General features: G+C 54.0%; 50 protein-coding genes and 1 tRNA gene. 24 read left to right on the top strand and 27 right to left on the bottom strand.

Annotation, left to right across the window (positions count from 1 at the left end):
• Positions 1-477: 477 nt before the first annotated feature.
• The gene (gene dusC, locus ACTU3N_RS13125; protein WP_443086579.1) at positions 478-1,422 is read right to left on the bottom strand and encodes a tRNA dihydrouridine(16) synthase DusC; all 945 of its coding nucleotides are present in this window, start codon (positions 1,420-1,422) and stop codon (positions 478-480) included.
• 235 nt (positions 1,423-1,657) lie between these two features.
• Between dusC and ACTU3N_RS13120 the strand changes: the two genes are divergently transcribed.
• The 4 genes from ACTU3N_RS13120 to sanA all read left to right on the top strand — a co-directional run bounded on the left by ACTU3N_RS13120 (position 1,658) and on the right by sanA (position 4,600).
• Entirely contained in the window at positions 1,658-2,056 is a 399-nt protein-coding gene (locus ACTU3N_RS13120) for a CidA/LrgA family protein (protein WP_443086578.1), read from the top strand.
• The gene (locus ACTU3N_RS13115) at positions 2,053-2,748 is read left to right on the top strand and encodes a CidB/LrgB family autolysis modulator (RefSeq protein ID WP_443086577.1); all 696 of its coding nucleotides are present in this window, start codon (positions 2,053-2,055) and stop codon (positions 2,746-2,748) included. Before ACTU3N_RS13120 ends, ACTU3N_RS13115 begins: the two co-directional genes overlap by 4 nt.
• 129 nt (positions 2,749-2,877) lie before the next feature.
• Positions 2,878-3,762, top strand: coding sequence for a cytidine deaminase (gene cdd, locus ACTU3N_RS13110; protein ID WP_443086576.1), 885 nt, complete (start codon positions 2,878-2,880; stop codon positions 3,760-3,762).
• Between the two features lie 118 nt (positions 3,763-3,880).
• On the top strand, positions 3,881-4,600 hold the full coding sequence (sanA, locus tag ACTU3N_RS13105; protein ID WP_443086575.1) for an outer membrane permeability protein SanA: 720 nt from the start codon (positions 3,881-3,883) through the stop codon (positions 4,598-4,600).
• An 8-nt stretch (positions 4,601-4,608) separates the two neighbouring features.
• On the opposite strand, the gene ACTU3N_RS13100 is transcribed toward sanA, so the two are convergent.
• The 8 genes from ACTU3N_RS13100 to ACTU3N_RS13065 all read right to left on the bottom strand — a co-directional run bounded on the left by ACTU3N_RS13100 (position 4,609) and on the right by ACTU3N_RS13065 (position 13,523).
• On the bottom strand, positions 4,609-5,034 hold the full coding sequence (locus ACTU3N_RS13100; protein WP_443086574.1) for a hypothetical protein: 426 nt from the start codon (positions 5,032-5,034) through the stop codon (positions 4,609-4,611).
• A 294-nt stretch (positions 5,035-5,328) separates the two neighbouring features.
• Positions 5,329-6,339, bottom strand: coding sequence for a galactose/methyl galactoside ABC transporter permease MglC (gene mglC, locus ACTU3N_RS13095; RefSeq protein ID WP_443086573.1), 1,011 nt, complete (start codon positions 6,337-6,339; stop codon positions 5,329-5,331).
• 14 nt (positions 6,340-6,353) lie between these two features.
• Positions 6,354-7,874, bottom strand: coding sequence for a galactose/methyl galactoside ABC transporter ATP-binding protein MglA (gene mglA / locus ACTU3N_RS13090; RefSeq protein ID WP_443086572.1), 1,521 nt, complete (start codon positions 7,872-7,874; stop codon positions 6,354-6,356).
• A gap of 77 nt (positions 7,875-7,951) precedes the next feature.
• Positions 7,952-8,950 (bottom strand): galactose/glucose ABC transporter substrate-binding protein MglB, encoded by a 999-nt coding sequence (gene mglB / locus ACTU3N_RS13085; protein ID WP_443086571.1) that lies wholly within the window; start codon positions 8,948-8,950, stop codon positions 7,952-7,954.
• Between the two features lie 295 nt (positions 8,951-9,245).
• The gene (gene galS / locus ACTU3N_RS13080; protein ID WP_443086570.1) at positions 9,246-10,268 is read right to left on the bottom strand and encodes an HTH-type transcriptional regulator GalS; all 1,023 of its coding nucleotides are present in this window, start codon (positions 10,266-10,268) and stop codon (positions 9,246-9,248) included.
• A gap of 156 nt (positions 10,269-10,424) precedes the next feature.
• Positions 10,425-11,585 carry a DUF418 domain-containing protein YeiB gene (yeiB, locus tag ACTU3N_RS13075; RefSeq protein WP_443086569.1) on the bottom strand — a complete coding sequence of 387 codons (1,161 nt, stop codon included), beginning with the start codon at positions 11,583-11,585 and terminating at the stop codon, positions 10,425-10,427.
• A gap of 19 nt (positions 11,586-11,604) precedes the next feature.
• Positions 11,605-12,273 (bottom strand): GTP cyclohydrolase I FolE, encoded by a 669-nt coding sequence (gene folE / locus ACTU3N_RS13070; protein ID WP_443086568.1) that lies wholly within the window; start codon positions 12,271-12,273, stop codon positions 11,605-11,607.
• A gap of 122 nt (positions 12,274-12,395) precedes the next feature.
• Positions 12,396-13,523 (bottom strand): YbfB/YjiJ family MFS transporter, encoded by a 1,128-nt coding sequence (locus tag ACTU3N_RS13065; RefSeq protein ID WP_443086567.1) that lies wholly within the window; start codon positions 13,521-13,523, stop codon positions 12,396-12,398.
• Between the two features lie 146 nt (positions 13,524-13,669).
• Between ACTU3N_RS13065 and fghA the strand changes: the two genes are divergently transcribed.
• Positions 13,670-14,506 (top strand): S-formylglutathione hydrolase, encoded by an 837-nt coding sequence (fghA, locus tag ACTU3N_RS13060; RefSeq protein ID WP_443086566.1) that lies wholly within the window; start codon positions 13,670-13,672, stop codon positions 14,504-14,506.
• A 40-nt stretch (positions 14,507-14,546) separates the two neighbouring features.
• On the opposite strand, the gene cirA is transcribed toward fghA, so the two are convergent.
• The 3 genes from cirA to yieE form a co-directional block, all read right to left on the bottom strand.
• On the bottom strand, positions 14,547-16,529 hold the full coding sequence (gene cirA / locus ACTU3N_RS13055) for a catecholate siderophore receptor CirA (RefSeq protein WP_443086565.1): 1,983 nt from the start codon (positions 16,527-16,529) through the stop codon (positions 14,547-14,549).
• 263 nt (positions 16,530-16,792) lie between these two features.
• Positions 16,793-18,262 (bottom strand): amino acid permease, encoded by a 1,470-nt coding sequence (locus ACTU3N_RS13050; RefSeq protein WP_443086564.1) that lies wholly within the window; start codon positions 18,260-18,262, stop codon positions 16,793-16,795.
• 156 nt (positions 18,263-18,418) lie between these two features.
• Positions 18,419-19,288 carry a DNA-binding transcriptional regulator YeiE gene (gene yieE / locus ACTU3N_RS13045; protein ID WP_443086563.1) on the bottom strand — a complete coding sequence of 290 codons (870 nt, stop codon included), beginning with the start codon at positions 19,286-19,288 and terminating at the stop codon, positions 18,419-18,421.
• Positions 19,289-19,389: 101 nt separating this feature from the next.
• On the opposite strand from yieE, the gene ACTU3N_RS13040 reads away from it, so the two are divergent.
• Together ACTU3N_RS13040 and nfo are read left to right on the top strand one after the other, a co-directional pair.
• Positions 19,390-20,436 carry a YeiH family protein gene (locus ACTU3N_RS13040; RefSeq protein ID WP_443086562.1) on the top strand — a complete coding sequence of 349 codons (1,047 nt, stop codon included), beginning with the start codon at positions 19,390-19,392 and terminating at the stop codon, positions 20,434-20,436.
• A gap of 71 nt (positions 20,437-20,507) precedes the next feature.
• Entirely contained in the window at positions 20,508-21,365 is an 858-nt protein-coding gene (nfo, locus tag ACTU3N_RS13035) for a deoxyribonuclease IV (RefSeq protein ID WP_443086561.1), read from the top strand.
• Positions 21,366-21,420: 55 nt separating this feature from the next.
• Here the strand turns inward: nfo and fruA are convergent, their stop codons facing one another.
• The 4 genes from fruA to ACTU3N_RS13015 form a co-directional block, all read right to left on the bottom strand.
• Positions 21,421-23,109 carry a PTS fructose transporter subunit IIBC gene (gene fruA, locus ACTU3N_RS13030; protein ID WP_443086560.1) on the bottom strand — a complete coding sequence of 563 codons (1,689 nt, stop codon included), beginning with the start codon at positions 23,107-23,109 and terminating at the stop codon, positions 21,421-21,423.
• A 16-nt stretch (positions 23,110-23,125) separates the two neighbouring features.
• On the bottom strand, positions 23,126-24,064 hold the full coding sequence (fruK, locus tag ACTU3N_RS13025; protein ID WP_443086559.1) for a 1-phosphofructokinase: 939 nt from the start codon (positions 24,062-24,064) through the stop codon (positions 23,126-23,128).
• Positions 24,064-25,194, bottom strand: coding sequence for a fused PTS fructose transporter subunit IIA/HPr protein (gene fruB, locus ACTU3N_RS13020; protein WP_443086558.1), 1,131 nt, complete (start codon positions 25,192-25,194; stop codon positions 24,064-24,066). The genes fruK and fruB overlap by 1 nt, the downstream gene beginning before the upstream one ends.
• 307 nt (positions 25,195-25,501) lie before the next feature.
• Positions 25,502-25,756, bottom strand: a complete 255-nt coding sequence (locus tag ACTU3N_RS13015; RefSeq protein WP_443086557.1) for a YkgJ family cysteine cluster protein — start codon at positions 25,754-25,756, stop codon at positions 25,502-25,504.
• 162 nt (positions 25,757-25,918) lie between these two features.
• Between ACTU3N_RS13015 and yeiP the strand changes: the two genes are divergently transcribed.
• Positions 25,919-26,491: an elongation factor P-like protein YeiP gene (yeiP, locus tag ACTU3N_RS13010; RefSeq protein ID WP_443086556.1), complete on the top strand. Its 573-nt coding sequence runs from the start codon at positions 25,919-25,921 to the stop codon at positions 26,489-26,491.
• 47 nt (positions 26,492-26,538) lie between these two features.
• Here the strand turns inward: yeiP and uxuA are convergent, their stop codons facing one another.
• Positions 26,539-27,729 carry a mannonate dehydratase gene (gene uxuA, locus ACTU3N_RS13005; RefSeq protein WP_443086555.1) on the bottom strand — a complete coding sequence of 397 codons (1,191 nt, stop codon included), beginning with the start codon at positions 27,727-27,729 and terminating at the stop codon, positions 26,539-26,541.
• A 204-nt stretch (positions 27,730-27,933) separates the two neighbouring features.
• Between uxuA and ACTU3N_RS13000 the strand changes: the two genes are divergently transcribed.
• The 9 genes from ACTU3N_RS13000 (at position 27,934) to yejF (ending at position 39,566) form a co-directional block, all read left to right on the top strand.
• Positions 27,934-29,400 carry a mannitol dehydrogenase family protein gene (locus ACTU3N_RS13000; protein ID WP_443086554.1) on the top strand — a complete coding sequence of 489 codons (1,467 nt, stop codon included), beginning with the start codon at positions 27,934-27,936 and terminating at the stop codon, positions 29,398-29,400.
• A gap of 114 nt (positions 29,401-29,514) precedes the next feature.
• Positions 29,515-30,492, top strand: a complete 978-nt coding sequence (locus tag ACTU3N_RS12995; protein WP_443086553.1) for a CobW family GTP-binding protein — start codon at positions 29,515-29,517, stop codon at positions 30,490-30,492.
• Between the two features lie 43 nt (positions 30,493-30,535).
• Positions 30,536-31,246, top strand: a complete 711-nt coding sequence (locus ACTU3N_RS12990; RefSeq protein WP_443086552.1) for a phosphatase PAP2 family protein — start codon at positions 30,536-30,538, stop codon at positions 31,244-31,246.
• 399 nt (positions 31,247-31,645) lie between these two features.
• Positions 31,646-32,212, top strand: a complete 567-nt coding sequence (gene mepS, locus ACTU3N_RS12985; RefSeq protein WP_443086551.1) for a bifunctional murein DD-endopeptidase/murein LD-carboxypeptidase — start codon at positions 31,646-31,648, stop codon at positions 32,210-32,212.
• Between the two features lie 169 nt (positions 32,213-32,381).
• A complete protein-coding gene (locus ACTU3N_RS12980) occupies positions 32,382-33,938 on the top strand; it encodes a cyclic di-GMP phosphodiesterase (protein ID WP_443086550.1) in 1,557 nt (518 codons plus the stop codon).
• Between the two features lie 93 nt (positions 33,939-34,031).
• The gene (locus ACTU3N_RS12975; RefSeq protein ID WP_443086549.1) at positions 34,032-35,840 is read left to right on the top strand and encodes an extracellular solute-binding protein; all 1,809 of its coding nucleotides are present in this window, start codon (positions 34,032-34,034) and stop codon (positions 35,838-35,840) included.
• A 9-nt stretch (positions 35,841-35,849) separates the two neighbouring features.
• Positions 35,850-36,950, top strand: a complete 1,101-nt coding sequence (locus ACTU3N_RS12970; RefSeq protein ID WP_443086548.1) for a microcin C ABC transporter permease YejB — start codon at positions 35,850-35,852, stop codon at positions 36,948-36,950.
• Complete coding sequence (locus tag ACTU3N_RS12965; RefSeq protein ID WP_443086547.1) at positions 36,950-37,975, top strand: ABC transporter permease; 1,026 nt, start codon at positions 36,950-36,952, stop codon at positions 37,973-37,975. The genes ACTU3N_RS12970 and ACTU3N_RS12965 overlap by 1 nt, the downstream gene beginning before the upstream one ends.
• Before the next feature lies 1 nt (position 37,976).
• Positions 37,977-39,566 carry a microcin C ABC transporter ATP-binding protein YejF gene (gene yejF, locus ACTU3N_RS12960; protein WP_443086546.1) on the top strand — a complete coding sequence of 530 codons (1,590 nt, stop codon included), beginning with the start codon at positions 37,977-37,979 and terminating at the stop codon, positions 39,564-39,566.
• 3 nt (positions 39,567-39,569) lie between these two features.
• Here yejF and ACTU3N_RS12955 read toward each other — a convergent pair whose 3' ends face one another.
• The 3 genes from ACTU3N_RS12955 to rsuA form a co-directional block, all read right to left on the bottom strand.
• Entirely contained in the window at positions 39,570-39,914 is a 345-nt protein-coding gene (locus ACTU3N_RS12955) for a YejG family protein (protein ID WP_443086545.1), read from the bottom strand.
• A gap of 333 nt (positions 39,915-40,247) precedes the next feature.
• On the bottom strand, positions 40,248-41,444 hold the full coding sequence (locus ACTU3N_RS12950) for a Bcr/CflA family multidrug efflux MFS transporter (RefSeq protein WP_443086544.1): 1,197 nt from the start codon (positions 41,442-41,444) through the stop codon (positions 40,248-40,250).
• Positions 41,445-41,458: 14 nt separating this feature from the next.
• Positions 41,459-42,166, bottom strand: a complete 708-nt coding sequence (rsuA, locus tag ACTU3N_RS12945; RefSeq protein ID WP_443086543.1) for a 16S rRNA pseudouridine(516) synthase RsuA — start codon at positions 42,164-42,166, stop codon at positions 41,459-41,461.
• 150 nt (positions 42,167-42,316) lie between these two features.
• Between rsuA and ACTU3N_RS12940 the strand changes: the two genes are divergently transcribed.
• On the top strand, positions 42,317-44,077 hold the full coding sequence (locus tag ACTU3N_RS12940) for a DEAD/DEAH box helicase (protein WP_443086542.1): 1,761 nt from the start codon (positions 42,317-42,319) through the stop codon (positions 44,075-44,077).
• A gap of 124 nt (positions 44,078-44,201) precedes the next feature.
• Positions 44,202-44,486 (top strand): 50S ribosomal protein L25, encoded by a 285-nt coding sequence (gene rplY / locus ACTU3N_RS12935; RefSeq protein ID WP_443086541.1) that lies wholly within the window; start codon positions 44,202-44,204, stop codon positions 44,484-44,486.
• Positions 44,487-44,534: 48 nt separating this feature from the next.
• Here the strand turns inward: rplY and yejK are convergent, their stop codons facing one another.
• Positions 44,535-45,542: a nucleoid-associated protein YejK gene (gene yejK, locus ACTU3N_RS12930; protein ID WP_443086540.1), complete on the bottom strand. Its 1,008-nt coding sequence runs from the start codon at positions 45,540-45,542 to the stop codon at positions 44,535-44,537.
• A 138-nt stretch (positions 45,543-45,680) separates the two neighbouring features.
• On the opposite strand from yejK, the gene ACTU3N_RS12925 reads away from it, so the two are divergent.
• The 4 genes from ACTU3N_RS12925 (at position 45,681) to ACTU3N_RS12910 (ending at position 48,221) form a co-directional block, all read left to right on the top strand.
• A complete protein-coding gene (locus ACTU3N_RS12925) occupies positions 45,681-45,908 on the top strand; it encodes a YejL family protein (protein WP_443086539.1) in 228 nt (75 codons plus the stop codon).
• A gap of 18 nt (positions 45,909-45,926) precedes the next feature.
• The gene (yejM, locus tag ACTU3N_RS12920) at positions 45,927-47,687 is read left to right on the top strand and encodes an LPS biosynthesis-modulating metalloenzyme YejM (protein ID WP_443086538.1); all 1,761 of its coding nucleotides are present in this window, start codon (positions 45,927-45,929) and stop codon (positions 47,685-47,687) included.
• A gap of 76 nt (positions 47,688-47,763) precedes the next feature.
• Positions 47,764-47,840 (top strand) — tRNA-Pro (locus ACTU3N_RS12915).
• Positions 47,841-47,981: 141 nt separating this feature from the next.
• Entirely contained in the window at positions 47,982-48,221 is a 240-nt protein-coding gene (locus tag ACTU3N_RS12910; RefSeq protein ID WP_443086537.1) for a DinI family protein, read from the top strand.
• 51 nt (positions 48,222-48,272) lie between these two features.
• Here the strand turns inward: ACTU3N_RS12910 and mqo are convergent, their stop codons facing one another.
• A complete protein-coding gene (gene mqo / locus ACTU3N_RS12905; protein ID WP_443086536.1) occupies positions 48,273-49,928 on the bottom strand; it encodes a malate dehydrogenase (quinone) in 1,656 nt (551 codons plus the stop codon).
• A 278-nt stretch (positions 49,929-50,206) separates the two neighbouring features.
• On the opposite strand from mqo, the gene ACTU3N_RS12900 reads away from it, so the two are divergent.
• Positions 50,207-51,436: a SulP family inorganic anion transporter gene (locus ACTU3N_RS12900; RefSeq protein ID WP_443086535.1), complete on the top strand. Its 1,230-nt coding sequence runs from the start codon at positions 50,207-50,209 to the stop codon at positions 51,434-51,436.
• Here the strand turns inward: ACTU3N_RS12900 and mgtE are convergent.
• The 5 genes from mgtE to apbE all read right to left on the bottom strand — a co-directional run bounded on the left by mgtE (position 51,399) and on the right by apbE (position 57,500).
• The gene (gene mgtE / locus ACTU3N_RS12895; RefSeq protein ID WP_443086534.1) at positions 51,399-52,835 is read right to left on the bottom strand and encodes a magnesium transporter; all 1,437 of its coding nucleotides are present in this window, start codon (positions 52,833-52,835) and stop codon (positions 51,399-51,401) included. The genes ACTU3N_RS12900 and mgtE overlap by 38 nt on opposite strands.
• A gap of 129 nt (positions 52,836-52,964) precedes the next feature.
• Entirely contained in the window at positions 52,965-54,608 is a 1,644-nt protein-coding gene (locus ACTU3N_RS12890; RefSeq protein WP_443086533.1) for a multidrug ABC transporter permease/ATP-binding protein, read from the bottom strand.
• A gap of 73 nt (positions 54,609-54,681) precedes the next feature.
• A complete protein-coding gene (alkB, locus tag ACTU3N_RS12885; protein ID WP_443086532.1) occupies positions 54,682-55,332 on the bottom strand; it encodes a DNA oxidative demethylase AlkB in 651 nt (216 codons plus the stop codon).
• Positions 55,332-56,393 (bottom strand): bifunctional DNA-binding transcriptional regulator/O6-methylguanine-DNA methyltransferase Ada, encoded by a 1,062-nt coding sequence (gene ada, locus ACTU3N_RS12880; RefSeq protein ID WP_443086531.1) that lies wholly within the window; start codon positions 56,391-56,393, stop codon positions 55,332-55,334. Before ada ends, alkB begins: the two co-directional genes overlap by 1 nt.
• A gap of 72 nt (positions 56,394-56,465) precedes the next feature.
• Positions 56,466-57,500 carry an FAD:protein FMN transferase ApbE gene (gene apbE, locus ACTU3N_RS12875; protein ID WP_443086530.1) on the bottom strand — a complete coding sequence of 345 codons (1,035 nt, stop codon included), beginning with the start codon at positions 57,498-57,500 and terminating at the stop codon, positions 56,466-56,468.
• Between the last annotated feature and the right edge of the window lie 171 nt (positions 57,501-57,671).

The raw sequence follows: 57,671 nt of genomic DNA, 5'->3' as shown, positions 1-57,671 counted from the left end.
TTTGTCTACCACCGCCGATATAGCGGACACCGCACCTGCTGAACTGACCCGCTTTCGTGCCTTTATTTTCATGGTTAAATTCCCTTTCATTTAAGTATCCTTATCCGTTAATGGGTAAATCGCTGCATTCATCTTGCGATGTTGTTTGCGGCAGAAATTTGTTAAGCCGTTTCAGCTATGACATGTTATTTCTATCCTTAGAAATAAAAGCGAAATTATTATCATTTCTCAGTTTCGTTGCTATACATCAGCCATGCTGATTAAATGCTGATATATTTGCGCGTTAAAGAAATATCGTTCATTCGAACAAAAACAACGCATATCTATAATTACGCACCCGCCGATTTAAAATGCAAGAAAAAATCACTTTAACAAATAGCACCCTGGCCAGTATTGATCCAGCTTCTTGTTTTAATGAACTTTGAAAGGTGCGTAAATCAGCGAAGAATATTTATTAATATGATTAAAACATTCACATTAACTATATATCTGTCTGGAAAAAATAGCCGAGGCAATTTCCGCTGACGTTTTATACGTCCTAATTTGGCTGAATAATTCGCTGGCCTCAACGTATTCTTTACGTAAATAACTCAGCCACTGCTTAATGCGCGCCACATGATACATTCCTGTGTCACCCTGTTTTTCCAGCAGGCAATATTTCGCCAAAAGCGTAACCACTTCAGGCCAGGGCATAGGCGGTTCATTATATTTCACCACCCGGCTAAGATTGGGCACATTCAGCGCGCCGCGACCTATCATTACCGCATCGCAACCGGTCATCGCCACGCATGCCTGCGCACTTTGCCAGTCCCAGATTTCACCGTTGGCAATCACCGGGATCGTTAAGCGCTTACGGATCTCGCCAATCGCCTGCCAGTTAATACGCTCCGCTTTATAGCCATCCTCTTTTGTACGCCCATGCACCGTGAGTTCGGTTGCGCCCGCCTGCTGCACTGCGTCGGCTATCTCGAATTGCCGTGCCGGGCTATCCCAGCCAAGGCGAACTTTAACCGTCACCGGGAGATGCGACGGCACCGCTTCACGCATGGCTTTAGCGCCACGGTAAATCAGTTCGGGATCTTTAAGTAAAGTGGCGCCGCCGCCGCTGCCATTCACCAGCTTCGAGGGACACCCGCAGTTGAGATCAACGCCCCATGACCCAAGCGCTACCGCGCGGGCCGCATTTTCTGCCAGCCACTGCGGGTGCTGTCCCAGCAACTGGAGGCGAACAAGCGTGCCGGACGGCGTGCAGCTTTGCCGCTGTAGCTCCGGGCAGATTTTATAAAATGATTTTACCGGCAACAGTTGATCGACCACGCGCAGAAACTCGGTGATACACAAATCATAATCGTTAACCTCGGTCAGCAGCTCGCGCACCAGCGAGTCGAGCACGCCTTCCATTGGTGCCAGTAATACACGCATAAATCGCCCCGGAAAAAATGAGGCGCCATATTAGCGCCTCTCGCCAGGGGAGGAAAGCGCCTTTCTTCGCCCTGGCGGCTACACTGAAGGGAGTGCGAAAGGCAGTGAAAAATCTTGTGAAAATGCATATCGTTCCGCAAAGGAATGTTGGGTATGATCATAAATCATGATGTGATCGGTAGCACGTTTTCGGCTTTAATTGTATGATGAATGCGTTTAGGCAAGGGCTTCAACCATGATTAACACACTGAATATTATCTGGCAGTATCTTCGCGCCTTCGTGCTCATCTATGCCTGTCTGTATGCGGGCATCTTTATTGCTTCACTGCTACCTATCACTATTCCTGGCAGCATTATTGGTATGCTGATTATGTTCGTCCTGCTGTCGCTGCAAATTTTACCCGCCAAATGGGTCAATCCCGGCTGTGTTCTGCTAATCCGCTACATGGCGCTGTTGTTTGTGCCGATTGGCGTAGGGGTAATGCAGTATTACGATCTGCTGCGCGCGCAATTCGGCCCGATTGTTGTTTCATGCGCCATCAGTACGATAGTGGTTTTTCTGGTGGTCAGCTGGAGCAGCCATATTGTGCATGGCGAGCGCAAAATAGCCGGACAAAAGGATAGCAAAAAATGATGTCATACATCTGGTGGTCTTTGCCGCTAACACTGGTGGTTTTTTTTGCTGCACGCAAGCTCGCCGCGCGTTTTAAAATGCCGGTGCTGAACCCGCTGCTAATCGCCATGGTGGTGATTATTCCGCTGCTGTTAATCACCGGGACACCGTACGATCACTATTTTCAGGGCAGCAAAATCCTTAACGATTTGCTGCAACCGGCTGTGGTGGCGCTGGCTTTTCCATTATATGAGCAGTTGCACCAAATTCGCGCACGCTGGAAATCCATTATTACTATCTGTTTTGCCGGTAGCGTGCTGGCGATGATCTCAGGTACCACTGTTGCGCTGCTGATGGGGGCCACGCCTGAAATTGCAGCATCGATTTTACCTAAATCCGTCACCACACCGATTGCGATGGCGGTGAGCGGCAGCCTCGGGGGCATTCCTGCTATTAGCGCGGTCTGCGTGATATTCGTCGGGATACTGGGTGCCGTATTTGGTCACACGGTGCTCAATATGATGCACATTCACACTAAATCAGCCCGCGGGCTGGCGATGGGAACCGCATCGCACGCGCTGGGAACCGCGCGCTGTGCTGAGCTGGATTACCAGGAAGGGGCATTCAGCTCGCTGGCGCTGGTGATCTGCGGCATCATCACGTCACTGATTGCGCCGTTTCTGTTCCCGCTGATCCTTGCACTATTTAGCTGAAACTTGCGATCCGTCGCGCATTTTTCATTTGAGTTTCATAAGTTGCATTTGCAGTGTGATCGAAATCACATATCAGGCTTATCCAGGCCCGTAAACTACGATTCCATTATACGAATATGAGGCAACGCCATGCATTCACGTTTTCACACCGCTTTTTCCGGGCTTGCAGAGAACCTGCAGGCTGCGCTGGCACCTGTGCTGGCAGACGATCGTTTCCCCGCGATGCTAAGCGCAGAGCAGGTAGCGGCCTTGCAAAAGGCAAGCGGACTGGATGATGACGCTCTGGCTTTTGCGTTGCTGCCCATTGCAGCAGCCTGTGCACGTACCAGCCTTTCACACTTTAATGTTGGCGCTATCGCCCGTGGCGTCAGCGGTGCCTGGTATTTCGGTGCCAATATGGAATTCTCTGGCTCCACCATGCAACAAACAGTGCACGCTGAACAGAGCGCCGTGAGCCACGCATGGTTGCGCGGAGAAACATCGCTTTCATCTATTACCGTGAACTACACCCCTTGCGGCCACTGCCGTCAGTTTATGAATGAACTGAATAGCGGCCTGCAACTGCGCATCAATTTGCCGGGGCGCGCACCGCATACGCTGGGCGATTATCTGCCGGATGCCTTTGGCCCTAAAGATTTGGACATTAAAACCCTACTGATGGATGCGCAGGATCATGGTTATCCATTACGTGGAGATAGCTTATCGCAGGCTGCTATTGACGCCGCGAATAAAAGTCATACGCCTTATACGCACTCCCCTTCCGGTGTGGCGATAGCCTGTGCCGATGGGCAGATTTTTAGCGGCAGCTATGCAGAAAACGCCGCGTTTAACCCTACACTGCCGCCATTGCAGGGCGCGCTGAATCTGCTTAACCTCAGCGGTTACGACTTTAGCGATATTGAACGCGTGATGCTGGCCGAGCGTGCTGACGCGCCGTTAACCCAGTGGGATGCAACGGCCGCAACGGTGCGTGCGCTCGGTTGTCAGAATATAGAGCGCATTGCGCTGGCCTGATAAACCTGCAGGTTCACGCCCGCAGTGAAGAAAAAGCCTGCAATCAAGCGTCCGTTTCTTGCGCTTGCCGTGCGGGTAAAGTAGCCTGAGTAAAATTTTCTTGTACCGGGTCTTTTGCATGATAAAGCGTATGCTATACAGCCTGTTAGTCCTGATCGGCTTACTGCTGTTGGCTACGCTTGGGCTCGATCGCTGGATGAGCTGGAAAACGGCGCCCTATATCTATGATGACTTACAGGATCTTCCCTGGCGTCAGGTAGGCGTCGTGCTCGGCACGGCAAAATATTACCGCACCGGCGTGATTAACCAGTACTATCGCTACCGTATTCAGGGCGCGCTGAATGCCTATAACAGCGGCAAAGTGAATTACCTGCTGCTGAGCGGCGACAATGCGCTGCAAAGCTACAATGAACCGGTGACGATGCGCAAAGACCTGATAGCCGGCGGCGTCGATCCGGCGGATATCGTGCTCGACTATGCCGGTTTTCGCACGCTGGATTCGATCGTGCGCACCCGCAAAGTCTTTGACACCAATGATTTTATTATTATCACCCAGCGCTTTCACTGCGAGCGTGCGCTGTTTATCGCGCAGCATATGGGCATCCAGGCCCAGTGTTATGCCGTCCCCTCCCCCAAAGATATGTGGAGCGTACGTCTGCGTGAAATTGGCGCTCGCCTGGGCGCAATAGCGGATCTTTATATCTTTAAACGCGAGCCGCGTTTTCTCGGCCCGCTGGTACCGATCCCGGCGTTGCAGGAAGTACCGGAGAATACCCAGGCGTACCCGGCAGTAACCGCCGAGCAGCTCATTGATATACAAAAGAAAGGGAAAAATTAAGCCCGCGCTTAATATGCAGAGATATGGCGGTGGATACTTTTTACCGGGCGAATCAGCGTAAAGTTGCGCTCCATAAAGGTGCGGTTATCAAAAACGGTACGCGTGCCCACATCAAGTGTCCATGAACCATTCAGGGCGTTAAAGGGTAAAACTAACTCGCCGTCCGGCGTATCCACCAGGTAATCTCCCGACTTCAGATACCCGGCGCTACATTGAACGCGTGGCGGTACGCTATTTTGCAAACGAAACTCAATTTTGCGAAAGCCCGTCGGAACGACGCAAAAGTAGAAGTATGGCAACTCCGTAACGTTAATATCGCCCGGTGCGGCGATCACTTCTCCATCACGCAATAATTCAACACCCCTGAGCGTGAAACTGCCGTGGTTTGTTTTGTCATGCGGTAGGTTATCAACCTTAAAATACACAAAATTCATAGCTGCCCCTGAGCTGTGGTGCGATATATCACAGATTCATCTTTTCAAGCGTAAGTAGCGACGGGACGGAAGGCTTTCAGAATTCCCTTAATTCCTTAATAAGGAATAACAAGGACAACGCTTTAATTTGAAAAGATTGCGCGCAGATTCGCGCGTTACTATAAAGATAAAATGTCAATAATCTAGTTCTTGCAAACTTTTTTCACTATTTAAAAACCTTTTCTTGCCCACATGCGCTAAAAAAATAGCAAAAAAAAGCCCGCTATGCGAGCGGGCTTTTCTGTCAGAAGACAATCATTTTTTACGCGCGTACTTCAGCGAGTCAAGCGCCACCGCAAAAATGATAATCCCGCCCTTAATAATGTACTGCCAGTACGGGTTAATACCGATATAGGTCAGACCATAGTTGATAACCGTAAAGATAATGACCCCGGTCACGACGCCCAGTACGGTGCCGACACCGCCGCTAAATGAGACACCGCCCACCACGCAGGCAGCAATAGCGTCCAGCTCATACATAAAGCCGAGGTTATTGGTGGCAGAGCCGATACGCCCGGCTTCAAGCAGGCCGCCGAAGGCGTAGAACACCCCGGAGAGGGCATAAATCATCAGCAGATTAAGCGCAACGTTTACACCGGAGACTTTTGCGGCTTCCGGGTTGCCCCCGATGGCGAAAATATTTTTTCCAAAACGAGTTTTGTTCCACAGTACCCAGACAAACGCCACGGCAATCAGCGCATAGAAAGTGATATACGACAGACGGAAGCTACCCATCGCGACAAAGCCTTGCGCAAAGGTCGAGAAGCCGCTGTCAAAGCCTGAAATCGGCGATGCACCGACAAAGTCGTAATAGAGCGAGTTGATCCCATAAACGATTATCATGGTGCCCAGCGTGGTGATAAACGGCGTCACATTCAGGTAAGCAATCACGATACCGTTGACAAGGCCAATGATGGCACCAATCGCACAGACAATAAGGATCACCACAGGGATCGGCATCGTTGCCATTTCCGGAAAGACTTTGTTGGCGTTTTCCATTGATTGCAGCAATGTGGCGGCCACCACCGCAGCAAGGCCAACCTGACGTCCGGCGGACAAGTCAGTGCCCTGGGTGACGATTAACCCTGCCACACCCAGTGCTATAATAATACGTACCGATGATTGGGTAAGAATATTACTTAAGTTCAGTAAACTTAAAAAAGTCGGGTCCTGGAAAATAATAATGGCCAATAACACTAAAAGAACAACGTAAATTCCGCCATCTTTCAGGTAAGTGAGAAAAGTTTTTTTATTTAACGCACTCATAGAAGCCCCTGATATTAAAGGTGCAAAGACGCAAGACGCAGAATTTCGTTTTGCGTTGTCGTTTTGGTATCCACAATTCCGGAAACGAGGCCATTGCTCATCACCAGAATACGGTCAGTGATGCCTAACAACTCAGGCATTTCAGAGGAAATAATAATAATTCCCTTATTCTTTTTCGCCAGTTCGGCAATCAGCTGATAAATTTCAAATTTTGCCCCAACATCAATACCACGGGTCGGCTCATCGAGCATTAGAATTTCCGGCTGGGTTAATAACCAACGGCCAATGACCACTTTTTGCTGATTACCACCGGAGAGTGAGCCAATTTGTGTATGGTGCCCGGGTGTTTTTACCCGCATAGAATCGATAACCCACTGGGTATCACTCTTCATCCGGCTATTATCGAGCAGCCCCACTTTATTTTTATAGTTGCGAATATTGGATATCAGGGAATTAAAGCCAATATCAAGGTAGGCGTAAATACCCGTGGAGCGACGCTCCTCGGTCACCAGCGCAAAACCATTATTAATGGCTTCGTTGGCGGAGTGGTTATTAATCGTTTTTCCGTGCAGTTTAATCGTACCGGCAGATTTTTCACGGATGCCAAATAACGTTTCGACGATATCGGTGCGTTTCGCTCCGACCAGCCCGGCGATGCCCAGAATTTCACCTTTACGTAAATCAAAGGAGACATCGCGAATAGACGGCTGGCGCAGTGAAGTCAGATTACGCACTTCAAGAATGGTCTCGCCCGGCACGTTTTGCTTGTCCGGGAAGCGCTGGTTGAGTGAACGACCAACCATCATCGCGATGATCTTGTCCATATCCAGCCCTTCCAGCGGCTGTGTTGCAATCCACTGACCGTCGCGTAAAACGGTTATCTCATCACATAGCTGGAATATCTCTTCCATTTTATGCGAGATATAAACAATACCGCAGCCCCGCTCTTTCAGCTTACGGATAATTTTAAACAGATGATTTACCTCTTTTTCGGTCAGCGAAGAGGTGGGTTCATCCATAATGACAATTTTAGCATCATAGGAGAACGCTTTGGCTATTTCAATCATCTGCATTTGCGACACAGATAATGTACCGACGCGCGCGCGCGGATCGATATCAATATCCAGCTCGTCAAATATCGCTTTGGTATCGCGGTACATTCTGTCCTGATCGACAAACATACCTTTGGTCGGATAACGCCCCAGCCACATATTATCCATTACGGATCTTTGCAGCACCAGGTTTAATTCCTGATGGACCATCGAAATACCATTTTCCAGAGCTTCTTTCGCCGAATGGTAATCGATCTCTTTTCCCTGAAAAAGAATACTGCCAGAATCTTTTTGATAGATCCCAAAAAGACATTTTAATAATGTCGATTTACCCGCACCGTTCTCCCCCATCAATGCATGAATAGAGTGAGGACGAACTTTTAAATTAACATTATCGAGTGCCTTGACGCCCGGGAAAGACTTATTGATATTGGTCATTTCCAACAAGAATTCACCCGACGACTGAGTAGTATCGCTGCTCATAATTATACCTTGTTGACCCGGTATATTGTTTTATAAGGGCGCAACAGTCGTTGCGCCCAATGAGAAAATAACGTCAATTATTTACCCGTGAACTGAGACAGATTGTCTTTATCTACGCCGACATAAGGAATACGAACCACTTTGTTTTCGATTTTCCAGTCGGTGCCGTCAGCTGCGCCTTTACCATCGGCAAGGTTTTTCGCCAAATCAAAGCTCGCTTTCGCCTGGTTATTAGCGTCATTCAGAACGGTACCTGCCATTGCGCCAGACTTAACCAGCGCCAGTGCTTCTGGCAGCGCATCGACGCCAAACACCGGAATGGAGGTTTTGTTATGGGCTTTCAGAGCTTCGACCGCGCCCATTGCCATCGCGTCATTGTTGGCGATAACCACTTCAATTTTGTTCGCATTCGGGCCGGAGAGCCAGGCGTCCATTTTATCTTTCGCCTGAGCGGTATCCCACATGGCGGTGTCTAAAGCCAGCTGCTGGGTTTTGATCCCTTTAGCATTCAGCTCCTTAATAACATAAGAAGTACGGGCTTCCGCATCCGGGTGGCCCGGCTCGCCTTTGAGCAGGACAAACTGAATCTGACCATCTTTGTTCAGATCCCAGCCTGAGTTGGCTGCCCAGTGTTTAGCGATAAGATCGCCCTGAATAACACCGGATTCTTTAGAATCTGTACCGACATAATAGGCCTTGTCGTAGCTATCCAGCGCCTTACGTGAAGGCTCTTTGTTGAAAAAGACGACCGGCACATTCTGGCCGCGTGCTTTTTCAATGACCGTACCGGCAGCGGCAGGGTCAACCAGGTTGATCGCCAGTGCCTTGACACCTTTTGCCAGCAACACGTCAATCTGATCGTTCTGCTTGGACTGGTCGTTCTGCGAGTCGTTCATCAGCAACTGTACGTCCGGTGCGGCTTTGGCATCTCTTTCAATGGCCTTGCGCACAACAGACATAAAGTTGTCGTCATATTTATAGATAGTTACACCAATACGGGTATCTGCTGCGTGCGCGGCGGCGCCAAAAAGCATGCTGGCCATAACAGCAGAAAGAGTTAAAACCTTCTTATTCATGGTATCTCCGGTTTTTTTATATGCAGGGCAGTACTGGAATAATAATCGGCGGGCTGTATGTTAAAAAGAGGTTACAACAGGCCGAAGTTTACTCGAAAAAAATCCTTTCTTCCGTGTTGGTAACGCTCCACAAATTCGCTTTATCCGATGCTTTAAGCGCATTACCCGTTTATATAACGAATAATTGCTGTTACATCATGTTTCAGCTACTAAAACGCTGACATCATAGTCAGCGCCTTGTTAAGATACTGTGAATTTACTCACAGATTGAAAGCGGTTACATCGCCCAATGTAATCAGTTAGTGATCGGAACCACAGTTTGCCGCATGCTTACTGAATGGCGGCGTACCAGCGTGGGCATAAAGCAGTGCTCAGCCAGCGGATCAAGCTTGCCGCTGGCCCCCTGTAAGGCCAGTTCAGTCGCCAGGCGCGCCATCGACACCACCGGGTAGCGCACGGTAGTAAGCTGGGGATCGGTGTAACGCGCAATCGGGATATCATCAAAACCTATCAGAGACAAATGCTGCGGCACGGCAATACCGTTATCTTTGAGGGCGGCAAGCGCTCCCGCAGCCATGCTGTCGTTATAGGCAAACACGGCGGTGAGATGCAGATTGCGCCCCAGCAATTCCACCATTGCCGCCTCTCCGCCCTGCATATCCGGCGAGCCTGTCCCCACCCAGCTCTCCGCAGCAGCAATGCCCTGTTCTTCCAGCGCGCGAAACCAGCCGCTGCGTCGCATATCGTTATCTTCAATACGATGGCTGGATGCCAGGTAACCAATGCGCTGGTGACCGTGATTTAACAGCATGCGCGTCGCCATCATCGCCCCGCTGATATTATCCAGGCACACACAGCGGTGCGCGTAACCGGGAACCAGGCGGTTAATCAGCACCATGCCGGGGATCTGCTCCATAAAACCGGCTAATTCTTCATCACTGAGCGCTTTTGAATGGACAATCAACGCGTTACAGCGCTGACGAATAAGGACTTCAATCGCGTGGCGCTCTTTTTCTGCTTCATGATAACTGTTACCGATAAGCACATATTTTTGGTGCTGTTGGGCAACTGTATCGACAGCTTTTACCAGCGCGCCGAAAAAGGCGTCGGACACATCCATGACCACAACACCAATGGTATCGCTGATTTGGGTGGCCAGCGCCTGGGCGTTCGCGTTAGGGCGATAGCCAAGCTGGGCAACGGATTTCATCACCGTTTCACGCGTTTCCTGGCTTACCAACGCGCTGTTGTTGAGCACGCGGGATACCGTGGCTACGGAAACCCCCGCCTGGCGGGCAACGTCACGAATGGTGATCATTTTTTACCAACCTTTTCTCTGTTGCGGCAGTACACAGTCACCCCCGGTCAAAGTTAAGGAGGCTATTCTGGCAGTCGGGAGGGATTTGCTACGTGAGAGGCATCACACCGATGGAAACGGTTACATCCAATTTGTTAATGATTGTGATCCAGATCGTTATCTGGATGTTCGGGCTAACGGGACGCCGGAGGCACGGGCGGTTAATTTGCGCCACAGCCACTCCAGCGGCCCCTGGCGAAAGTGTTTTAACCACAGCACGGAGAAAAGGAGATTGATAGCCCAGACCGGCGGAACAAACGCCAGCAATTGCAGGCGATCGAATTGCATAAATAAGTGGAAGTGATAAAACAGCGTGGTGCAAATCAGCGTTTGCAGCAGATAGTTACTCAGTGCCATGCGCCCCACGCAGGCAATAGCATTAACCAGCCTGCTTTGATAGATCTGCGGCCAGAATCCCCAGGCCAGCGCAGCGTAACCCAGCGTTTGCAGCGGCGCGCCCAGTTCACGCGGTGCCTGCAGAATAAAAGCACACCAGCGATACGACCAGCCCAGCTGCCACTGGGCAATGATCCCCGGTAAATTTATCACCATGCCGAGCACAATGAGCAGCGCACCGACACGGCGATAATGCCGGGGAGTGAACTGCCCTTTCAGCCAGCCGCTGCGCATCAGCGCCGCGCCAAGCAGCATCAGCCCGGCCAGTTGCCAGCCATATTGCGCGCCCAGCGCCAGCAGGCCATTTGACAACAAATCCGCGCGGTTACGCACCGCTTCCATAAGGCCTGCGCGGGTCTTCCACCAGGCCTCATATTGCAGGTTTGCCGCATCCGGCACCCAGGAATTATTCGGTGTGTTGACGGAGATGAAACCGAGCAGCAGCAGTACGGCAATGCCCATCAGATAAAGCACGACGCCGGTGTTGAATAACGTTTTCACCGATGTCGCATCGCGCACCATACGCCAGGCTATCAACCCCACCAGACCATAAGCCAGCAGAATATCGCCATCCCAGAAAAAGAGGCCGTGAATGAACCCCAGCAGCACCAGCAGCGTCAGGCGCGTCTGGATCCATCGCTTGCCGCGCGGAAGCAGCATATGCAGACCGGCACCAAACAAAATGGCAAACAGCGAGAGGAATTTGACCTGCGCGAAGAGGTCGAGCAGCGCCCAGGTCCAGGCATCACTACGGGTGATGTCACCGTACCAGGCGGGGTTGAGGTAACCGGCTTTCGGCAAGCCGAAGCCATAAATATTCAGGAGCAGAATACCCAGAATTGCGATGCCACGAACAAAATCCAGCGTGACATTTCTTTCCATGTATCCGGCTCCTCAATGATTAGTTGTGATGCCGCACGGCGCGCAGGAACTCCTGGCGTGTATTCTGACTGGATTTAAACAGACCGCCCAACGAGGTGGTGGTGGTCGCGCTGGTCGCATCACGAATACCGCGGGCTTTTACACAATAATGCACCGCATCAATAGATACCGCCACATTATTCGTACCGAGCAGAGTTTGCAGCGCCGTCAGGATCTGCTGCGTCAAACGCTCCTGCACCTGCGGGCGCTGGGCGAAAAACTGCACAATACGGTTGATTTTTGACAAACCGATCACCGAATCTTTCGGAATATAGGCGACCGTCGCTTTGCCATCGATTATCACAAAATGATGCTCGCAGGTGCTGGTCAGAGTGATATCACGCACGGTCACCATTTCATCAACCTTCATTTTATTTTCTATGACGGTGATTTTGGGGAAATTGGCGTAATCGAGACCGGAAAAAATCTCATCAACATACATTTTGGCAATGCGATGCGGCGTTTCCATCAAACTGTCATCAGTCAGATCAAGGTTTAACAACTGCATAATCTCGGTCATATGACCGGAAATAAGACGCTTGCGGGTTTCGTTGTCCATTTCATGCACGGGCGGGCGCAGCGGAGTTTCCAGGCCGCGGGCAACCAGAGCCTCGTGAACGAGAGCCGCTTCTTTACTGAGTGATGGCATTTTTTATTCTCCTGCAGGTGTGGCATCTTCGCACTTAACAAGCGAAGTGAACGGTCATTGTGCGTGAGGTCGCGTGCAGAATCCAGTATCAGGGCGATAATTATTCAAATCGCCGTAACCTTTCAGCCGCGTCGCTTCCACACCAGTACTCCGCCAATGAACAGCGCCAGCGCAGCAACGCCGAGCGCCGGTTCGATGCGTTGCGTAAGCCAGGTTGAGAGCGCCGAGGTCACAGGCCCCACCAGCTGCCCGACCGCATAGCCCGTGGTCAAAAGCCCGGCCATATAACGGGCGTGATTCGGCGCAAGCTCGCGCCCATACAGGAGTGATAACTGCACGGCGCAGAGAAAACCACCGCCACAGAGCAACGCACCAGTCACCAGCCCGCTCATGCCGGGCATCAGCCAGGCTGCCAGTACGCCCACGCCCTGCAACCACAGCACCACTGCCAGCCGCTGATGGCTATAGCCAATCCCGCGCAGCAGAATGCTTAAAGCAATGCCCACGACCGCCGCCGCGCCAAACACCGGCCAGACAAACTGCGCAAACAAACTATCAGGGAAGCGTTGTGCCGCCATCTGGGATAAAAACGTGGCGGGCAAAATATAGCCAAACCCGGCCAGGCTATAGCTCCACACCAGGCGTTTGAGGTCGCCGGTAAGCATAAGCGGCTGCACTTTTACCTCCGGGCGGTGCCACTCACCAGGGCGCGGCAAGTAGCGGGCAATCAATAACACCAGCAGCAGCGCCAGCACGCCATAGACCTGCCACGCCGCGCCTGCCGTTAACCCCTTCGCCTGGATAGCCACCGCCAGCAGGCCACTTAGCGCAATCCCGGCACCCGGCCCGGCAAACACCGCCGCACTCAAGCCCGGTCTGCCAGCCTGTGCGAGCCGCTCGTTCGTCCAGGCGGCAATCAGCACCATCGCCCAGCCGCTCATCGCACCAATCACCAGGCGCAACATACCGTGCCACCAGGCGTTATCGGCTACGGCAGATAAAAAAGTCAGCGCCACCGCCCCACCAATGCCAAGATAGAGGCGAATCTCAATATGCCGCTGCGCGCGCATTGCATCCCATGCACCAAGTAAATAGCCGAGATAATTCATGGCAGCGACCAGCCCGGCGCTGGTCAGGGTCAGCTGGTTTTCGCGGATCATCAAAGGAACCTGCGGCGTAAAGGCAAATCGCCCGATCCCCATCGCCACCACCAGCACAATAAATCCACAAAGCGCTACGTTGCGCGCCATAAGCGCCTCAATTGTTAATAAAAAGTTATACTTATGATGCAATACGTTGCTAAAAGCGCCAAGTGAAAGTTACGCACAGCGTGATGAATACACGGTATGATAAATCTGTCCTCTTTTTTCTGGCTTGATTATTAAAGGAGCCTTGCATGGAACTGCTCGAAGAGCACCGCTGTTTTGAAGGCTGGCAACAGCGCTGGCGCCACGACTCCACCGTACTGAACTGCGCAATGACGTTCAGTATTTTCTTACCGCCACAGCAGGATGCCGCGCTGCCGCCAGTGTTGTACTGGCTTTCAGGTCTGACCTGTAATGATGAGAACTTCACCACCAAGGCAGGCGCTCAACGCGTCGCGGCCGAACTTGGAATAGTCCTGGTGATGCCAGACACCAGTCCGCGCGGTGATGATGTGGCCGATGCCGATAGCTACGATTTAGGTAAAGGCGCGGGTTTCTATCTGAACGCCACCCGGCAGCCCTGGGCAAAGCATTACCGCATGTATGATTATTTGCGTGATGAGCTCCCCGCGCTGATTGCGCAGCAGTTTAAGGTGAGCGATCGCTGCGCCATTAGCGGTCATTCGATGGGCGGGCATGGCGCGCTGATGATGGCGCTGAAAAATCCTGGTCGTTACACCAGCGTTTCAGCCTTTGCGCCGATTGTTAACCCGCTGCAGGTGCCCTGGGGGCAAAAAGCGTTCGCGGCTTATCTGGGAGATGATGCACAAACCTGGCGGGAGTGGGACAGCTGCGCGCTGATGCTGGATAGCACCGCAACCGACGCAACGCCTGTACTTATCGATCAGGGTGATAACGATCAGTTCCTCGCAGATCAGTTACAACCGGCGAGACTTGCAGAAATCGCCCGCCAGAAGGCCTGGCCGCTGACGCTGCGCATTCAGCCTGGCTTTGATCATAGCTACTTCTTTATTGCTTCCTTTATTGAGGATCATCTGCGCTTCCATGCGCAGCATCTGCTGAAATAACGCCAGCCCCGGCGGTCTCCCACCGCCGGAATTTCTCTTATCAGAAGCGGTAATCCACGGCCATAAAGTAGCGACGCCCGTCTTCGTTATAGCTGTAATCGTCGCGGCTGAGGTCTTTGTCCGCAAGGTTCAGCACACCGGCGCGCAGCTTCACGTTTTTCGTGGCCTGCCAGCCGCCGCCAACGTTCCAGATAACATAGCCGCCAGGCGTTGTGCCCTGCGTGGTCGAGCGCTTCTCGCCGGTATAATTCGCCGACACATAGAACGACCAGTCCGCAGTCGCCTGCCAGTCGAGAGTACCGTTTGCCGTATGGAACGGCAGTTCCTGCAACGGCTTATTGCCGCCGTTACTGAGGTCGCGCCCGTCGTTATAGGTGTAGTTAAGCGTCAGTTTCCATGCCTCGTTGAAAGGCACTTTCAGCTCCGTTTCAACGCCACGGATCCGCGCTTTGTTGACGTTGTAATAGCGGAAAACCGGCACCAGCGCACCCGAGCTGCTACGCTCGAAACCGACAAAATTCTGGTAGTTCGGTGCCTGGCTGATGTTGGCCGTGCGGGATATGTCAATCATATCTTCGATGTTGTTCTGGAAGACGGTGATACTGCTCTGCACACCTTCCGCCCAGCCCTCTTCGCCGCTGTAATACAGGCCCAGCTCAAAGCTTTCGCTGGTTTCGGGTTTCAGCTCCGGACTACCAACGATACGGCACGAACCGCGACAGGAGTTGCTGGTCCAGTCCGGGCTAAGCTGCAAAAGCGATGGCGCTTTAAATGCCGTCGCCCAGCCCCCTTTCACCGTGACCGTATCGGTCGCGTTGTACACCAGATAAGCGCGCGGACTCCAGTGCTTGCCGTATGTCTCGTGATTATCCATACGCACGCCGGTAGTCAGCGCCAGCGGTTCAAAAATGCGCCACTCGTCTTCAACAAATAACGCATACTGGCTGGCTGACGTTTTATTGCCGCTGCCGCCAGTAAGATTCACCGGATCTTTTAATTTGTCGTGACGCCACTCACCACCCAGCGTAACGAGCTGGTTGATTTCACCAAGCGGCAGGACATATTTGCCATCAATCGCGGTGCTTTCAGAGCTGATCGCGCCCGCATTGCCGGGATTTTTGTTATCGATTTTCTCGCCATAGAATTTCAGCTCGCTATTGCCCACACCCCAGCGGCCGTTGTGCGTCAGTGAATAGTTCTGCCTGTCGAGACGGTTTTTATCCAGTGAGTCTGAGTCTCTGTCCTGGCGGTCATAACCGTAACCGGCGGTAAAATCGTGGTTCTCAGAAGGCGTCCAGGCGAATTCGACGTTTCCGTCACGGCTGGTAAAGCCTTCGATACGCGGCGACTCGCCGGAGGCGGCAGTTTGCGAGGATTGCTGTTGGTCTTTATCGCGCTGCGCCACGCTACCAAAAGCTTTCAACCCCAGCACGCCGTCAATCAGCGGGCCGCTGGTGTAAAACTGCCCGTTGCGCGTATCGCCGCGATCCCGGTGCTCCTGAATCGTGGTGTCCGCCGTGACGCTTCCCGTCCAGCGCTGGCCTATCTTTTTGGTGATGATATTCACCACGCCGCCGAGCGCGTCAGAACCATACAGCGAAGACATAGGGCCGCGTACCACTTCGATACGCTCGATAGCGTCCACCGGCACCCAGTTAAGGTCGAAATCGTTGTGACGAAACACCGCATTGCGGGAATTGACGCGCTTGCCGTCAATCAGAATCAGGGTGTAGCTGCTGTTAAGCCCGCGCAGGCTGACACCTTTGCGGTTATCCCCTTCATCGGTGAGCTGCACACCGGGGACCTCTTTGAGCACATCTTTGAGGTTTTGCACCGGCTTACGTTGCAGGTCTTCTTGCGTGATGACGCTGATACTGGCAGGTGCATCTTTCAGGTTTTGCTCGCTGGCAGACGCGGTAACCACCAGCGTTTCACCACTCTCTACGGCAGCCATCGCCGGTAGCGCCAGAGACATTGCAGACGCGCAAAGGCCTCCCCGGACGACAGGATTCAAGGTAAACATTCCGTAACTCCATGAGGTAACAACAATAAACTGAAAATTACTGCTCACACACTGCTAAACGCACCCTCATTACATTGACGAGGGCGAAGTCGGTCTGTGGACGAGATGGCACGGGTGGCCCCGGCAGACGCCCTTGTTATTCAGGGCGTTACAGTAATGTAAACGATAATGCTTATCAAACGCATTATCTTAAAGTTTTGTAAAGGCGGGAACTTTGCTGCAGCGAAAAAAAGCCCTCCGGACAGAGGGCTAAGAGAGTGAAGTTATTTACGCAAACTATCCGGGAACTCCATTTCGCTGTAACGCACGAAACGGGTGCCTTTCGTCAGCTTGTAACCGAACCAGATAATAAGGAACAGCGGGATGCCGATATAGGTCGCCGCGACGCCGCCCCAGTCAATTGTGTCGGAGAGGAACGCTTCGTAGTTCTGTCCAAGCGTGATGATTAAACACAGCACAAAGGCAAAAATAGGCCCCAGCGGGAAGAAACCTGAGCGATACGGCAGGTCCTTCACATCATGTCCCTGCATCACGTAACCACGGCGGAAGCGATAGTGGCTGACCGCAATTCCCAGCCAGGCGATAAAACCTGTCATACCGGAGGTATTCAAAAGCCATAAATAGACGGTCTGGTTGCCAAACATCGAGGTCAGGAAGCACATGCCCGCAATCACCGTGGTGGCATACAGCGCGTTACGCGGCACGCCGCCTTTCGACAGTTTAGCAAAAATGCGCGGCGCTTTACCGTCGCACGCCAGCGTGTAGAGCATACGGGTCGAGGCGTACATGCCGGAGTTACCCGCCGACAGCACGGCCGTCAGGATAACCGCATTCATAATCGCCGCCGCAGAGAGCAGGCCCGCGTGTTCAAACACCAGCGTGAACGGGCTGACGCTGATATCTTTGACATCATTTCGCAGCAGGCTCGGATCGGTATACGGGATAATCAGGCTGATAATCAGAATAGCGAACACATAAAACAGCAGGATCCGCCAGAACACCTGGCGCACCGCGCGCGGAATATTCTTTTGCGGATCTTCCGATTCGCCAGCGGCAATACCAATCAGTTCCGTGCCCTGGAACGAGAAGCCGACAATCATCGCCACGCCAATCATCGCCGATAAGCCACCGGCAAAAGGCGCTTCGCCAATGGTCCAGTTGCTCCAGCCGGTCGGTTTTTGCCCCTGGAAGATGCCTAAAATCATCATCACGCCGACCACAATAAAGATAATAACGGTCGCCACTTTGATTAAAGAGAACCAGTACTCGGCTTCACCAAACCCTTTCACAGAGATGTAGTTCAGCAGGAAAATGACCGCGAGGAACAACGCGCTCCAGATCCAGCCTGGCGTATCCGGGAACCACCAGCTCATCACCAGCTGCGCGGCAACAAGGTCTACCGCGATCGTCACCGCCCAGTTATACCAGTAGTTCCAGCCCAGCGCGAAGCCAAAGCCCTCTTCGACATACTTCTGGCCATAGGTGGAAAACGAGCCAGACACCGGCATATACGCCGCCAGCTCGCCGAGACTGGTCATCAGGAAGTAGACCATCAAGCCAATCAAAATATAGGAAAACAGCGCGCCGCCCGGCCCCGCAGCAGAAATGGTCGCCCCTGATGCGACAAACAAGCCTGTACCGATTGACCCACCGATAGCGATCATCGTCAGGTGACGCGCCTTCAGTTCACGGCGAAGCGTGGGCGCTTGTGTGGTTTTATTTTCACAAACCATAAGAAAATGCTATCCATCCAAAAAATGAGGCGCGATTGTAGCAAACGAAACGCGCCCCTTCCGGCATAAAATAGGTCTTATTAGACACCTTCATGATAGGCAGCGGATTATAAGTAAAGCAGTGAATGTGCGATGTTGCGAAAATACATCACGCCGTCACGGCATCTCACAGCAGCTGATAAACCGCTTCAGAGCGCTGGAGATGTGTTTTTGCCGATGATAAATGCGCCATAAAGTGCGCACCAGGCGCGGCAGCGGAATGGGCACTTCGACCAACGTCCCGGCAGCCAGTTGCTCGGCAATCACCCGGCGCGACAGGCAGCTTATTCCCAGGCCATAACGCACCGCATGCTTGATAGCTTCCGAGTTACCCAGCTCCATTCCCGGCTGGAAGGTAGGCAGGTGCGAAAGCAGCAGATAATCCACAATTTCCCGCGTGCCGGAACCTTGCTCGCGCAGGATCCACGTTTCCTGCGCCAGCCTTTCCAGCGTCACCTCGCCCTGCAATAGCGGCGAGGAAGGCGCGGCAAACACCACCAGCTCATCCTCAAGCCAGGGTTCAGAGATAATATCAGCGCTGTGGCACGGCCCTTCGATAAGCCCGATATCGACACGAAAATCAGCCACTGCCGTAATCACATCCTGGCTGTTACCGACGCTCAACTCCAGCGGCAGCGTGGGGAAATCACGGCGATAGCGCGCAATCACTTCCGGCAAAATGTAGTTGCCAATCGTGCTGCTGGCATACACGCGAATCGCCCCTTTATCCTCGCGAAACAGCAGCTCAATTTCTCGCGCCTGCTCCAGTGCGGCCAGCGCACGTGGATAGAGCAATCTGCCGTGTTCGTTCACCACCAGGCGTTTGCCCACCCGGTCAAAAAGTTGCACGCCAAGCTGGCCTTCGAGATCCGTTAACGCTGCGCTGACCGCCGACTGCGATAACGCCAGCATTTGCGAGGCTTGCGTGGTCGAGCCGCTTTTCAGCACTTCCGCGAAGACTTCCAGCTGGCGCAAAGTAATGTGCATGACCGCTCCTTACCACTTATTCAGATTAATTATAAATATATAATCAATTTTATTTTTAAACCAGCAGCCCTTACTCTTTTAGGCAGTTAAAGGAGGAGGTTATGACTGAAATCACGTTACACACTCATCGTCCCGTATGGCATTTTGCCCCCGGATTGCTGCTAAGCCTGGTGATCACCGCCTTCGCTCTGTGGCTTGGCAGCATACCTGCCGTCGCAGGCGTCGGGTTAAGTGCGCTGACGCTGGCGATCCTTATGGGCATGATTATCGGTAATACGCTCTATCCCAAAATCCACGCTCACTGCGACGGCGGCGTGCTGTTTGCCAAGCAGCATCTGTTGCGCCTGGGCATTATTTTGTATGGCTTTCGCCTGACCTTTTCGCAAATCGCAGAAGTCGGCGTCAGCGGTATCGTCATTGACGTGCTGACCTTATCAAGCACATTTTTTATCGCCTGCCTGCTGGGGCAAAAAGTTTTCGGCCTGGATAAAAAAACCAGCTGGCTCATTGGTGCCGGTAGCAGCATCTGCGGTGCGGCGGCGGTGCTCGCCACTGAACCCGTTGTCAAAGCAGAGGCCAGCAAAGTTACGGTCGCTGTCGCCACCGTGGTGATTTTCGGTACCCTCGCTATCTTTGTTTACCCGGCGATGTACCCGTTGCTGACGCAGTGGTTCAGCCCGGAAACCTACGGCATCTTTATTGGATCCACCGTGCATGAAGTGGCGCAGGTTGTCGCCGCCGGTCACGGCGTCAGCCCGGATGCGGAAAACAGCGCGGTGATCGCCAAAATGCTGCGCGTGATGATGCTGGCTCCCTTCCTGGTGCTGCTGGCGGCACGCGTAAAACAACTGAGCCCGGCGCAGGGAGCAGAAAAGAGCAAGCTGACCATCCCGTGGTTTGCCGTCGGCTTTATCGCGGTCGCAGTGTTTAACTCTTTTCATCTGTTACCGCAAAGCGTAGTAAACGCAATAAATACGCTGGATACGCTGCTGCTGGCAATGGCGATGGCCGCACTGGGCCTGACCACCCATGTCAGCGCGCTGAAAAATGCCGGGGCAAAACCGCTGGTGATGGGGCTGCTGTTATTTATCTGGCTGATGGTTGGTGGTGGCGCCATTAACCTTGCAGTAATGCACCTGATGGCATAAACCACTACATCCCTTCCCTGTAGACCCGCTATGATGGAGGTTTTCCCCTGGCGGGTTTTACAGGAGATGTTATGAAATATATTGGAGCGCATGTGAGCGCCTCAGGCGGAGTGGCAAATGCAGCCGTCCGCGCCGCCGAGATTGGCGCCACGGCTTTTGCGCTATTTACCAAAAACCAGCGTCAATGGCGCGCCGCCCCGCTGAATGCAGAAACTATCGACGCGTTTAAAGCCGCCTGCGAGAAATATCACTTTTCCTCTGCACAGATCCTGCCGCACGACAGCTACCTGATAAACCTCGGTCATCCGGTGACCGAGGCGCTGGAAAAATCCCGTGAAGCGTTTATTGATGAGATGACCCGCTGCCAGCAACTGGGGCTGTCGTTACTCAACTTCCATCCGGGCAGCCACTTACAGCAGATTGAGGAAAATAAATGCCTGGCGCGCATTGCGGAATCTATCAATATTGCGCTGGCGCAAACCGAGGGCGTCACGGCGGTGATTGAAAATACGGCAGGCCAGGGCAGCAATCTCGGCTTTCGTTTTGAACATCTGGCGGCGATTATCGACGGCGTGGAGGACAAGTCCCGCGTTGGTGTGTGCATCGACACCTGCCATGCTTTTGCCGCCGGTTACGATTTACGTACCGCACAAGCCTGCAACGAAACCTTTGCCGAGTTTGAACGCGTGGTGGGTTTTCACTATCTGCGCGGAATGCATCTTAATGACGCCAAAAGCGCATTCGGTAGCCGCGTGGACCGCCATCACAGCTTAGGCGAAGGAAATATCGGTCACGAGGCGTTTCGCTGGATCATGCGCGATGCGCGCTTTGATGGTATTCCGTTGATTCTGGAAACCGTTAACCCGGATATCTGGGCCGAAGAGATAGCCTGGCTGAAAGCGCAACAAGAAAGCGAAGCAAGCGCCTGACAAATGGCAAAAAAAACGCACTGACCGATCAGTGCGTTTTTTGTTTTCAGCGTGCTTACGCCGCTTTTGCCACCGCTTCAGCTTCCGGGCGTTTGAGGAAGGCATAGGCCAGGCCCGCCAGCAGCGAACCGGCAACGATAGCCAGCAGATAACCCACCACCGGCGTGATAGCGCCTGGGATCAGCAGCACAAACAGCCCGCCGTGAGGCGCCATTAACTTCGCGCCGATAGCCATGGAGATAGCGCCAGTCAGCGTACCGCCTGCGATACAGCACGGCAGGACACGCATCGGGTCACGCGCGGCAAACGGAATAGCCCCTTCACTGATAAAGCACAGGCCGAGCACCAGCGCGGCTTTACCCCCTTCGCGCTGCGCTTTGTCGAACTTCTTACGCGCAACCAGGGTCGCCAGGCCCATCGCCAGCGGCGGGACCATACCGGCCGCCATAATCGCCGCCATCGGCGCATAAGTCTGCGTACTCAGCAGCCCCACGCCAAACGCGTAAGCCGCTTTGTTGACCGGACCGCCCATATCCGTACACATCATGCCGCCCAGAATTGCCCCCAGCAGCACAGCGTTCGCCGTCCCCATCGTTTGCAGCCAGGAGGTCAGACCGGCAAGGATCTTCGCCACCGGCGTACCGATAAGGTAGATCATCGCCAGACCCACAATCAGGCTGGAAATCAGAGGAATGATCAGAATCGGTTTCAGCGCTTCCATGCTCGGCGGCAGCTTCACATGCTGGCTAATCGCTCTTGCAATATAACCGGCAAGGAAACCAGCGATGATCCCGCCAATAAAGCCCGAACCGGTACTTACCGCCAGCATCCCGCCAATCAGACCCGGCGTCAGACCCGGACGGTCAGCAATAGAGAAAGCGATATAACCGGCGAGCACCGGCACCATCAGTTTAAAGGCCGTGTCGCCGCCGATGGTCATCAACGCCGCCGCCAGCGTGCCCTGCTCTTTAAACGCGGTGATACCAAAGGCAAAAGAGAGCGCGATACATAAACCGCCCGCCACAACCATCGGTAGCATATAAGATACGCCGGTCAGCAGATGGCGATAGGCACCCGCGCGCTCCTGTTTACCTGATGCAGACTCGGTCTGGGCTTTGCCGGTTGGCTGATACGGTTTGGCCTCGGCAACGGCTTTATCCAACTCCTGCGCAGTTTTCTTCAGCGCAAGCCCGGTGGTGGTGCGATACATCGGCTTGTCGGCAAATTTCGCCAGATCCACCTCGATATCCGCCGCCACAATCACCAGATCTGCATCGGCAATCTCTTGCGCCGTGATGGCATTCCCCGCCCCGACCGAACCGCGGGTTTCAACTTTTACCCACCAGCCGCGCTTTTTCGCTTCGGTTTCGATAGCTTCAGCCGCCATAAAGGTATGGGCAACACCGGTCGGGCAAGCCGTCACTGCAACAATACGTTTCGGCCCGCTGGCGACAGGCGTCGCGCCCGTTGCCGGTCCCGTATATGGCGTGGCGTGACCTTTCGCTTCGCTAAGGAACAGCTCCGGGTGCGCCACTGCGCGATTGATATCGCCGAGCCAGACTTTTTTCCCGCTCAGCGCACTGTCGTTCGGCAGTTGACTGCCCAGAACGATAGCAAGCTCAGCATCGCCTGGGTTGTCGATAAACTGCAGGTTTGCTTTCTGCGCCGCCGCACCCAGCAAGGTTTTCGCCATATAAGCGCGGGCCTGGCCAAGTTCAGCGTCAATAATCAGCAGCGTTTTCATTATGCCTCTCCTGCTGTTAGTTAAAGGGTTGTAAGTCAACGCGCGCCATCATCGCGGCTAACTGGGTACGATCGGTAATACCGACATTACTTTGGCTCACCGCCAGAGCAGCAACGGCGGTCGCCAGGCGTAACGTATGTTCACTGGATTCACGCATCAGCAGGCCATAAATCAGCCCCCCGACCATCGAATCCCCTGCGCCAACGGTGCTTACCACTTCCATTGACGGCGGTTTGGCGATCCATTCGCCGGACGCATTGACCCACAGCGCGCCTTCTGCGCCCAGCGAAATCACCACATGCGCGATCCCCTGCTCGCGAAGCGCATGAGCCGCTTCAATCACATCTTTCATGTCCGGCAATTTACGCCCGGCCCAGATTTCCAGTTCGCGGCGGTTCGGTTTGACCAGCCACGGTGCAGCTTTCAGCCCGGCGACCAGCGCGTCGCGGCTGCTGTCAAAAATAATGCAGGGGCACTGACTGCGCAGGCGCGTCATCCAGTCGGTGAATGCTTCCGGGCTGACGCCGGACGGCAGGCTGCCGCTGACGCAGACCATATCAAACTGACCGAGCCAGCTCAGTGAGTCAGTAACAAAGCGCTCCCAGTCGGTCGGCGTCACTTCAAAACCGGAAAAGTTAAAGTCGGTAACTTCGCCATCTTTCTCTGTCAGCTTAACGTTAATGCGGGTACGCCCCTGCACGACCTGAAAGCGGTTGGCGATACCCAGCTCGCTGAATAACTGCTGAAAGCCGTCCTGGTTATCCTTGCCTAAAAACCCGCCCACGGTGACATCGATACCTAAGTCTTTCAGCACCTTCGCAACGTTAATGCCTTTGCCCGCCGCATGCAGGCCGGTGGTGCGAACCAGGTTCACTTCACCGCGTTCAATTTCCGGGGTGAATCCCACCAGATCATAGGCAGGATTCAGGGTGATGGTTGCAACGCGTCTGCTCATTATGCGCCCTCCCCCAGACCTGCGGCGATGGCGTCGCCAATCGCTTTCAGCGCCTGTTCAGCATCCGCGCCCTGCGCGGTAAAGCGCAAGCGGTGACCTTTTTTCACGCCCAGCGCAACCACTTTCATCAGGCTGCGGCCATTCGCTGGCTTACCTGTGCCATCAAGGTTCGCAACGGTTATTTCGCTGTTGAACTGCTTGATAGTGTTTACAAGCATGGTGCCCGGACGAGCATGCAAGCCGTGCTCGTTGCGCACCACAAATTCGGCGCTCAGCACATCGTCGGCAATCGCATCATCACTGGTCAGCAGAGCCAGCAGCGTGGAGGCATCAGCCTTCAGCAGATGGTCAGCTTTGTTTGCCAGCAGTAAATCGCTCAGGCGCTTCAGCACCGCAACAGGCTGGTCGTCCACCATGGAGACGCTCACCAGCACAGCGGCCTGCTCGCCATCTACCTCGAACGGCGTGGCCGCGCGGCATACCGCAACGGCGCTGAGCAGGTTGCCTTCAGCGCTGTCATTCAGCCAGATGCCCTGGCCGAGGTTCAGCGGTTTTTCGGTGATAGCGCGCGTCACATAGCGCGTATCCACTGCGCCCGCTTCTTTCAGCCGCGCCGCGTTCAGCGCTTGCAGGGTGGTGATATCGCTGGCGGCGACATCAAGCGTAATGGTTTCGTTATCAAGCTTCAGCGCTGCGCTCTGTTTTTCACCCATCAGCAGGGCGCGTAAATCTTCCGCTGACGTCGCGGATTGCAGCTGTGCTGCAACAGCGTCATCGCTGAGCACGTGGGTCAGCTGACGCAGTAAACCGAGGTGTTCATCAGAGCTGGCGGCAATACCGATGGCAACATATGCAACCTGGCCTTCACCCCATAAAATCCCCTGCGGAAACTGAAACACCTGCACGCCGGTTTTCAGTACCTGATCGCGGGTGTCCGTGGTGCCGTGCGGGATAGCAATACCGTTGCCAAGATAGGTCGATGTTTGCTGCTCACGCGCCAGCATGCCGTCGACGTAGCCGTCAGCAACGTTGCCCGCCTCAACCAGCGCCGCTGCTATCTGGCGGATGGCCTCTTCTTTTGTGCTGGCCTGTTGGCCAGGATGGATGTCCTGAACGGATAACTGGAACATAATCGTCCTCTTTCTCTGATATTGAATCGTTTCAGCTTCGATGTGAAAAATGACGCGCTAACCCGGCGCAAACTCACGGTGGTAACGCTGAAACGTTTCAAGAAGTCTTCACTTTTTTTCGCCAGCGATCAAGAAAAGTCTCAATCGGAATGTTAAAAATTTGATGAATAGCACATTTCGTCACCGCTTAAAGCAAATTTGCTGACGCGTTTTTTCAGGTCAGCAAAATGAGTTCAGCAACGTCAGCATGATTGATGTCAGGCAGGTGCTTGCGCGTTCAGACGCACGGACAAAGTGATGGAGGTAGTTATGGCGCGGTTTGCTGCTCAAGGTGGAGTAAATAGACCATCGCTTCCTGGCGGTTAGCCCCGCACATGGTCGCGCAGGGTTTCAGCCCGGCGCAGACTTTAGGGCGCAGCGGCGAGTGAAATATTTTACAGCGCTGCTGTTCATCAAGTTGGACGCAAGGCGTGTTCGCCGGTTTGCCCTGCGGCATGCCGGGGATCGGGCTACTAATAGACGGAGCGGTGCAACAGGCTCCACAATCCGGGCGACATTCCATCGGGCTTCTCATTGGCTGATAACGCACCGGGCGGTGCGCTAAGTCACGTTAGCATCTTTTACGCTTTGAACGCAAAACTCGCCAATTCCGCTTGCCTGAAAAGGCCCTCGCGAGTACTTTGTCGCGATATTTTCGTTATTTTAAATTGACAGGATCTTTGCAATGCCAAGAGCGAACGAAATCAAAAAAGGTATGGTGCTGAATTACAACGGCAAGCTGCTGATTGTAAAAGATATCGATATTCAGTCACCCAGCGCCCGCGGCGCAGCAACCCTCTACAAAATGCGTTTTGCTGATGTCCGTACCGGGCTGAAAGTGGAAGAGCGTTTTAAAGGCGACGACATCCTCGATACCGTCACCCTGAACCGTCGTTTCGTTGACTTCTCTTATATTGACGGCAACGAATACGTCTTTATGGATAAAGAAGATTACACGCCTTATACCTTCACCAAAGATCAGATAGAAGACGAGCTGCAGTTTATTCCTGAGGGCGGAATGCCGGATATGCAGGTGCTGCTGTGGGACGGTCAGTTGCTGGCGCTGGAGCTGCCGCAAACGGTGGATCTGGAGATTGTGGAAACCGCGCCGGGTATTAAAGGTGCTTCCGCCAGCTCCCGTACCAAACCGGCGACGCTGACCACCGGTCTGGTCGTGCAGGTGCCGGAATACCTGACCAGCGGTGAAAAAATCCGTATCCATATCGAAGAGCGCCGCTATATGGGCCGCGCCGACTGACAAAAAAGGACAGCTTTCGCTGTCCTTTCTCCTTTTAAGCGTCTGCGTTAAAGCAAGTCGCGAAAGAGCGTTTTTTTCAGCGCCAGCTCAACACCGCGTACTTCAGCCATCCCCTTCAGGCGGCCAATCGCCGAGTAGCCAGGGTTCGTTTTCTTGCGCAGATCGTCAAGCATCTGATGACCGTGATCCGGGCGGAACGGAATCGGACGCAGGTCGCCCGCGTTTTTACGCCGCTGTTCTTCTTGCAAAATCGCCGCGATCACCGAGACCATATCCACATCGCCCTGCAGATGCGCCGCCTCGTGGAATGTCTTCGGGTTATCTTCCCGGCAGGTCGAACGCAGGTGGGTAAAGTGAATGCGATCGCCGAAGGTCTCAATCATTTTCACCAGGTCGTTATCCGCACGCACGCCATAAGAACCGGTGCACATGGTGAAACCGTTATGGATGTTGTCCACCGCCTCTTTCAGCCACTGCATATCTTCCAGCGTGGAAACAATGCGCGGCAGACCGAGGATCGGGCGCGGCGGATCGTCCGGGTGAACCGCCAGGCGCACGCCAACCTCTTGCGCAACCGGCACAATGGCGCGCAGGAAGTAAGCCATGTTCTCGCGCAGCTGCGCTTTATCAATGCCGTCATACTCCTTAAGCCTTGCACGGAACTGATCAAGCGTGTAGCCCTCTTCCGCGCCCGGCAGCCCGGCGATAATATTGCGCGTCAGCTTTTCAATGTCCGCAGGCGTCATCGCTGCAAAGTAAGCCTGCGCCTGGCGCTGCTCCTCTTCACTGTAATCAGCCTGTGCGCCTTCCCGCTTAAGGATATGCAGCTCAAATGCGGCGAACGCAATCTGATCAAAGCGCAGCGCTTTGGAGCCGTCCGGCAAGGTGTACTCTAAATCGGTACGCGTCCAGTCGAGGATAGGCATAAAGTTGTAGCACACGGTATCAATACCGCACGCGGCCAGGTTACGGATGCTTTGCTGGTAATTCGCAATCCAGGTCTCGTACTCACCGGTGTGGGTTTTAATGTCTTCATGCACCGGAATACTTTCCACAACCGACCAGCTCAATCCTTTTTCAGCCAGCAATGCCTGCCGTGCCTTAATCTCTTCAACCGGCCATACCTGGCCGTTAGGAATATGGTGTAGCGCTGTAACGACACCTGTTGCGCCTGCCTGACGCACGTCATCAAGAGATACCGGATCGTTCGGTCCATACCAACGCCAGGTTTGTTCCATCGACTTATCCTCTAAAGTTGTTATACCAATACGCTGCGTAACTTGACGACTACCATACATGCTTTCGCCGGACCGTCAACGGAACCCGCCACATTGATTGATCCAGCTCACAGTCTCCGGATATTTACGGCATACCAATTCTTTTTGCTGTCATATAACTTTACACTGCACAGTGTTAATTAATGGTTAAGCAGGTGTATAAAGATGAAAACAATTGCCTCCGTACCGCTCCCCGCCACGGTGTTGCAACCTCAGTATGATCGCAGCCAGCTGCGTTCGCGAATTGTGCATTTCGGCTTCGGCGCGTTTCATCGCGCGCACCAGGCATTACTGACTGACCGCGTGCTGAATGCCCGGGGCGGCGACTGGGGCATCTGTGAAATCAGCCTGTTCAGCGGTGATGTGTTAATGACGCAGCTGCGTGCGCAGGATCATTTGTATACGGTGCTGGAGAAAGGTGCGCAAGGGAATCAGCCGATAGTTATAGGCGCGGTGCATGAGTGTCTGAACGCTAAGCTTGATTCATTAGCGGCCATTATTGAGAAGTTCTGCGAACCGCAGGTGGCGATTGTTTCTCTGACCATCACCGAGAAAGGCTATTGCATCGATCCTGCCAGCGGCAAACTGGATCTGCACCAGCCACGCATTGCCCATGACTTACAGCACCCTGAGGAGCCTCATTCGGCGCCGGGCATTTTAGTGGAAGCGCTGCACCGCCGGCGTGAACGGGGGCTGCCGCCATTTACCGTGCTCTCTTGCGACAATATCCCGGATAACGGCCAGGTGGTGAAAAATGCGGTGCTCGGCATGGCGCACACTCGCTCACCTGAACTGGCCGCGTGGATAGATAAGCAGGTCAGCTTTCCGGCCACGATGGTCGACAGGATTGTTCCGGCGGCAACCGATGCGTCGCTGGCCGAAATTGCTGAAGCCCTCACCGTAGAAGACCCTTGTGCCATCAGCTGTGAACCGTTTATTCAATGGGTGATTGAAGACCATTTCGTGGCGGGTCGCCCGGAGTGGGAAGTTGCGGGTGTGCAGATGGTGCAGGATGTGCGGCCCTGGGAGCAGATGAAACTGCGAATGCTTAACGGCAGCCACTCCTTCCTTGCGTACCTCGGTTATCTTGCCGGTTTTGCGCATATCAGCGACTGTATGCAGGATAGCGTTTTCCATAAAGCTGCCCGCCGCCTGATGCTGGATGAACAAGCGCCGACGCTAAACATTCAGGGCGTGGATCTGAACGCGTATGCTGACCGTCTTCTTGAGCGCTTCAGCAACCCGGCGCTTCAACATCGCACCTGGCAAATAGCCATGGACGGCAGTCAGAAGCTGCCGCAGCGTATGCTCGAAGGCGTTCGCAGGCATTTGGAGCAGGAAAGCCGCTGGCCGCTGCTGGCGCTCGGTATTGCAGGCTGGATGCGTTACGTCAGCGGCGTGGACGATGCCGGTCAGCCCATTGATGTGCGCGACCCGCTGGTCGATAAAATTCGCGCCATCGTCGATACCAGCGACGAGGCTGAACGCGTCAGCGCGTTACTGACGCTACAGGAAGTTTTCGGTGCGGATTTGCCGCACAACCCGGCGTTTGTTAATGCCCTTTGCCAGGCCTGGCGGTCAATTGCCACGCTCGGTGCGCATGGCGCAGTAAAAGCCGCGCTGGATAATTAACATTTTCTGCGTTTAAGCGGGCGGTTAGGTTTTTACCCCGCCCGTCCCCTTCTCTTTTTTCCTTTTTTTAGCCAGGATTCAGGTCACGCTTTCTTGATGATTTCTGGAGTCCCTGTGACCAAAACTAACCTGATAACCGGCTTTCTCGGTAGCGGCAAAACCACCTCGATTCTGCATTTGCTGGCGCATAAAGACCCGCAGGAAAAATGGGCGGTGCTGGTGAATGAATTTGGTGAAGTCGGGATTGATGGCGCTCTGCTGGCAGATAGCGGAGCCTTGCTCAAAGAGATCCCCGGCGGTTGCATGTGCTGCGTCAATGGATTACCGATGCAGGTCGGGCTGAACACGCTGCTGCGCCAGGGCAAACCTGACCGCCTGCTTATCGAACCCACCGGTCTGGGCCATCCGAAACAGATCCTGGATATGCTCACTGCTGCGGTATACGAACCCTGGATTGATCTGCGCGCAACGCTCTGCCTGCTGGATGCGCGCCAGTTTCTTGATGAGAAGGTGGCGAATAATGAGAACTTTCGCGACCAGTTAGCCGCTGCGGATATTATTATTACTAATAAGCAGGATCGTGCGACAACGCAAAGCCAGCAAGCGCTTAAGGCATGGTGGGCAGAGTTCGGCGGCGATCGCCTACAGGTTAGCGCAACACAAGGCGCTATCGACGGGGCATTACTCGATTTACCGCGCCGTAATCTGCGCGAACTCCCCGCCAGCGCAGCCCATGACCATAGCCATGCGGCGAGCAAAGGCCTGGCAGCGTTAAGCTTGCCGGCTCATCAACGCTGGCGACGAAACCTGAACAGTGGTCAGGGGCATCATGCCTGCGGCTGGATTTTTGATGCCGATACGGTCTTTGACACGGTTGGCATACTCGAATGGGCGCGCCTTGCGCCGGTAGAGCGCGTCAAAGGGGTAATGCGTATCCCGGAAGGCCTGGTGCGCATCAACCGCCAGGGTCAGGACTTGCACATTGAAACGCAAAACGTCGCACCGCCCGATAGCCGTATTGAGTTGATAACGGCTCTGGAAGCCGACTGGAATGCACTTCAGTCCAGTTTGTTGAAGCTTCGTTTAGGATGATGGCACTACCGTTGCGCCCGTGTTGAATAAAATTGACCTGAAGATGAAAAGAAAATTACCGCTTATTTTATTGTCAAACGTCGCCGGACTGGCGCTGTTTTTCTCATGGTATCTTCCGGCAAACCACGGTTTCTGGTTTGCGCTGGATTCAGACATTTTTCATTTCTTCAATCGGGGGCTGGTTGAAAACCAGGCGTACCTGTGGCTGGTGGCGCTGACCAATAATCGCGCCTTTGATGCGTTTTCGCTGGTGGCGATGGGCTGTTTAATGCTGACATTCTGGCTTCCGGCTGACCAAAAGTGTCGCCGCCATGTCGTGATTATCGGCCTGACAATGCTGCTGATGGCGGTGATTATTAACCAACTCGCGCAGGCAATTATTCCGGTTAAACGAATAAGCCCTACGCTGTTTTTTACCGATATTTACCGGGTCAGCGATCTGATCAATTTGCCGACAAAAGACGCCTCAAAAGACAGTTTTCCGGGAGATCATGGCATGATGCTGTTGATTTTTTCTGCCGTCATGTGGCGCTATTTTGGTAAAAAAGCCTTTGCCGTCGCCCTTATTATATTTGTGGTCTTTGCATTCCCCAGAGTGATGATTGGCGCGCACTGGTTCAGCGATATCGCCGTAGGTTCGTTATCCGTGGCATTAATCGCGCTTCCCTGGTTTCTGCTGACACCGCTTAGCGATAAAATAATTCAGGTGTTCGATCGTTTCCTGCCGCAAATAACCACCGCAAAACAAAATTAACATTAAGTATCAGGGATTGTTTTCATTCCCTGATACAAATTTTCTTTCTTTACTAAAACTTTTCATTCCATTGTCATAATCATCTGGCGTGGAAAGAATAAGTTGCACACTTCTTAAGCAAAAATCCTTTTTTTTAACCATTTCTCGTTTTTTACTTTCTGTATCATTTTTTCTTATAAAAAATTGAAGGAAAGCGCTCGCAATGCCGATAGTCTTAGGGTAACCTCGGTTCGTTTTGTCGCAAAGAGTGCTTTTATTCTCGGTGTGCGTAATTTTGTGCGTTCTTCCACAATTTTGCCCAAGAGCATTTGTCTCGATACATATAGATAATTAATCTCGCTGCGTTGGCATTTTTATAACGATATTTATCGTTAAGGACTTCAAGGGAAAATAAGCAAAATGGTCAAATCTCAGCCGATTTTGAGATATTTCGTGCGGGCGATTCCCGCGTTAGCAGTTGCGGTTCTGCTTTCTGCATGTTCATCGACGAATACCGCAAAGAATATGCATTCTGAGACGCTTGGTGTGCCCGAAGAGACCTCTTCACTGCAAGCTTCTCAGGATGAATTTGAAAATCTGGTACGTAATGTTGACGTAAAATCGCGCATTATGGACCAGTATGCCAGCTGGAAAGGTGTACGTTACCGTCTCGGTGGCAATACCAAAAAAGGCATCGATTGTTCCGGCTTTGTGCAGCGCACATTCCGTGAACAGTTTGGTTTAGAGCTTCCGCGCTCAACCTACGAGCAGCAAGCTACCGGCAAATCGATTGCCCGTACGGGTCTGCGCACCGGCGATCTGGTGCTGTTTAAAGCGGGCTCTACTGGCCGACATGTTGGCATTTATATTGGCAACAATCAGTTTGTACATGCTTCCACCAGCAATGGCGTGATGATTTCCGATATGGACGAGCCGTACTGGAAGAAGCGTTACAACGAAGCGCGTCGGGTCCTGACGCGTAGTTAATCCTGTCACGCCGGATTTTCCCCTTGACCGGCGTTCAGACGAAAACACTGCTCTGGCAGTGTTTTTTTATGCCTGCTTATATGCCAGATAAGACTTTTCAGACTATAGTCCAGAAAACCACTCCGGCAACCACGCTCAGCACTGAACACGTTTAACTGGGTCAAACATTATGTTCACCCGTTATTTTTCCCTGAATCGAAAAATATTATTGATTAGCATTACCGTCGGCGTGCTTTCCGCGCTTGCGATAGGCTGCGTGCAGTTTTGGCTGGAGCAACAAAAGCGCGAAGCCAAATATGACGCTCTGCTTGGCGGTATTCAGACACTCTTTACGGGGTATCTGAATGATATCCGCACGACAGCAGACTCATTACAACCGCTCACGCTTAACCCTTGCGAGGCTGTCGTTAGCGAGCTGACCTCCCGTGCAGCATTTTCCGTCAACGTTCGCGCCTTTTTACTTATCCGTGATAAGAATGCATTTTGCTCATCAGCAACCGGCGTCATGAACGAACCGATGAAAACGCTGGTACCGGAAATTGATATCAACAAAACATTTGATATGGCGATTTTGACCGGCACAACGATGTTACCGGATAAGCCCGCCCTTGCGCTCTGGTTTCGCAGCCCGCTGCTTGAACACCGTGGCGTCTTTGCCGTGCTGAATATCAGCCTGACGCCTTATATGCTTTACACCTCTCAGCAACCCGATCTTATCGGAATAGCCATGGGCATCGGCGATCGGGCGATATCTACCTTCTCCAGCGACATTATTCAGCTCAGTAACCTGCCACAGCGTCCGTTCAACACTACCGTGATTGAAGGGACACCCTTCACCCTCTATCTCTACGCAGAAAAATGGCAATCGGAGGATATACAGTTTGCCATACTGCTGGGTGCCACCGCCGGGATGCTGGCAGGCCTGCTGACTGCCTATATTCTCTATACGCACCTGCGTCCGGGGCGGGAAATTCTCACGGCTATCAAACGCGAGCAGTTTTATGTCGTCTATCAGCCCGTGGTTGATGGAAAAACATTTAAAGTCAGCGGTGTCGAGGTGCTGATGCGCTGGCGACATCCTGTGGCCGGGGAGATCCCGCCGGATGCGTTTATTCATTTTGCCGAAGCCCAGCAACTGATTATTCCGCTTACGCTGCATCTGTTCAGACTCATCTCCCGCGATGCGCCGGTTCTGCAAACCCTGATCCCGAAAGGCGCCAAAGTGGGTATTAATATCGCGCCTGGTCATCTGCACTCGCCAAGCTTTATGGATGATATCCGCTCATTCGCACAGACGTTACCCACCAACAGCTTCAGCATTGTGCTGGAAATCACCGAGCGCGATATGCTGCGCTACACCGAAGTGACAAAAGTTTTCGACTGGCTGCGCGAGGAAGGATACGAAATTGCTATTGATGATTTCGGTACCGGGCATAGCGCGCTTATCTACCTGGAACGTTTTACCCTTGATTATCTGAAAATCGACCGTGGTTTTGTGACCGCTATTGGCACGGAAACCATCACGTCACCCGTGCTGGACGCAGTATTGACGCTGGCGAAACGCCTGAATATGAAGACCGTCGCCGAGGGTGTCGAGACCCGCGAGCAGGCCCGTTGGCTACGCGAACATGGCGTACACTACATGCAGGGCTATTATTTCAGCCGCCCGCTGACCCTCGAACAGTTCGTCAAATGGCAGCCACCCACTTTTGATGAACTGCTATAGGCGCGAATTATTTCACATCCGCCCTGACCTCCCTTATTATTCAAAACTATAAGGTTAGCGCGTCAGTCGCGCTGCGGATCAAAGGAACACGCGATGACGTTCGTGCGCTTTTCAGTCGTACTGTTGGCTTTGGTCAGCCTGGTGTGTCAGGCTCAGACCATAAAAGAGAGCTATTCATTTGCCGTGATTGGCGAGCCGAAATATGCCAGCCAGTTTACCCATTTCGACTATGTAAACCCTGCCGCGCCCAAAGGGGGCAATATCACCCTGTCGACTATCGGCACGTATGATAATCTCAACATCTATGCGTTACGTGGAAACCCGGCAGCGCGTACCGATACACTTTACGATACCCTTTTCACCACCTCGGACGATGAACCCGGCAGCTACTACCCGTTGATCGCCGAGATGGCGCGGTACACCGATGATTTTTCGTGGATGGAGGTGAGTATCAATCCACGCGCGGTGTTTCACGATGGCACACCCGTTCGCGCCAGCGACGTCGCCTTTACCTTTCATAAATTTATGACCGAAGGCGTGCCGCAATTTCGCATCGCCTACAAGGGCGCCACCGTCAAAGCTATCGCGCCGCTAACGGTACGTATTGAGCTTGCCACCCCAAGCAAAGAAGATATGCTCAGCCTGCTGACGCTGCCTGTCATGCCGGAAAAATTCTGGAAAGATCATAAACTCAGCGATCCGCTAAGCCGACCGCCGCTGGCTGGCGGGCCTTATCGCATCAGTAGCTGGCGGATGGGGCAATATATCGCCTATACGCGGGTGCAGGATTACTGGGCGGCTGATCTGCCGGTCAACCGGGGCCGCTGGAATTTTGACAATATCCGCTATGACTACTATCTCGATGATAATGTTGCCTTCGAAGCCTTCAAAGCGGGAGCCTTTGATATGCGCACCGAAGTGGTGGCAAAAAACTGGGCCACGCGTTATGTCGGTAACAACTTTAGCCGCGGTTATATCGTCAAGGATGAGCAGCCCAATACGTCTGCGCAGGATACCCGCTGGCTGGCGTTTAATATTCAGCGTCCGGTGTTTAGCGATCGCCGCGTGCGCGAAGCCGTGTCGCTGGCGTTTGATTTCGAATGGATGAACAAGGCGCTGTTTTACGGCGCTTATCGCCGGGTCAATAGCTATTTCCAGAATACGGAATATGCGGCGCGCAACTACCCGGATGCCGACGAGCTGACGCTGCTGGCGCCGTTTAAAGCGCAGGTGCCGCCGGAAGTCTTCACCACGATTTATAGCCCTGCGTTATCAAAGGGCGACGGCTATGACAGAGCTAATCTGCTGAAAGCTGACGCGCTGCTGACACAGGCAGGCTGGGTGCTAAAAAACCAACGACGGGTGAATGCGAAGACCGGTCAGCCCTTTGTCTTTGAACTGTTGCTGCCTTCCGGGGGCAATATCCAGTGGGTGCTGCCGTTTCAGCACAATCTCGCGCGCCTGGGCATCACTATGGAGATTCGTCAGGTAGATATTTCACAAGCCACCAACCGTATGCGCAGCCGCGATTACGATATGATGCCGCGCCTGTGGCGGGCGCAGCCGTGGCCGAGCGGCGATTTGAAAATTGCCTGGAGCTCGGCGTATATCGACTCCACCTATAACGCGCCTGGCGTACAAGACCCGGCGGTCGATAACCTGATAGAGCAAATTAACCGCTGGCAGGGCAATAAAGCAAAGCTGCTACCGCTGGGGCGGGCGCTGGATCGCGTGCTCACGTGGAATTTCTACATGTTACCGATGTGGTATACCTCCGCAGACCGCATCGCGTACTGGGATAAGTTCTCCATGCCTGCCGTGCGCCCTGTGTACTCGCTTGGTTTTGAGAACTGGTGGTATGACGTCAACAAAGCGGCAAAACTGCCCGCCGCCAGGCGCTAAGGAGAAGGGATGGGCGCATACCTTATTCGACGATTTTTACTGATAATACCCACCCTTTGGGCAATTATTACTATCAACTTTTTTATCGTGCAAATTGCCCCTGGCGGCCCGGTAGATCAAGCGATTGCCGCGATTGAGTTTGGTAAGCAAGGTGCTATCCCCGGCAGCAGCAGCGAAGGCATGGGAGCCACCCATGCGCGAACCGGGGTGGGCGATGCGCTCAGTAATAACAGCCACTATCGCGGCGGGCGCGGTCTCGATCCGCAGGTGATTGAGGAAATAAAACAGCGCTACGGCTTTGATAAGCCTCTGCACGAGCGCTATTTCACGATGCTGTGGAACTATTTACGCTTTGACTTTGGCGACAGCCTGTTTCGCAGCGCCTCGGTGTTGCAGCTCATCAAAGAGAGTATGCCGGTGTCGATAACGCTCGGGCTGTGGGGAACGCTGATAATCTATATGGTCTCCATCCCTCTGGGCATCCGTAAAGCGGTCTATAACGGCAGCCGTTTTGATATCTGGAGCAGCGCACTCATCATTACCGGTTATGCGATACCGGCTTTTTTATTCGCCATCCTGTTGATTGTCTTTTTCGCAGGCGGCAGCTATTACGATCTGTTTCCGCTACGGGGGCTGGTTTCCACGCATTTCGACACCCTGCCCTGGTACCAGAAAGTGCTCGATTACCTGTGGCACATCACGCTGCCGGTGCTGGCGACGGTGATCGGCGGGTTTGCCGCGCTGACGATGCTGACAAAAAACTCGTTTATGGATGAAATTCGCAAGCAGTATGTGGTAACCGCCCGCGCCAAAGGTGTCAGCGAGCGAAATATTATGCGCAAGCATGTGTTTCGTAATGCCATGCTGCTGGTGATTGCCGGCTTCCCCGCCACGTTTATCAGTATGTTTTTTACCGGCTCGCTGCTGATTGAAGTGATTTTTTCCCTTAATGGCCTCGGTCTTCTGGGGTATGAAGCGACCGTCTCGCGGGACTATCCGGTGATGTTTGGCACGCTCTATATTTTCACGCTGATTGGCCTGCTGCTGAATATCCTCAGCGATATCAGCTATACGCTGGTTGACCCGCGTATCGATTTTGAGGGGCGCTGATGTTTCAATTGAGCTACGTTAACCAGGCGCGCTGGGCGCGTTTTCGCCACAACCGCCGTGGCTACTGGTCGCTATGGATTTTTTTAGTGATTTTTGTGCTGAGTCTTTGCGCTGAGCTGGTGGCCAACGATAAACCCCTGCTGGTGCGCTATCAGGATAGCTGGTATTTCCCGCTGGTAAAAAATTACAGTGAGAGCGATTTTGGCGGGCCGCTTGCCACCGCCGCAGATTATCAGGATCCGTGGCTGCAAAAACAGCTGGAGGAGCATGGCTGGGCGCTGTGGGCGCCGGTGCGTTTTGGCGCGCTCAGCATTAACTATGCCTCTGACCTCCCCTTCCCCTCCCCGCCGTCAGCGCAAAACTGGCTCGGCACCGATGCCAACGGCGGCGATGTGCTGGCGCGCATTCTCTACGGCACCCGGATTTCGCTGCTGTTCGGGCTGATGCTGACCTTCTGCTCCAGCGTGATTGGCATACTGGCAGGCGCAATCCAGGGCTACTACGGCGGGAAAATTGACCTCTGGGGGCAACGGGTGATTGAAGTCTGGTCAGGTATGCCAACGCTGTTTTTGATTATTCTGCTCTCAAGCGTAGTGCAGCCTGGGTTCTGGTGGCTGCTGGCGATCACCGTGCTGTTCGGCTGGATGGCGCTGGTGAGCGTGGTGCGCGCGGAGTTTCTGCGCACGCGCAATTTCGATTATATTCGTGCCGCGCAGGCGCTGGGCGTAAGCGATCGTCATATTATCCTGCGCCATATGCTGCCCAACGCGATGGTTGCCACCCTGACGCTGCTGCCGTTTATTCTTTGCAGCTCCGTCGCCACCCTGACCTCGCTGGATTTTCTCGGTTTTGGCCTACCGCTCGGTTCGCCATCGCTCGGTGAATTGCTATTGCAGGGCAAAAACAATTTGCAGGCGCCGTGGCTTGGCATCGCCGCCTTTATCTCTACGGCGTTGTTGCTATCGCTGCTGATTTTTATCGGTGAAGCGGTGCGCGACGCGTTTGACCCTAATAAGGCGGTGTAATATGCACGCTCCCCTGCTCAGTATTGAGTCATTAAGCATCGCCTTTCGTCACCAGCAGCAGCTGCGCACGGTGGTCAGCGATCTCTCTCTGCACATTGATGCCGGAGAAACGCTGGCGCTGGTGGGCGAATCAGGTTCCGGCAAAAGCGTCAGCGCGCTGTCCGTGCTGCGTTTGCTGCCCTCGCCACCGGTAGAGTACACCGGCGGCGACATTTTGTTTCACGGCGAGTCACTGCTTCATGCCAGCGAAAGAACGCTACGCGGCATCCGCGGCAATAAAATCGCCATGATTTTTCAGGAGCCGATGGTTTCGCTCAACCCTTTGCATACGCTGGAAAAGCAGCTCTATGAAGTGCTCTCTTTGCACCGTGGTATGCGTCGGGAAGCGGCCAGGGGGGAAATCCTCGACTGCCTGGAGCGGGTGGGAATTCGCAACGCACGCCAGCGGCTGGGGGATTTTCCTCATCAACTGTCCGGCGGCGAGCGCCAGCGTGTGATGATCGCCATGGCGCTGCTGACGCGCCCGGAACTGTTGATTGCTGACGAACCCACGACCGCGCTGGATGTCAGCGTGCAGGCGCAAATCCTCGCGCTGTTGCGTGAGCTGCGCGACGAGCTGAACATGGGGCTGCTGTTTATCACGCATGACCTGAGTATCGTGCGCAAACTGGCGGACAGGGTCGCGGTGATGCAAAACGGTATGTGTGTGGAGCAAAACAGCGCGCAGGCGTTGTTCAGTGCCCCTGCGCATCCCTACACACAAAAACTACTGAACAGTGAGCCGTCCGGCGATCCGGTAGCGCTGGAACCCAATGCTCAACCGCTGCTGCATGTTGAAAACCTTGCGGTGAGCTTCCCGGTACGCAAAGGCATTTTTAGACGGGTTGTCGGTCATAACCCGGTGGTCAAAGGGCTGAGCTTTTCCCTGCGCCCTGGCGAAACGCTGGGGCTGGTGGGCGAGTCAGGTTCGGGGAAAAGCACTACCGGGCTGGCGCTGCTGCGGCTGGTTGCCTCGCACGGCACTATTCTTTTCGATGGCAAACCGCTGCATCAATGGGATCGCAAGCAGATGCTGCCGGTGCGGCATCGGATGCAGGTGGTATTTCAGGATCCGAATTCAGCGCTGAACCCACGGCTGAATGTGCTGCAAATCATCGAAGAAGGTCTGCGGGTACATCATCCTCAGCTAACGCGGGCGGCGCGCGAGCAACGAGTCATAGAGGTTATGCAGGAGGTCGGACTTGACCCCGAGACGCGTCGGCGTTTTCCCGGCGAGTTTTCCGGCGGTCAGCGCCAGCGCATAGCGATTGCCCGCGCGTTGATCCTCAAACCTGAGCTTATCATTCTGGACGAACCGACCTCGTCGCTGGACAGAACCGTGCAGGCGCAAATCCTTGCGCTGCTGAAATCATTACAGGAAACGCACCGGCTGGCCTATATCTTTATCAGCCACGATTTGCATGTGGTGCGTGCGCTCTGCCATCAGGTGATTGTGCTAAAACAAGGCGAGGTCGTGGAACAGGGCGAGTGCTGGCGTGTGTTTAACGAGCCAGGGCAAGCATATACGCGCCAGCTTTTGTCGCTAAGCTGATGCTCAGAAAGGGTTCTGCCTGGAGAAGGGTTCCGCAATCGCCACGCCGAAATTCTTCAGGCGGCAGGTTGCGGCAAACTCATCGCGGGAGTTAACGAACAGGCAGGGTTCCCCTTCGCACTCCAGCACCGAGCAAGGCAGTTCAATATCGCTCAGCGCCTGGCTAAGCTTATGCATTACGGGCCACGCTTTATCGCCATCCGGGCTGAGCAATTTTAGCGCAACAAGGCCATCTTCTGCGGGCTGGCCATTTTGCGGAATCGGTTCAACTTTCGCACCCGCAAAACCATCCAGCCAGCGATAGCACTGTGGTAGTCGGTGGACAATTGATAGCTGTAATGTTTTCACGTTCTATACCCCGGAAGTACTATTACTTCACAATTTTTTTACATATATCTTAACACACCATTGACAATCCTTCCTGTCATCTGTGCAAAAAAGGTTAAAACCTGCACAGGGCGCGGGCTTGCTGCTCATTTATTAACAAATTATGGCGAGCCAACAGGCCAGTATTTGCGCTATATGTACCCGTTTCTGCGATCTAACTCAACCTTTTTCACTACAATGATGTGACTATTTACACTATTTGATTTTACATATAATAAACAAACATGCCTGAAGGTATGCTTGTTTCGGTTGACATGTATCAAAAAAAGGAGCCGTTTCGCTCCCTTTTGACCATTATGATGCGGATTTTTTACTGCGGCTGGCGTAGAGATAGAAAAGCACGGAGCAGGTTGCGCAAAAGGTAATAGACCAGATCATCGGCCAGGCGGTAGTAAAGGTCGCCATCGACAGCAGCGCCCCAACAATAGCGCCAATACCAAAGCGGAAGGTGCCCGCCAGCGATGAAGCCGTACCCGCCATGTGGGGAAATTCATCAAGGATAACCGCCATAGCATTGGATGCCACCAGCGTGACACAACCAACAAACGCCGCCACGCCCACAACCAGTGCCCAGAATCCGACATCCAGCAGCGCGGTGACCACCATCCACAGCGCCATAGCAAACTGTATCCACAGCCCGCTACGAAACATGTTCAGCGCCCCGACGCGGCGCACAAAACGCCCGTTGATAATGGTCAACACGAACAGAAAGACAATATTGAGCGCAAAGTAATAGCCAAAGTCCTGCGGCGCAACATGGTTTATTTCTATGTAAACAAATGGCCCGGCACTGAGGAAAGAGAACATGCCGGCAAAACTGAAACCGCTGGCCAGCATATAGCTGAGCACGCGTTTATGGCGAAACAGCGAGGCAAAATTGCCGATAGTGGTGCGAAAATGGAACCGCTGCCGCTTTTCCACCGGCAGCGTTTCACGGATAAACAGGGCAATCATCACCGAGGCCAGCAGCGCCGCAATCGCCAGAATCCAGAAAATCGCGTGCCAGTTGAACCATATCAGCACCGCGCCGCCCACCATCGGTGCCAGCAATGGCGCAATAGTAGTGACCAGCATGACAAACGACATCATCCGGGAGAACTCTTCACGCGGATAGATATCGCGCATCAATGCGTTGATTACCACGCTAGCCGCAGCGGCTGCCAGTCCATGGGAAAAACGCATAACGATCAGCTGTTCGATACTTTGCGCCAGCGCACAAGCCACCGCCGCCACGGCAAAAATCAGCGTCCCGCCGAGGATAACCGGCTTGCGGCCAATGCTGTCCGCCATCGGGCCATACAGTAACTGCCCTACCGCAAACCCCAGAATATAGGTACTGAGCGTCATCTGCGCGCTACCCGCCGGTACGCCAAACTCCGCGGCGATAACCGGCAGCGCGGGCAGATACATATCAATAGAAAGCGGCATCAACATGGCCAACAGGCCAAGGATAAAAACAATACGGTATGACGAGTGCGGCCTGCTGGTCACATTAACTCCTGAAATTAGCGTAAGGGCATGCCAACACTGGCAATTTCTTCTTCTGTCAGCGGCCGGTATTCACCCGGTGCCAGCGCGTCGTCCAGCGTAATAGCGCCGATTCGTTCCCGGTGCAGCGCCACGACGTGATTGCCAACGGCGGCAAACATACGTTTGACCTGATGGTAACGCCCTTCGCTGATAGTCAGGCGCACCTGCAACGGCGAAAGCACCTCCAGCACAGCCGGTTTGGTCAACTCTTTTTCATTATGCAACTGAACGCCGTGGGCAAACTGCGCCGCCGTGTCGTCACTGACCGGGGATTCAAGCGTTACCAGATATGTTTTTTCGCAATGATGGCGCGGCGAGGTAATGCGGTGCGACCATTGACCATCGTCAGTCATCAGCACCAGCCCTGTGGTGTCGATATCCAGACGCCCCGCGGCATGGAGCTTGTGTGCAACGGGTTCATCGAGGAAATAAAGGATAGTCGGGTGATCCGGATCGTCCGTCGAGCAGACATAGCCCTGCGGTTTATGCAGCATAAAATAGCGTGGCCCGTTCTGCTGCGCCAGCGGGTTCCCGTCGTATTCAACCTCATGGTCAGGTTGTAGCTTAAAGGCAGTGTCTTTGATGATGTCGCCATCAACCGTCACCCGGCTGGCGCGGATCTCACGCCCGGCAATAGCGCGGCTAACGCCGAGCTGCTGGGCGATAAATTTATCAAGTCGCATGAAATTCTTTAGCCTGTATCGTGCTGAATGTGGGCTTTGGGCCCGAAAGAAGAAAGTAGTATACGGACAGTATAACGACCATCATAAACCGCTAAAAGGAAAGATTCGTGGCATACTAAAACGCTGTCACTTTGCAATCTCTTCAGAATCATGACTTTTACGCTACGCCCTTATCAACGCGAAGCGGTGGATGCCACCCTCGCCCACTTCCGCCAACACGCCGAACCCGCGGTTATCGTGCTGCCTACCGGCGCCGGGAAAAGCCTTGTCATCGCCGAGCTGGCGCGGCTTGCGCGCGGGCGCGTGCTGGTACTGGCGCATGTGAAAGAGCTGGTTGCGCAAAACCATGCTAAATACCTCGCGCTCGGTCTGGAGGCGGATATTTTTGCCGCCGGGCTAAAGCGTAAACAGAGTCACGGTAAAGTGGTGTTTGGCAGCGTGCAGTCGGTCGCCCGTAACCTTGAGCAATTTCAGGGCGAATTTTCGTTGCTGATTGTCGATGAGTGTCACCGTATTAGCGATGACGACGAGAGTCAGTACCAGCAAATTCTCAATCATCTGCGCGAGGTGAACCCTCACTTACGCCTGCTTGGCCTCACCGCCACCCCCTTTCGGCTTGGCAAAGGGTGGATTTACCGCTTCCATTATCACGGGATGGTGCGGGGTGATGAAAAGGCGCTGTTTCGCGACTGTATCTATGAGTTACCGCTGCGCTATATGATTAAGCATGGCTATCTCACGCCGCCTGAACGGCTGGATATGCCGGTGGTGCAGTATGATTTCAGTCGTCTGCAAACACAAAGCAATGGCTTGTTCAGCGAAGCGGATCTGAACCGCGAGCTAAAAAAGCAGCGCCGTATTACACCACACATTATCAGCCAGATTGTTGAATTTGCGCAGACTCGTAAAGGCGTCATGATTTTTGCCGCAACCGTGGAGCACGCGAAGGAGATAACTGGCCTGTTACCGGCAACAGAGGCGGCGCTGATTACCGGCGAAACGCCTGGCCCGCAGCGCGATGCGCTGATCGACGCGTTTAAAAATCAGAAATTCCGTTATCTGGTCAACGTCGCCGTGCTGACGACCGGCTTTGACGCGCCGCATGTGGATTTGATAGCGATTTTGCGCCCTACCGAATCCATCAGTCTGTATCAGCAAATTGTCGGACGTGGCCTGCGCCTCGCGCCGGGGAAGACCGACTGCCTGATTCTGGATTATGCGGGCAATCCTCACGATCTGTATGCCCCGGAAGTCGGCGCGCCGAAGGGCAAGAGCGACAACGTGCCGGTGCAGGTTTTCTGCCCCGGCTGCGGTTTTGCCAATACGTTTTGGGGAAAAACCACCGCCGATGGCACGCTGATTGAGCATTTTGGCCGCCGCTGCCAGGGCTGGCTGGAAGATGATGAAGGCCATCGCGAACAGTGCGATTACCGCTTTCGCTTTAAAAACTGCCCGCAATGCAATGCCGAAAACGATATCGCCGCCCGCCGCTGTCGCAGCTGCGATACGATGCTGGTCGACCCGGATGATATGCTGAAAGCCGCGCTGAAACTCAAAGATGCGCTGGTTCTGCGCTGCAGCGGAATGAGCCTGCAGCAGGGCGCGGACGAGAAAGGCGAGTGGCTGAAAATCACCTATCACGATGAAGACGGCGCTGAAGTCAGCGAGCGCTTTCGTTTGCAGACGCCCGCTCAGCGCACCGCGTTTGAACAGCTATTTATTCGCCCCCATACCCGCACGCCCGGCGTGCCGCTGCGCTGGATTGTCGCCGCCGATATCCTTGCGCAACAGGCGCTACTTCGCCACCCGGATTTTGTCGTCGCCAGGCTAAAAGGTCAGTACTGGCAGGTGCGGGAAAAAGTCTTTGATTATGAAGGCCGCTACCGCCTGGCGCATGAATTGCGGGGGTAAGCGTGCTTTTGATTGATGTCTTACCCGTTCGGGGATAGAATACCGCCCGCTTTTGCATCCGCAAAGCCGATCATCTGCCTGTTGCTGGGTCGCCTGTAACAGGATTTATTAAAGAGAGACTTAAATGTTTACTATTAACGCAGAAGTACGTAAAGAGCAGGGTAAGGGTGCGAGCCGCCGCCTGCGCATTGCTAACAAGTTCCCGGCTATCGTTTACGGTGGAACTGAAGCACCTGTTGCTATCGAACTGGATCACGACAAAGTGTGGAACATGCAGGCAAAACCTGAGTTCTACAGCGAAGTGCTGACCCTCGCTATCGATGGCAAAGAAGTAAAAGTGAAAGTTCAGGCTGTTCAGCGTCACGCGTTCAAGCCAAAACTGACTCACATCGACTTCGTTCGCGCTTAATTGCCGACAAGTTGAAGAAAACCCCGCTGCGGCGGGGTTTTTTTATGCCTATTTTCCGCCGTTCAGGCGGCGCTGAAGCTGATCGCGTAAGTTCGGCGGCGTGCCTTTAATGGTCAGCGTATCCGTTGCCGGGTCCCAGAAAATGCGCTCGCCAAGCAGTAAAGCGTCAAAGTTGATGGTCAGCCCCCCGCCGCTGCCCGCGTATTTGGTGAGCTGGCGCAGGGTGCTGCGATCGGCCGGGAAACTCTCCTCCAGCTCGTAACCCTGGCCTGCGGTGAACTCCTGGAAACTCACTTCGCTCACGCCCGCAAGCTCTTTAGAAAGCGTCGCCAGCTCAATTTCTTCCCCGGCCTGCAGCTGTTCATTACAATAGGTATAAACCTGCTGACGAACCGTTTGACGCTCTGATTTATCCAGCTCGGCCTGCGCGGTAAAGTCATCCACCGCCTGCAGCAGCCCGCGGTTTTGCGCTTTAGCGTTCAGGCCTTCGCTGGCGCCGAGGAAATCCATAAAGAAATCGGCAACTTTACGCCCCACCCGCCCTTTCAGAAAAGTTAAGTAACGGGTTGATTCAGGATTGGTTTCCCACTCGGTTAAATCCACACGCGCCACAATATCCGCGTGATTAATGTCCAGATAATGGGTCGAACTGATATCCAGGTTTTCATTCACGCGCATGCTGCTTAAGTTATTTAATACTGCAACGAGCAGGTACTCCACCGCCAGGTAACGGTAGTGGCAAAACAGCACGATGCCGCCATCGGCAAAGGGATATTTCGCCAGTTCATCACGTAAGCGCCCGGTTGCTGCGCGGCTGAAGGCAAGAAAATCTTCTTCGCCCTGGCGTTGCAGGCGCAGCGACTGCGCCAGTTCGCTCTCTTCATTAAACAAGCCGTAAGCTTTATTTTTCGCACTGTAGACCCGGTGCAGCTCGGCCACCATCTCTTCGACGGGCGCCGTGGGTTCCAGTAAAGAATCGCGCAGCACCAGCTCAAGGGTTTGCTCATCGCGCTTGATAAGCTGGTGCAGGGCAATCTGGTTGATGTCCAGACTCATGATAAACTCTCCTTTTAGACGGCGGTATTCAACCATCACCAACGCGGCTGTGCAACCGCTGATAAAAAAGCAGAAAAAAAGCTGTTGCTACGGTAATATGTTGCCCTTTCATCAACAAACAGAAACTGATTTCGATTTATGCCACAAATCTCCCGCTACAGTGATGAACACGTTGAGCAACTGCTCACTGAACTGGCCAACGTGCTGGAAAAACACAAAGCGCCGACCGATCTCTCGTTGATGGTGCTGGGTAATATGGTGACGAATCTGATAAATACCAGCGTCCCTCCCGCACAACGTCAGGCGATCGTGAACTCTTTTGCTCAGGCGTTACAGTCGTCCGTTCGCGACGACAAAGCGCACTAAGGGACATATTGACAGTTTATGGTGACTCATCGTCAGCGCTACCGTGAAAAAGTCTCCCAGATGGTTAGCTGGGGGCACTGGTTTGCTTTGTTCAACATTCTGTTGGGCATTGTCCTCGGTAGCCGTTATCTGTTTGTTGCCGACTGGCCAACCACGCTTTCCGGGCGCATCTATTCCTATGTGAGCGTGGTCGGGCATTTTAGCTTTCTGGTGTTTGCCGCCTATTTGCTGATCCTGTTCCCGCTCACCTTTATCGTCATGTCGCAGCGGCTGATGCGTTTTCTGTCGGCCATTTTCGCCACCGCTGGCATGACGCTGCTGCTTATTGATAGCGAAGTCTTTACCCGTTTCCATCTGCATCTCAACCCTATCGTCTGGGAACTGGTGATTAACCCGGACCAGAACGAGATGGCGCGTGACTGGCAGCTGATGTTTATTAGCGTGCCGGTGATTCTGCTTATTGAGATGCTGTTTGCCACCTGGAGCTGGCAAAAACTGCGCAGCCTAACCCGTCGGCGTAAATATACGCGCCCGCTGGTGGTGCTGTTCTGTCTGGCCTTTGTCGCCAATCATGTGATGTACATCTGGGCAGACGCCAATTTCTATCGCCCGATTACTATGCAGCGGGCGAATCTGCCGCTCTCTTACCCGATGACCGCGCGCCGCTTTCTTGAGAAGCACGGGCTGCTGGATGCGCAGGAATATCAACGTCGGCTGGTGGAGCAAGGTAACCCAGAAGCGGTTTCCGTTGAGTATCCACTCAGTGATTTGCGCTATCTGGATATGGGCTCCGGCCAGAACGTGCTGCTGCTCACCGTCGACGGGCTAAATTATTCGCGCTATGAACAATTGATGCCGCAGCTTGCCGGTTTCGCCGGGCAAAACGTCTCCTTTACTCAGCATATGAGCTCAGGCAACACGCCGGACGGCGGCAATTTTGGCCTGTTCTACGGTATCTCGCCAGGCTATATGGATGGCGTGCTGTCGGCGCGTATTCCGGCGGCGCTTATCACCGCGCTGAATCAGCAAGGTTATCAGCTGGGGCTGTTCTCTTCTGACGGTTTCAGCAGCCCGCTCTACCGCCAGGCGTTGCTGTCTGACTTCTCGCTGCCGCCTGCCGAGGCGCAAAGCGATGCGCAGACGGTCGATCAATGGGTGAGCTGGCTTGGGCATTATGCACAGGAAGATAACCGCTGGTTCTCGTGGATTTCGCTTAATGGTACGGCATTGCCAGAGAGTTCACAGCCGAACTTTGAACGCCAGTACGGGCGCGCTGCGGCAAGTGTTGATAAGCAAATCGCCCGCGTGCTGGATGCACTGCGCGCGTCCGGGAAACTGGATAACACGGTGGTCATTATCACCGCTGGTCATGGTATTCCACTGGGTAAACAGCAGGAGAGCTTCGACTGGTCGCGCAGCAGGCTTCAGGTGCCGCTAATTATTCACTGGCCGGGAACGCCTGCACAAAAAATCAATAAGCTGACGGAACACCAGGATGTGATGACGACGCTGATGCAGCGCCTGTTGCACGTCACTACGCCGGCGAATGAGTACTCGCAAGGGCAAGATTTGTTTACCGCCACGCGCCGCCAGAACTGGGTAACGGCGGCAAGCAGTGATGCGCTGGCTATCACCACGCCGGAATTTACGTTGGTGCTCGGTCAGCGAGGTAATTACCAGACCTGGAATACGGCAGGCGAGAAAATCCGCGATCAGAAACCGCAGTTGAGTTTACTGTTGCAGGTACTTACTGACGAAAAACGATTTATCGCTAACTGATTGATTAATTATAAATCACTCGTGACGCGCTGCGCTTGCATTCATCGGTGAAAAGGGTACTATTACGGCCACATGTCGGCACGTAGCGCAGCCTGGTAGCGCACTGTCATGGGGTGTCAGGGGTCGGAGGTTCAAATCCTCTCGTGCCGACCAAAATTCCCCAATTAAACCAGCCTTTTAAGGCTGGTTTTTTTATACCTGCGATTTGTCTGTCCGAATTATCTCCTCCACTCTTTTCTGCCGTGCGTTTACACAGTAGAATACTGTATAACTAACCAGTAAAAGGAATAACACATGTTTGTTGAACTCGTTTATGACAAACGGAACGTTGAGGGTTTACCTGGCGCAAAAGAGATAATTCTTACCGAGCTGACAAAACGCGTGCACCGTATTTTCCCGGATGCCGATGTGCGCGTTAAACCGATGCAGGCCAACGGCTTAAACAGCGATGCCAGCAAAAGTGACCGCGAAAAATTAAACCGTATGCTTGAAGAGATGTTTGAAGAGTCTGATATGTGGCTGGTAATGGAATGACCCTGATAAAATCCCGGTCTGGCTTGCCGGGATTTTTCGTTAAGCAATGACTTACAGTGCAATATCCGCCACGGGTTTCGTGTCGCCGGTTGTCACGACAGCAGGTTTCTGCACCGGCGGTGTCACGTCTGCCACCAGCGAGGCGTCATATTTCAGCCCGAGGATTTCACTGCTGTAACGCAGCTCTGCATCGGCAGCTTCAATATTATTGTTCAGCGACATACCAAAGCTTGGGATGATTTCTTTTATTTTCGCCTGCCAGCTTTCTGAGGCAAAACGTTCAGCGAAAACTTTTTCCATCAGCTCCAGCATAATCGGTGCTGCGGTAGACGCTCCCGGCGATGCGCCAAGCAGTGCGGCAATAGTGCCTTCGCTATCGCTGACGACTTCCGTTCCCAGGCGCAGCACGCCGCCCTTACCCGGTTCGCGTTTGATAATCTGCACGCGCTGGCCTGCCTGCCATAACCGCCAGTCTTCCTTTTGCGCCAGCGGATAGTACTCGCGCAGCGCGTCAAAACGGTCGTCTTCGTTTTGCAAAACCTGGCTAATTAAATATTTCACCAAATTGAAATTGGTCATGCCAACGGTCAGCATCGGCACAACGTTGGAGTGATTTGTCGAACGCAGCAGATCCCACAGCGAACCGTTTTTCAAAAAACGTGTTGAGAAAGTCGCGAACGGCCCGAACAGCAGCACCCTTTTGCCATCAATAATGCGCGTATCAATATGCGGAACCGACATCGGCGGCGCGCCAACGGACGCTTTGCCGTAAACTTTCGCCAGATGATGGTTCACCACTTCCGGGTTTTCCGTCACCAGGAACTGGCCGCCAACCGGGAATCCCGCGTAATCTGCCGCTTCCGGGATGCCTGATTCCTGCAACAGTTTCAGCGCCGCGCCGCCTGCGCCGATAAAGATAAATTTGGCTTTGATAACCTGATCCGGGCAGCCTTTTGGCCGGTGAAGCGTCACGCTCCAGCTCTTATCAGCGTTACGTTTCAGGCTGCGAACTTCCGTACCCAACTGCAAAGAGAAGTTCTCTTTTTTCTGCAACGCGCTGATCATCTGGCGAGTCAGTTCGCCGAAGTTAACATCGGTGCCGCTCTCAGTGCGCGTCGCAGCAAGCTTTTGCCGCACCTCACGCCCTTCCATCACCAGCGGCACCCATTGCTTGATCTGCTCTGGATCTTCGGAATACCGCATACCGCGAAACAGCGCGCTCTGCTGCAACGCTTTATAGCGCGCACGCAGAAAGTTGACGTTTTCATCGCCCCAGACAAGGCTCATATGCGGCACGGTGTTGATAAACGATCGTGGGTCGTGCAGCACACCGGTTTTCACCTGATGAGCCCAGAACTGGCGGGAGATACGGAACGCTTCGTTGATGTGAACCGCTTTTTTAATATTGATGGAACCGTCCGCGCTCTGCGGCGTGTAATTCAGTTCTGCCAGCGCGGCATGCCCGGTACCGGCGTTGTTCCAGCCGTTGGAGCTCTCTTCGGCGAGGGCGTCCAGCCTTTCAACCATCGTAATCGACCAGTTGGGTTCGAGATCCTTAAGCCAGGTGCCGAGCGTGGCACTCATGATCCCGCCACCAATCAAAAGCACATCTGTTTCCTGCTCTTTCGATGCAGACTCTTTTGCTGCTTTTGACACAGCATTAAGCCCGACAGCCATCGAAAACAGCCTGGCAGTCATTTTTTTCATAATGTCATTGCCTTACTTTTAGTGCTGCTTTATTCGCATTTTGTGAGGGTAAAATCGTTAGCGGGTTCTACCGTAGCACTTAACGGATGATATTTAAATATTGTTTAAAGATTAAATATTCATAGCATTAATGTTGCTAATAAGTTGAATATTTGTATTAGCTGTAACGTTAATTGTTAAGCAGCAAAATTCAGAACCTGCTATCATCCTCCGCTTTGCCAAACGCAGGGATTGCGTTTGCCGAAGCTGTCTATGGCAATGCTCATCTGCGAATATTTATGTCTGAAAAATCAATCAATTCTGTTAACACACTTTTGGGCGCGCTGCGCTCACCCCAGGCGTTTACCCGCGAGATTCTGGCCGGAGTGATCACCGCACTGGCGCTGATCCCGGAAGTGATTTCATTTTCCGTGATTGCGGGTGTTGACCCCAAAGTCAGCCTGATAGCCTCAGTGGTCCTGTGCCTTAGCATGTCATTGCTGGGTGGGCGCCCGGCAATGGTCACCGCCGCCGCAGGGTCAGTCGCTCTGGTTATCGGGCCGATGGTTCATCAAAACGGTGTGGAATACATTTTGCCGGCGGTTTTACTGGCGGGCGTGATTCAAATTCTTTTCGGTTTGACCGGTATGGCGCGGCTGATGCGTTTTATTCCCCATGCGGTAATGACCGGTTTCGTCAATGCGCTCGGCATGCTTATCTTTTTCGCCCAGATCCCACACTTCTGGCGCAAAGAACCGCTGATTCTGGCGCTATTCGCGCTGACACTGTTAATCGTCTTGTGGCTGCCACGCTGGGTGAAAAGCATCCCTGCGCCGCTGGTGGCGATTGTGTTGCTGACCGCTTTTACCCTCTTTACCGGCCAGGTGTTACCAACCGTTGGCGACGAAGGCCCGATGCAGAGAGGTCTGCCAGGCCTAACGCAGTGGCTGGTGCCCGTGAACCTGCACACGTTAAGTATTATCTGGCCTTGTGCGCTGAGTATTGCCTTTGTCGGTCTGCTGGAGTCGCTGCTCACCGCCAAACTGGTCGACGATCTGACCCATTCTCCGTCCAGCAAAGGGCGTGAGAGCACGGGGCTTGGCATCGCGAATATCCTTGCGGGTATGTATGGCGGCATCGCCGGGTGCGCGATGATTGGGCAAACCATCGTCAATGTAGAAATGGGCAAAGGGCGCACGCGGCTCTCCACCCTTGCCGCAGGCCTGGTACTGTTACTGCTGGTGACGGCACTGAGCGAGGTGATGGCAAAAATACCGATGGTAGTACTGGCGGGCATTATGGCGATTGTCGCGTGGAAAACTTTCAACTGGCGTAGCCTGCAACCGGCGACGCTGAAACAGGCGCCGATTGTGGAAACGCTGGTGATGCTGGTCACTGTCGTCGCCACAGTCTGTACCAGCAACCTGGCAATCGGTGTGCTGGCAGGCCTGGCGACGCTTATGCTGACGCCCGCCAGATGGCGGGGGAAAACTACAGCAGAAACAGCGTCGCCAGCCCAAGAAAAATAAAGAAGCCGCCGGTATCCGTAATGGCGGTGATCATCACGCTGGAGCCGACCGCCGGGTCGCGCCCCAGCCGGGTCATTATCATCGGGATCAGCACGCCCATCAGCGCCGCCACCAGCAGGTTCAGCACCATTGCCAGCATCATCACCCCACCTAACGCCGCATCGTCATACAGCCACCAGGTTACCAGCCCCATGATCCCGCCCCACACCAGCCCGTTTATCAGCGCCACACCCATCTCACGCATGATAAGAAAGGTGAAATTCCCCGGCTGAATGTTTTGTAACGCCATCGCCCGCACAATCATGGTGATGGTCTGATTGCCGGTGTTGCCGCCAATTCCGGCGACAATCGGCATCAGGGAAGCGAGCGCCACGAGTTGTGAGATAGTGTGCTCAAAGCCATCAATGACCCGCGAGGCAATAAAAGCGGTACACAGATTAAGAGCCAGCCACGCCCAGCGAGTTTTCACCGCTTTGGTGACCGGGGCAAACACATCTTCCGCCGCGCTCAAACCGCCCATCTGGCGCATGTCGTTGTCAGACTCTTCGTACACCACATCAACAATCTCGTCGATGGTCAGACGGCCAAGCAGCAAGCCGTTCTCATCCACCACCGCCGCGCTCAGCAAGTTGTCACGCTCAAAGGTGCGCGCAACTTTTTCGGCTTCCTCATCCGGTAAAAAGCTCACCGGATCGCTGTCCATCACGTCGCTGACCCGCCGGTTGCCAGGGTTCAGCAAAATGGTTTGCAGTGCCAGCTCGCCAATTAACTGCTTATCGCGCCCGGTGACGAACAATTTATCGGTGTTATCCGGCATCTTACCGAGGCGGCGCAGGTAGCGCTGCACGACAGCAAGCCGTAACTCCGCACGGACAGTGATAACCTCAAATTCCATGATCGCGCCAACGCGATCTTTGCCGTAGCGCAACACCTGGCGTACGCGAGCGCGCTGTTCGGGCGGCAAGGAGGCCATCAGGCGACCGGTGAGGTTTCGCGGCAAATGCTGCACCAGCCAGATTTGATCATCAATATCCAGCGTCTGGAGCGCATCCAGCAGCGCGCGATCGCTCATCTCCTCTATCAGATCATCCCAGACATTTTCGGAGGCCTCAAGCAACACTTTACCGCGTTTATCGTCCTCAACCAGCCGCCACAGCGCGTGGCGCTCATCCACCGGCAGCGCTTCAAGGGTATCCGCCAGATCCGGCGGCGGCAGGTGCATGACCAGCGCCCTCACCTCGGCAAGATCCTGGCTAAGCGCCTCACCGTCAAGCGGTTCTGCAAGCGTGATTTGACCGAGCAGCGTTGCGGTGAGCGCTTTATGCGTGGAGAGTAGCCAAATCAAACGCGCGCGTTCCTCGTCGCGCAATTTGACGCTATTTTTTTTACTTACTGACATTGATTATCCTGATGGTACGCCAGAGGGGATTCCCCTTAAGCATAGCGGCAGGTTGTGTAAAAAATAATAAACGGGAAGTGCGATCGGATAAAAAATCGGCAAAAGCCCCTCGCGCGAGGGGCTGAGAAGTCAGGCGGTGCGGGCAACCGCGTCGCGGGAAGCCTGCGTACGCTCATCACCGAAAAGCTCGGTCAGTTGACCGTTACGCATCTCCAGCAGACGATCGGCGTGGATAAAGTAGTGATCGTCATGGCTGATAGCAAAAATGGTTTTGCCCATCTGCTGCATTAACGGCAGCAAGATCTGGTAAAAATCCCGACGGAAGTGCGGGTCCTGATCCGCTGCCCACTCATCAAGCAGTAAGATATCGCGCTCTTCTGCCAGCGCCAGTAGCAGGGCAACGCGCTTCTTCTGCCCTTTGGAGAGCTTAAGATTGAGGATCTTGCCGTCTTGCAGCTCCAGCTTGTGCGCCATTTTTAGCTGTTGCAGCCATTTATCCACCAGCGTTGGGTCGGCCTGCTCCCCTTGCGGCCCTAATAATTCATCAAACAGCCAGACGTCGGTAAAGACCGCCGAAAACAGCTGGCGATAATCTTCCGGTTTATCCTGCGCCAGCGGTTTGCCGTCCAGCAAAATCGTCCCGGACACCGGCTGATACAGCCCGGTCAGCAGCATAGCGAGCGTTGACTTACCGCTGCCGTTGCCGCCAATCAAAAACACCAGCTCGCCGCGATTAAGCGTTAAGTTTATCGGCCCGACGCAAAAATCATTATCCTGATATTTAAACGTCACATCACGCAGCTCCAGCGTTTGCCAGTCCGGGAAAGCCTGCGGGCGCGGGAAGTCAGGCTTGAACGGCGCCAGCGCAAAATTGTTCAGCTTTCTGAACGCCACCTGAGCGCTCAACAGCGTTGGCAGCGCGCCAACCGCCGACAACAGCGGCGTGCGCAAAAAGAGCAGCGTCAGAGAAAACGTCGCCGCCACATTGGTGTCCGCCCAGCCCAGGCTGTTAGCCATCCAGAAAACAAGGCCAATCGCGCCGAGCATCATGATGTTCGACCAGTTTACCGCGCTTAAATGAAAGGTATCGGCACGAATAATATGGTGGCGATATTCGCGGGCGTCCGGCAGATACATTTTTTCAAAGATATGCTCCGCACGCTCGCGGTTCAGGTTGAGCTCTTTGCGCCCTTCCAGCACGGTCTGAAAGTCGTTATAGAGCTTGTCTTCCGACTCGCGAAGCGTAGCAATGTGCTTATAAACGCGCGAGACCAGCACAAAACCACCCCAGATAGTGATAGCCATCCACACGGCGGTGACAAGGAGCATTTTCCCCGACAGCATCGCCAGGTAAACCGACGCGCCAATCGTCAGGATAATGCCCTGCACCAGTTCCGGCAGGCGCACGAACGCGATGGTGATATTGCGCACATCGCTGGTCAGACCGGCCAGAAGCGACGCGCTACCAAGCTGCTCGATGCGCTCGACCGGCGTGTCGAGGATACGTTTGATAAATTCACTGCGCAGGCGATACACGAAATGGTGGCCAAGCGTGGTCAGCGCCAGCTGCGAACCAAGGGTCACCGCCATCAAAAGCAGCAGCAAACCGAGAAACTCCGGCAGCACGGTTAAGGACATATCCACGGTTTCAATCAACCGCTGGTTAATAAAAGCGATAAGCCCGATGCCAAACGCAGCGCTGGCAAGCGTGAGCGCCAGAACAGCCACAAACGGCCAACGATACTGACGCCAGACTAAGAGGAGCAGTTCCATAACAACAACCTGGTCAACAAAATTGCCAGCAGTTTAAACGGCAAATACGATACATCAAGAATAATTCTTATTTTTATTCGTTATTACCAGCCTGGCGGAAGGTCAGGTTATAGCGACACTCGCCGGTAATGGGGTGATAGCCTGATTTAAGCGGTGCGATGCCGTGGTAAAAAAGACGCGACGGCCCGCCCCATACCACGATATCGCCGTGCTCCAGCATCAGGCGTTTGAGCGGATCGTTACGCTTCAGGCCGCCGAACTGGAAAATAGCCGGTAAGCCGAGCGAGACGGAGACAATTGGCGCGCGCAAATCCGGCTCGTCTTTATCCTGATGTAGCGAGAGTTTTGCGCCCGGCGCGTAGCGGTTTATCAGGCAGGCATCGGGCCGGAAGTCCGGGTAGCCCGCAGCAACACTCGCCTGGCGGCACAACGCACTGAACGCCTCAGGCATTGCGGGCCACGGGCGCTGGGTTTGCGGATCGATGGGTGAGTAAAGATAACCCTGCTGATTAGTGGTCCAACCGAGGCTGCCGCAATTGGTCATGGCAACCGACATGGTGTAGCCTCCCGGCGTCACCATATGGCGCTGCGGCGACTGGCTGGCGACCTGCGCAATCCCCTGCATCAATGCGCTGACCTGCGCCAGGGCAAACCGGCGCAGCACCACCGCGCCGGGCGCAAGCGGCTCTTGCCAGGGTTCTTCATCAGCAAACAGATCCAGCATCAGCTCTCCTCTTTTTTCCTCTCGCGTTGCAAAAGTTGCGCCTTGCGCGCTGTTCCCCAGCGATAGCCGGAAAGCGCACCATCGCCGCGCACCACCCGGTGGCAAGGGATGACGATCGCCAGTTTATTGGCCGCGCAGGCGCTTGCCACCGCTCTGACCGCACCGGGGCGACCAAGGGTGTGCGCCAGCGCCTGATAGCTGCGCGTTTCACCGGGCGGAATTTCACGCAGCGCCTGCCAGACCTGCAACTGGAAAGCAGTGCCGCGCAAATCCAGCGGCAACGTAAAGGGCGCGTCTGCGTTATCCAGGCGGCGAAGAACCTGCTCGACGCGCGCGTTAAACTCATCACTGCCCTGCATACGCTGCGCGCCAGGGAAAATCTGCGCAAGCTCGGCAAGCAATTGTTCGTCACTGTCTGCTAACAAAATAGCACAGATGCCGCGCGCGCTTTCTGCCACCAGGCAGCGCCCGAGCGAGCAGGTACTGAGCGTGTAATGCACCTGCGTATTGTCACCGCCACGCCGATACTGCCGGGCCGTCATGCCGAGCGACGCATCCGCCTGGCGGTAATAACTGCTGCTGTCCGGGAAACCCGCCGCCAGCACCGCGTCGGTCACCGTGCTGCTAGCCCCAAGCGTTGCGCGCAGACGATGGGCGCGAAAGGCCAGCTGCCAGGCTTTTGGCGTCATTCCGGTGACGGATTTAAATAACCGGTGAAAATGATACGGGCTGAGCGCCACACTGGCGGCCAGTTGCGCGAGGGTAACGGGCGCATCCTGCTCCAGTAAGCGGCAGGCGGCGGCAACTTTGTCCCGTTTTTGCTGCTGCGGATCGGTTTTATCCGGCTGGCAGCGCTTGCACGGGCGAAAACCGGCCGCCGTTGCACTGCCCGCATCGGGATAAAAGCGCACATTCTGGCGCGCCGCGCGCCGCGCCGTGCAGGACGGGCGGCAGAATATACCGGTCGTCAGTACGGCAAAAACAAACTGACCATCGGCCTGCTTTTCGCGGGCCAGCACCGCCTGCCAGCGCTGTTCATCGGATAAAATAGTTCTGTTCATGTCAGGCTCCTTCTCTAAGCTTAGCGCTACTGTGCCCGATGTCCCGAAACCTGACACCCGCAATCTTGCGGTTTAATTTTTTTCGTTCACGAGGAAGGCGGAAAACTGCGGCGACATCCAGGTGCTAAACCCCTCGCCCTCTTTCGTTATCATATAAACGGCCAGACCTTCGCGCTGCGCCACCTCTTTGGCTTTTTCACTGCCCAGCACCATCAGGCCGGTGTCCCAGGCATCCGCTTCCAGCGCCGTGGGCGCAATCACCGTGACCGACACTAATTTATGTTGAATCGGTCGCCCGCTGCGTGGGTCGATAACGTGTGAAATGCGTTTGCCGTCCAGCTCAAAATAGTTGCGGTAGCTGCCGGAGGTGCTGATGCCGTGCCCGTTGATATCCACCACCGCCTGGACAGCATTCTCTCTGTCCGTTGGTTTTTGAATCGCCACGCGCCAGGGCTTACCGCTGGCATTCAGCCCACGGCTGACCAGCGCGCCGCCAACGGAAACCAGGTAGCGGCTAATGCCCTGCTGCTCCATCAGGCGCGCCAGATGATCGGCAGCGTACCCTTCGCCGACCGTGGATAAATCAACAAACAGAGTGGGCAGATCTTTTTGCAAAAACTGCCCGCCTGCGCGGTTGATAACCGCCAGATGCGCTAAACCGGTGCGGGCTTTCGCTGCGTCGATTTGCGCCTGATCCGGCGTTTTTTCCGGCTGCTTGTCCGGGCCAAAACCCCATAAATTCACCAGCGGGCCGACAGTGATATCCATCGCACCGCCCGTTTTTTCTCCCACACGCAGCGATTCGGTGACAATGTCCGCCATCGCTTCGCTGACCGGCCAGGGAGCCGTGCTGGTGGCGTGATTAAAGCGCATCAGCGCGGAATCATTTTTCCAGGTGGATAATAGCTGGTCATCGCTATCGAGCTGCGCCTGAATTTTTTGCTCTAATGCTTTCGCCTGTTGCGCGTTCACGTCCACCAGGCTGACACGCCAGAACGTGCCCATGGTTTTCCCTTCCAGCACCGTTGGCGATGCCTGCGGGCCAGTGTCGCAGCCGGTTAATAAAAGGAAGGCGGCGACAACCACGGTGCGAAAAAAAATCTGCATAGTTTATCCTCTGCTTGCTGGCGGCAAGCGTACACCAAAACCCTGTGACTAGTCCTGATATAGGTTGACACTCTTCCGCCTGTAAAACGCCTGATGAACATCATCAGGCGTTTTGTATTTCAGGGCCAGATGTGGCCGTTCATGGTTATAAATTGCCACAGATTCTTTTAC

The sequence above is a fragment of the Vagococcus sp. WN89Y genome (assembly GCF_052220145.1).
Lineage (GTDB): Bacteria > Pseudomonadota > Gammaproteobacteria > Enterobacterales > Enterobacteriaceae > Kosakonia.
The sequence above is the reverse complement of the archived record's forward strand: the minus strand, read 5'-3'. Positions and strand labels throughout refer to the sequence as shown.

Coding starts and splice junctions, on each gene's coding strand:
- dusC (WP_443086579.1), bottom strand. CDS start 1,422: ATGCGTGTATTACTGGCACCAATGGAAGGCGTGCTCGACTCGCTGGTG.
- ACTU3N_RS13120 (WP_443086578.1), top strand. CDS start 1,658: ATGATTAACACACTGAATATTATCTGGCAGTATCTTCGCGCCTTCGTG.
- ACTU3N_RS13115 (WP_443086577.1), top strand. CDS start 2,053: ATGATGTCATACATCTGGTGGTCTTTGCCGCTAACACTGGTGGTTTTT.
- cdd (WP_443086576.1), top strand. CDS start 2,878: ATGCATTCACGTTTTCACACCGCTTTTTCCGGGCTTGCAGAGAACCTG.
- sanA (WP_443086575.1), top strand. CDS start 3,881: ATGATAAAGCGTATGCTATACAGCCTGTTAGTCCTGATCGGCTTACTG.
- ACTU3N_RS13100 (WP_443086574.1), bottom strand. CDS start 5,034: ATGAATTTTGTGTATTTTAAGGTTGATAACCTACCGCATGACAAAACA.
- mglC (WP_443086573.1), bottom strand. CDS start 6,339: ATGAGTGCGTTAAATAAAAAAACTTTTCTCACTTACCTGAAAGATGGC.
- mglA (WP_443086572.1), bottom strand. CDS start 7,874: ATGAGCAGCGATACTACTCAGTCGTCGGGTGAATTCTTGTTGGAAATG.
- mglB (WP_443086571.1), bottom strand. CDS start 8,950: ATGAATAAGAAGGTTTTAACTCTTTCTGCTGTTATGGCCAGCATGCTT.
- galS (WP_443086570.1), bottom strand. CDS start 10,268: ATGATCACCATTCGTGACGTTGCCCGCCAGGCGGGGGTTTCCGTAGCC.
- yeiB (WP_443086569.1), bottom strand. CDS start 11,585: ATGGAAAGAAATGTCACGCTGGATTTTGTTCGTGGCATCGCAATTCTG.
- folE (WP_443086568.1), bottom strand. CDS start 12,273: ATGCCATCACTCAGTAAAGAAGCGGCTCTCGTTCACGAGGCTCTGGTT.
- ACTU3N_RS13065 (WP_443086567.1), bottom strand. CDS start 13,523: ATGGCGCGCAACGTAGCGCTTTGTGGATTTATTGTGCTGGTGGTGGCG.
- fghA (WP_443086566.1), top strand. CDS start 13,670: ATGGAACTGCTCGAAGAGCACCGCTGTTTTGAAGGCTGGCAACAGCGC.
- cirA (WP_443086565.1), bottom strand. CDS start 16,529: ATGTTTACCTTGAATCCTGTCGTCCGGGGAGGCCTTTGCGCGTCTGCA.
- ACTU3N_RS13050 (WP_443086564.1), bottom strand. CDS start 18,262: ATGGTTTGTGAAAATAAAACCACACAAGCGCCCACGCTTCGCCGTGAA.
- yieE (WP_443086563.1), bottom strand. CDS start 19,288: ATGCACATTACTTTGCGCCAGCTGGAAGTCTTCGCGGAAGTGCTGAAA.
- ACTU3N_RS13040 (WP_443086562.1), top strand. CDS start 19,390: ATGACTGAAATCACGTTACACACTCATCGTCCCGTATGGCATTTTGCC.
- nfo (WP_443086561.1), top strand. CDS start 20,508: ATGAAATATATTGGAGCGCATGTGAGCGCCTCAGGCGGAGTGGCAAAT.
- fruA (WP_443086560.1), bottom strand. CDS start 23,109: ATGAAAACGCTGCTGATTATTGACGCTGAACTTGGCCAGGCCCGCGCT.
- fruK (WP_443086559.1), bottom strand. CDS start 24,064: ATGAGCAGACGCGTTGCAACCATCACCCTGAATCCTGCCTATGATCTG.
- fruB (WP_443086558.1), bottom strand. CDS start 25,194: ATGTTCCAGTTATCCGTTCAGGACATCCATCCTGGCCAACAGGCCAGC.
- ACTU3N_RS13015 (WP_443086557.1), bottom strand. CDS start 25,756: ATGGAATGTCGCCCGGATTGTGGAGCCTGTTGCACCGCTCCGTCTATT.
- yeiP (WP_443086556.1), top strand. CDS start 25,919: ATGCCAAGAGCGAACGAAATCAAAAAAGGTATGGTGCTGAATTACAAC.
- uxuA (WP_443086555.1), bottom strand. CDS start 27,729: ATGGAACAAACCTGGCGTTGGTATGGACCGAACGATCCGGTATCTCTT.
- ACTU3N_RS13000 (WP_443086554.1), top strand. CDS start 27,934: ATGAAAACAATTGCCTCCGTACCGCTCCCCGCCACGGTGTTGCAACCT.
- ACTU3N_RS12990 (WP_443086552.1), top strand. CDS start 30,536: ATGAAAAGAAAATTACCGCTTATTTTATTGTCAAACGTCGCCGGACTG.
- mepS (WP_443086551.1), top strand. CDS start 31,646: ATGGTCAAATCTCAGCCGATTTTGAGATATTTCGTGCGGGCGATTCCC.
- ACTU3N_RS12980 (WP_443086550.1), top strand. CDS start 32,382: ATGTTCACCCGTTATTTTTCCCTGAATCGAAAAATATTATTGATTAGC.
- ACTU3N_RS12975 (WP_443086549.1), top strand. CDS start 34,032: ATGACGTTCGTGCGCTTTTCAGTCGTACTGTTGGCTTTGGTCAGCCTG.
- ACTU3N_RS12970 (WP_443086548.1), top strand. CDS start 35,850: ATGGGCGCATACCTTATTCGACGATTTTTACTGATAATACCCACCCTT.
- ACTU3N_RS12965 (WP_443086547.1), top strand. CDS start 36,950: ATGTTTCAATTGAGCTACGTTAACCAGGCGCGCTGGGCGCGTTTTCGC.
- yejF (WP_443086546.1), top strand. CDS start 37,977: ATGCACGCTCCCCTGCTCAGTATTGAGTCATTAAGCATCGCCTTTCGT.
- rsuA (WP_443086543.1), bottom strand. CDS start 42,166: ATGCGACTTGATAAATTTATCGCCCAGCAGCTCGGCGTTAGCCGCGCT.
- ACTU3N_RS12940 (WP_443086542.1), top strand. CDS start 42,317: ATGACTTTTACGCTACGCCCTTATCAACGCGAAGCGGTGGATGCCACC.
- rplY (WP_443086541.1), top strand. CDS start 44,202: ATGTTTACTATTAACGCAGAAGTACGTAAAGAGCAGGGTAAGGGTGCG.
- yejK (WP_443086540.1), bottom strand. CDS start 45,542: ATGAGTCTGGACATCAACCAGATTGCCCTGCACCAGCTTATCAAGCGC.
- ACTU3N_RS12925 (WP_443086539.1), top strand. CDS start 45,681: ATGCCACAAATCTCCCGCTACAGTGATGAACACGTTGAGCAACTGCTC.
- yejM (WP_443086538.1), top strand. CDS start 45,927: ATGGTGACTCATCGTCAGCGCTACCGTGAAAAAGTCTCCCAGATGGTT.
- ACTU3N_RS12910 (WP_443086537.1), top strand. CDS start 47,982: ATGTTTGTTGAACTCGTTTATGACAAACGGAACGTTGAGGGTTTACCT.
- mqo (WP_443086536.1), bottom strand. CDS start 49,928: ATGAAAAAAATGACTGCCAGGCTGTTTTCGATGGCTGTCGGGCTTAAT.
- ACTU3N_RS12900 (WP_443086535.1), top strand. CDS start 50,207: ATGTCTGAAAAATCAATCAATTCTGTTAACACACTTTTGGGCGCGCTG.
- mgtE (WP_443086534.1), bottom strand. CDS start 52,835: ATGTCAGTAAGTAAAAAAAATAGCGTCAAATTGCGCGACGAGGAACGC.
- ACTU3N_RS12890 (WP_443086533.1), bottom strand. CDS start 54,608: ATGGAACTGCTCCTCTTAGTCTGGCGTCAGTATCGTTGGCCGTTTGTG.
- alkB (WP_443086532.1), bottom strand. CDS start 55,332: ATGCTGGATCTGTTTGCTGATGAAGAACCCTGGCAAGAGCCGCTTGCG.
- ada (WP_443086531.1), bottom strand. CDS start 56,393: ATGAACAGAACTATTTTATCCGATGAACAGCGCTGGCAGGCGGTGCTG.
- apbE (WP_443086530.1), bottom strand. CDS start 57,500: ATGCAGATTTTTTTTCGCACCGTGGTTGTCGCCGCCTTCCTTTTATTA.